This window comes from Gottfriedia luciferensis (assembly GCF_002156865.1).
Taxonomy (GTDB): domain Bacteria; phylum Bacillota; class Bacilli; order Bacillales; family Bacillaceae_G; genus Gottfriedia; species Gottfriedia luciferensis.
This window is the reverse complement of sequence record NZ_NCTA01000021.1, coordinates 1-44,593: the sequence shown is the minus strand read 5'-3', so window position 1 is coordinate 44,593 and position 44,593 is coordinate 1. Positions and strand designations below refer to the sequence as shown.

Genomic DNA, 44,593 nt, shown 5'->3' with positions numbered 1-44,593 from the left:
CTTAGCAACTCTCACGCTGTTGAAAAATAATCTTGTCAAGTAATGACCAAATTTTCGTAAAGGAAGTTGAATGATGTTCATTTCCACTACAGGATTCTCGCTTTCCATGGGGCGAAACCTGAGCCTCCTCGGCATTGCCTGCGGGGTCTCAGCCTTTCCGCATCTCCCATAGGAGTCGAGCATCCTTCCGTTCCAATCAACTTTTTGTTCAATAAAAGTATTCTTAAAAAAATGATTTAAATATTCTTTACTTAGAACAAATTCAAAAAAGCATCGTCTTTAAGATTTGGTATTTAATAGTTTAAACTTATAAAAAGATGATCTAAGTAATGATTTGAGTTTGAAGGAGTTATAAATATTGCTCAAAAATACTAACATTTATATTCTTTAATAGAACATCAAAAAATACTAACTTATCATCAATAAAGCTCTCACTTAATGACCTTTTTTTATATTGACCGTTATCTATTTCAACACTCTGAGAGTTGCCTTAGCAACTCTTTTAGTTCAATACAATTCTAATGTCATAAATACACTATTTGGGTCATCAATGTATTCACCAAATGGTTTACAATATCGAAATCCGAAGTTTGAATATAACTTTTTAGCTGGATTAAACGCATCCATTGATCCAGTTTCCAAGCTAAGCCTTTTATACCCTCGATTTCTCGCCTCATCAATGATATGTTGGAGCATTCGTCTGGCCACACCTTTTCTTAAATGAGCTGAAGAAGTTCTCATCGATTTTACTTCCCCATGCTGTTGATCTAGTTCTTTTAATGCCCCACATCCAACCAATACGCCTTGATCCCATATGCTCCAAAATGTAATATCTGGTTTCTTTAATCCATCAAGATTTAAAGCATGTATGCTTTCTGGCGGAGAATGTTGTGTCATCCCTTGAAGATGCTCTCCAATTAATTGGGTAACTTCAATACCCGTTAAATCATCTACTTTAATTTCCATCTTCAGTCCCCCCTTTTCCTCTTCTTTCAATATATTTTATCGGTTACTATAATACAAATTATTTTTATTCTTCAGAATTTAATTACTAAAATACATTTGAAGAACTACATCTAGTTCATTTTCCGTGATATTATATAGTATTAATTTGAGTTTTGGGGAGATGACCTATATGAATAATCGAATTGAAACGTTCAATGGTTCTAAGCATTTTAAGCTGAAGCAAGTCGCTGAAGGAGTATATGCGGCAATTTCGGTGCCTGGTACTGGTTCTTTAGGGAATGCAGCAATTATTGATTTAGGTGATTCAACACTTGTAGTCGATACATTTACTACAGTACAGGCTGCTGAGGATTTACAAACAGCAGTAATTCATTTAACCGGTAATACAGCCTCCTACGTATTGAACACACACTGGCACAGCGACCATACGAGTGGGAATCAAGTGTTTAGCCCCACAGCACAAATAATTTCTACATCTACTACACTTGAAATTATGGCCACATTTGGAAAAAATCGGGTAGCTCAACAATTGGCAAATCCGGAGCCAATTTTTCAAGCGATTAAAGAAGTCGATGAGAAAATACTACTTGAACAGGACGAAAAGTTAAAAAAGGAAATGCAATGGGAAAATGCAAGTGATCGTGAATATATGAATGCATTGTCCAATTTAGACTATACAATACCTACATTAACTTTTGATAAACAATTGAATTTATATGGAAGTCATCGGACGGTGCAGCTCAAAACTTATGGGGGAGGACACACGCAAAGTGATGCTTTCGTCTACTTGCCTGAAGAAAAGATTGCCATCCTGGGAGACTTGGTACTATCGAAGCATCATCCAGTGATGATTCATGCCACCCCTTATGAATGGCTAAATATTTTAGAAAAAATAGAGCTTTTAGATATTAAAACCATTATACCGGGCCATGGAGATGTATGTTCATTGAATGAACTTCATGAAGTTAAAGGTTACATAAATGATATTGTCTCGTTAGTAGAGAAAGCTATTCTGAATAAGCAAAGCATTGAGGAAATTTCAGTACCAAAAGCATATGAAAACTGGTACTTTACTACATATTTTAAACCAAACTTGAAAAAAGTTTATGAACTAATCACTAACCCAGTAAATACAATTTAATCGCTTTTTGGTACTAACAAGGATTTGGCCATTAAACAGGATTTCCAAACAAACCAAAGATTATTAGATAAATAGATTATTTATTGAGTGTATCTTCCTGAAATTTAATCGTTTTGAATCTATTGTAATACATGAGATCCTAGGTGGAGGCTTAACTGTTTTTCATACACAATTAATTGGATAGGGAGTGGGGAAAATATAACATCATGCGTTACATTTTCCCACAATAATTTGTTGCTATTCGAATAGCACCAGTTACCCTATCTATTGATTTATTTTGTGTTCGACTTTTTTGCTAAATTTTGCAACTCACTTTTAGGCTCAGTTGAAAATTCAACGTCCTTACCATAACCTTGTGGATTTACACTTGGAGCTTTTTGTCCTCTTCCACTTGATTTTTTACTCATAGCGTTTCACCTCCAAGTGTAGTATTTCCTGTCAAAATTGATTTATGTGTTAACTGTTTAAATAGAGTAGACATCTAATGAAAGAGTTGCTTTAATTCTCCAATACATTATCTCACTTATTCGAACTTCAAATTTTTAAATTCGATTCTATACAGGTCACGTCTTCGATCACGTAATTGTCGAACAGAGCCCGAGTTTCTTGAACGTCTTAACTTCTCTAGGTCAACATCACCAACTACGACCGTATCAACATTGGCATCACATTCACCAACAATCCCATCTCTTGCAAATCCAAAATCTGAAGGTGAGAAAATACCGGATTGGGCATACTGAATATCCATGTTTTCTACGTGAGTTAAGTTACCCACTGTCCCTGCAATGCAAGTATATACTTGGTTCTCTATTGCTCTTGCTTGCGCACAATAACGAACACGGAGATACCCTTGGCGATCATCTGTACAAAATGGAACAAAAATGATATTTGCTCCTTGATCTACGGCAATACGGGCAAGTTCTGGAAATTCAATATCGTAACATATTTGAATCGCAACTTTTCCACAGTCCGTGTCAAATACATGAATTTCATTTCCTTCCGATATTCCCCACCATTTCCGCTCATTAGGAGTTGCGTGGATTTTCAACTGTTTCTCAATCGTTCCATCTCGTCGGAATAGATAGGCTACGTTGTATATGTTTCCTTCCTCCTCTACGAAATGAGATCCGCCAACAATATTAACATTGTATCTTACCGCAAGTTCGGTAAAAAGTTCAATGAATTGTTCAGTGTATGTAGCAAGTCTCCGAACAGCTTGATCCGGTCGTTTTTCTTCCAGAAAAGACATCAATTGTGTTGTAAATAACTCTGGAAAAACGGCAAAATCTGAACCAAAATCAGCAGCTACGTCAACATAATATTCAATTTGTTTCGTAAAATCAGAGAAAGACTCAATTTTTTTCATCATATATTGTATTGCACAAATTCTAACTGGGAACGAAGCACGATAGACACGCTTCGATTTTGGAAGATAATCAATATTGTTCCATTCCATCAAAGTAGCAAAGGAGTCTGAAGCTTTGTCATCTGGAAGGTAACGAGTGTTGATTCGCTTAATTGTAAAACCTTCCATTAGTTGGAATGACAAAACCGGGTCATAGATACTATGTTTCTCCACTGCTGCCACATACTCTCTCGGTGTCATTTCATCTCGATATTTATGATAATTAGGGATGCGACCACCGATGATAATGCTCTGAAGATTTAATTGTCGAGCCAATTCCTTTCGCGCCTCGTAAAGCCGATGTCCTATTTTCATACGACGGTAATCTGGATCAACCATTACTTCAATTCCATATAAATTAAATCCATTCGGATCATGATTTGTAATATAGCCATAATCCGTTATGACATTCCAAGTATGCTGATCATCATACTCATCGAAATCTACCATAAGACTTGAACAGGAACCAACAATTTTATCCTCATATTCTACACATAACTGACCTTCAGGGAAAATTCGAATATGACTTTCCAATTGTTCACGTTTCCATCCCTCCATGCCAGGAAAACAACGGCTCGATAACTTCATGATTTCTTCAATATCTTCCATCTGTATATTTCGAACTTCAATTTTCTTCTCGTATTTTGACATATCTGTCTCTGACATATTCTCACGTCCTATACTTAAAGTCTCACTTATCTCAGTCACTCTTATTGGGGTTCACCCAATTAGGATACCCATATATTTCCTTTTCAACATGAGTTAAATCTGACTTTTTAAAAATATACTAACCACATACAACTGAGTGGATGAATCGATTAGTTTTAATGAAAGTGGACGTACATAAAAGGCTGGAACCAGATGATGTTAGTTCAATTGGAAATCGACTTTTTTAGAAAAATAAAAACCACTAATGCCAAATTAAAGACATTAGTGGTCAGCTAAATTATTCTAGTATTTTACGATTTTTAAGAAACATTTTATGTAGTATTGACTGCTAGCTTATGCAGGATATCCCCCAGTTGGTGGCGGCCAAGCAGAAAATAATCTACGAATCAGTACAATTTCACCTAAATGATAGGAGTTATGGGAAGCAATATTCCGTAGTACTCCACCTGGTGTTTCACCTGGCCATTTCTCCAATGGTTTGTCTAATTGAACAGTTTGAGCAATTGTACATGCCTGTTCAATTCCTTGAAGAAAGTGTTGAATCACCTGCTGCCAATCTTCCTCGCTAGATGGACTCTCTTCTTCTGGCCAACTCTCTTTTACATGGGAAGGCAATGTTGGTTTCTCCCCTTTAGCGAATAATAGAAGAAAATCCTGCCAGTATATCATGTGTTTAACTAATTGATAAATCGAATAAGGCAATTCCTCTTTACGCTTTCCGGCTAGGACAGCATCTATATCCGACAAAGCATTCACGATTGGAAGATGTCCTCTTTCTCCTCTTAAAGATTTTATTAATGCCTCACTAAACGCTTTATTTGATTGATCCATCCTATCGACTCCAATCTGTTTTTAGTTTCTAGTTCGCTCATATGAATGTTTGGCTACCTACTTCTTCAATTCAAAAAGAACTACTATAAGCGAGTATATTGTTTAGAGTTGACTCTAAGTCAAGTAATCGAATTATGCTTCACACCAATTATGTTAGGTAATTTTTTCCTTTTCGTAATTTATTAGAACGAAAATAAACTGTAGTTACTATGTAATTCACACATTTTTTATAAAATAGATTCTTTAACTCAACATCCATATCAATTTACATAAAATATATTGATTGGAGGGATGACATAATGGATAAATCTATTCTTTTAATGTTAGCTAGTATTTTAGCTGGTTTTGCATTATTAAAAGTTCCTTTAGCAGGTACTTTCTTATCAGGTTTAGAGCCAGTAACTACTTTAATTGGTATTCTTGCTATTTTAATCTTCTCCCTTTTCCTAATTTACAAAGGGCTTATGGCATTACTGGGTAAATAGTCAAAGACTAACACTCATGATGCATAGATAGATAATCGTATAAAGGTAATTAAAAATCCTGTAGCTCTGATTACAAGTTAATCGTAGTTACAGTTTTTTTTTGAAGTTAGATCCGACAAATTGAATTCTCTCCAATTTCATTTCCATTTAATCGCAATGTCCACTTAACTATTAATCAAAAACTTTCTAAAAAATCCTATTCAAACAACTTCCAAATGGCACGATTAAAGTCCTATTACTGAAGTCACTATTTTTAACATTTAATAGAATTTGTGAAAAAAGGGTAACGAGGACATCTTCTTCTTACATAGGATTAAATGTTAGCAATATGAAAAATTCTATTTGGGAGGGAAGCTATTGATAAAAAAATGGTTTAAAGTCTTTATGTTAACCTGTCTTTTGTTTTTTAGTTTTGGGATAACACATAGTCAAGCTGCTGAAAATCAATTTGTCATTATTAATAAATCAACAAATCAGTTAGCTTATTATGAAAATGGGAAACTCTTAAAAGTATTTAGGGTAGCAACCGGTAGAAAGCCATCATATACACCCGAAGGTAAGTTTAAAATCGTAAATAAAATTGTAAACAGACCTTACTATACAGGGAAGATTCCAGGAGGAGATCCTCGTAATCCGCTTGGAAATCGATGGCTTGGGTTAAATGCTCGGGGAACATGGGGAACAACTTATGCTATTCATGGAAACAATGATCCGAGTTCTATCGGGAAATATGTCAGTTCCGGTTGTATTCGAATGTATGATAATGAAGTAGAATGGTTATTTGCTAGAATAAAAGTTAATACGCCTGTTGTGATCACATCTTCAGGAAAATCCTTTGACTCAATTGCAAAAGCGAATGGACATAAGGTAACAAGTAACGGAGGCTTTCCATCTACCCAGCCAAGTATAGGAGTCTTGAAAATAGGAAATCGTGGCTCTAACGTAAAAGCGTTACAGCAGAAACTAATTTCACTCGGTTATAATACGAAAGGAACAGATGGTATTTTTGGTTATAATACAGAGCAAGCCGTTCGAAAGTTTCAAAAAGATCATCATTTAGTTGTAGATGGAATTGTTGGACCATCGACGATAAAAGCTCTTGGGGGATTATAAGCTCCTTAGCGCTTATGCTTAAGATACACTTAAAAACCGTAAAGATCTTCAGTTTAAATAAAAAATGGTGTCCATAAGTAAAATTACTTAGGGCACCATTTTTTTGAACAAAAGATTTTTCTCAGTGTTTTTATAAATTTGGATATGAAATTTTATATTTTTTTGACACCTCTATCAGCTTTTGAATTTTCTCAGCTAAGGGAGGACCTTCCGGGGCTTTAAATCCTTTATGATATGGGATACCTAATTCTTTTACAAATCGCTCAAACCCTGATGGATAAGCTGTGACGATGAATTTTGTTTCATCAGAACGCACTTTAAATGTATGTGGAATTCTGCGCGGAGCAAATACATAATCTCCTGCTTTTGCTAAAATCGTTTTATCGCCAACAAAAAAAGTAATTTCTCCTTCTAAAATATAAAACGTTTCATCCTCTAACTCATGAACATGAAGAGGGGGGCCTCCATTTTTTTTACCATTACAATGTAAGACACAAAAATCACCATTTGTATCCTCACCACTAACTAAAATGGAAGTAAAATCATTTAAAAAATAGTATGTATTATCCTCTTTGATGCGACGATGCATAAAATCCGCTTTACTTTTCTCTTGGTGCGTCATATTTTCGCCCCCTCTTTCTATATTCAAAATTTATATTCAAAAAGCTTACCCATTAGTAATAAAAAAGATCGACACTAAGTCCACCTTTCAGACTGCTGACAAACGCTCGCTTTCTTCGTTGCTTCGCCTGTCTGCGGTGCTCATTACCGTTTAGGGTAACTCCGCTCCTCGCCAGGCTTCGCGCCTCGAAAGATAAGCGTTTTCAATCAGTCTGATAATCAGATAAATAGGACTTTGTCTACACACTGAAAGATCGACACTAAGTCGACCTTTTAATTATTGCCAAATTATTACATAGATTCATATTCTCGGGAAGTATTCACTTTACGGACTCCTGTGTTTGTTCTTTTATCGTACCAATCAATGAAACGACAGAACCAATTGCTTGGATCCAACTACCTGTTGCAATTAATGATTCAGATTGTTCATTGTTGTTTTCCAAATAGTCTTCATAGGTAAATCCTGTCTTTTTATTTTTACTTTTATCATCTTTTTCTAAATTACTTTTTAAATCAATCGCCCATCCATTTGCCTGCAATGAATTTCCGATAATTTGTATAATGTTTCCTGTAATGGTTTCGGATTGACCGGGGAATGGAGGCAGAACAATTATATCTCCAATCACTACTGCTAATCCAAGCGCTTGTAATAAGTTTCCGGCAATAAATAGTCTATCAGTTGTTTCAGTACTAAATTTTAAAAGCAAACCTGTAACAATCGTAGAATTACCAGTTGCTGAAATCTCTTTTCCAATTTTTGAAAGAAACCTTAAATTTGCATCAGCATCTAAAGCATTTCCTTCAGCTTGTAGAACGTTTCCCCACAGGGCTAGATCATCACGAATATTCTTTTTTATTAAGTTGGTTGGCGTAGAACCAATTGCAGCAGAAATTGTTCCCACAGCTATAGTCGCTGAACCAAAAATTGCTTTAGAATTCATTTCAATCACCAACTTGCCAATTGGTCATTAAGAAAAACCTTTATCGTAGTATTATGTTCAGTGTTTTAAATGTGTGCTTATTTATTAAAATTAACTTTCTTCATAAGAAAAAGACTCCAAATCTCAAGACTGGAGTCTTTTCTTTAATTTAATATAAGAACTTGTTAAATTGCCCCTTTATATACCTCAGAATCATTCGTTTCTTTATTTTTCATTTTATTTATTGCAAATTCAATAATTAAACAGATTACAAGAACTGCTAGTAAAATTGCGGAAGCGATTTGTGTTCCATTTTGTAATCCTAGTCCACCTTTTTCTTGAGGCTTAATCAAGTAGTCACCGAAAGTTGCGCCAAATGGGCGTGTTAAAACGAATGCTGCCCAGAATAGGAATACGCTATTTATCTTCGTGAATCGATATGCTAAAAGAATTAATATGATTAATCCTCCAGTAATCATTGCTCCTTGAGCAATTGAGAGACCTAGACCTTGTTCAAGATAATTCCCTCCACCAGCTAACGTTCCAACACCCTCAGCTTTATGAGATAAAAAATCTCCTGCAGCTGTTCCTAATGTATTGGAAACTAAAATGGCAATCCAATATAGTACTTCAACTCGTTTTGTTGCAATACTTTTAACGTTTAATGTCGGCTCTGTGAAATACCAAAATAGAAAAATAATTGCTAGTAAACTGATTAATATAATTGATCCTTTCATATAACCTAATCCTAATGAACGATCCATATAATCAGAGAATGCAGTTCCAGCTAAGCTTGTTGATAGAATAACAGTCCAATATACTGAGGATACATATTTTTTAACAAACAATTGAATTGTAAGAAAGACTGCAAAAATACCTACGAAAAACAAAAATGGGGTTAAATAATTGTCTTGTGTTCCAGGTACAGTTACCAAATCACTACCCGTCTCTCCTAGTGTTGTCGCGGCGATTTTCATTATCCAAAATAACAGTGTCAATTGTGGAATTTTGTTAATTGAAGAATTTACAATGTTTTTTTCATTTGTCATTTACATTCCATTTCCTTTCATTTTTTAAATTTAAAATACAAGTTATTTTCGCATCCAATTATGAAAGAAAAATGAAAAAAGGGTAGATTTAATATCATTTTAGTGATAAGTTGATTAAATTACTTTTATATTTTGATGAAAAATTTCGTATTTAACTATATTTATCGTTTTTGAACGAAAAAAAGATAAATAACTGTTGATTAAAAATTGAACTTTCCATTGTCGTTAATTATTTAAACTTTTAGGGTTTAGGCGTCGTAAAAAAGGATAGAAAAAACAGGTATACCACTGTTTTCCTATCCTTTTAAATTTCAACAAACACCTATAAAATTAATTATTTTCGCCAAAAACTTGTAATTTCAGCTTTATCTTGAATATTAAATTCGATTATTTTTTCAAGTAATTCGAAATTTACCTGCTCTTTCCAAGGAATTCGAAACAAACCTTTTGTAGCGCTATAACCTGCTTGTGCAATGTCATTTGCAAATTGAGTAATGCCAAATTCTTCTGGTGAAACGCTCATATGTTGCTTTGAGGTAGAAAAGCCGATAATAAATGTGCCATGATCGGTAAACATTGGCGTATTCCATTTAATTTGCGGTTCTAAATTTGGAAACCGATTAGCAACCCACTCCAAAATCTCCTTTGTTCTTTCCCGATGATTGGGATTGTCGATACTTGTTAAATAGTTTAAAAATACTTCCATGTCTTTCTCCTTCCATATTATCTGTATTTCTTTTAAAGATTGTTATTCAATAAATGAACATAGTTAAAGAGATTTAATCAAAACGTACCGTATCAAATCCATCCACTATATCCTCTAATTCAGTTAGAAAATTTAGTTGTACAGGATCAGGAAGCTGCTTCATCCATCTTCTTATTTCGGGCAACTCCTCAGCTTCTTCTATATTCGATGGTTTCGGATCAAGGGTTCCCCACCATTTCTTCAATTCATCTATAAATTCATAAAAATAGCGTTCAAACCTTTCTGCCCACTCTGCTCCTTCATCGTCTGTAGTTTTTTGCATCATTTTCCAGGCTTCCATTGCAGTTTCAAAGTTTTCATCAATCTTGTTCATATGAAACTCCTTTCTTCATAACTTAATAAGGTAAATTTCTAATTAATATTCTTTTACTTTCAACTAAAGTTCCAAATAGTGAAAAGGAGCTGATTATCATTTCAGCTCCTTAAATTTATACAACTTTCGCGTGTAAACATTACTATTTTTAATATTCGCCTTTAATGACAAAAAACGAACCTCGGATAGTTCCAGCAAGCTTAGATTTCTGCCTAGCAAATTTGAACTTTTCTTCTAACTCCTTCGGTATTTCCATCCCCTCGGAAAGCTTAAAGCCAACAGCTCGCTTTTTAGGGTCATCAACTGTATACATAACGTTGATGGCAAGACCATCTTCATAGAAGACATAGGCAAATTTGATATTTTCTACTTGAAAACGTGATGTTTCTAAAGGCTTGGCAGCAAACTCAATATCACGTTCTTTTAAAATCTTGTTCACATAATCAAGCGTCTCTTGACTTTCACTAGCAGGTACAACTGTAAACTCGTGCTTGTATTTGTTCATAAAGTAACGAGCTTCATGTGCACGTAAACCAGCAAGTGCTTCTACTACAGGTGAAGACTCTAAACCAACCGTAGACACGTTTTTAAAATCAACGATATAAGACATTTCCATCTCTCCTTGTCACACTTTATTTCTTAAAATAAGTAATCCTCATCTCATCAAAAACTAAAACATTTTTCAAATTATCTCTTTTAACGATACAACTACTCAACTTCATATTATTTCCTCTATCACCAAATATTATACCAAAAATTATTCAGTAAATAATATTCATAACTTCTTACTAGGTTAGCGTATAAAGTATTCACAATAAAATGAATATTCATACGTCAAACACATAAATTGCTTTAAACTTCCAATCCTAATGCATTAATTACTTTAGCAACTTGAATATCCTCTGCTACTTCTTTAATCGGATGCCACTTTATTTCTTGTAATTCTTGCTGATCTAACGGTAATTCGGGATCAAATCCTAAAACAGGTGTTGAATTTTGTTCAACTATTTGTGCCAAGTAACACTTCTCAACTCCAAGTTCATAACTATTTGTATATAAATGTTTAATAATTTTGACCTTTAAATTTACTTCTTCTTGCACTTCACGGATTACAGCTTCTTCAAATGTCTCTTCGTTTTCAAGTCCTCCTCCTGGTAATGTCCAATAGTTCTTCTCTCCCTTTATCATATGAACCATTAAGATATTTTCATTTTCAATTATTGCTGCAAATGCTCTTGGCCTATTACTCAAAAGAATCACCTCATATTTTTTACGTTTCACTAGTAGCAGTTGCCCAGTTGAATTAAACTAATCATCTTTTAATACCAAGATGGCTAATCCTCCCCCAACCACCGTAATTATCGACAATGTTTATATTTTCAACATTGATATTTTTAAAATCAGACACGAAAGAACCTCCTACATATATGTAATATATAGGAGGTTCTATAATAATCCATTCTTTTCCTTTTTTAATTTGAAATTCATATCCAACTAATAGGCGTATTAAGCCATTAAATTAAAATCAATTTGTATTTCTTTTTGAGCTAACAACACTTACTTTTTAAAACGCGGGTACTGATATTAAATAAAAGGGGAAAATTGGATATAAGTAGAAATCATTTAATAGAAAGTATTTAACATTTGCAGGTGAATGGAGTAGTTGCATACCTTATAGAATTGGAGTTGTATCTAATGAAGTACCTTTTAAAGCTTAACGCAGCGAGTGCAATTTACGGTTTACTTGCGTTCATTTTTATCAACTCATTAATTAGAGGCGAACACATTCAAGGTCTATTAGGGGTTATTTCTTTGACTGTTATAATACCTTGGCTAACAAAGACATTATTAGATTGTAAATTATGGTTTCCATATTTCGTTATTTTCATTGTACTAACAGGATTCTTGTTTCCAAACAATCATATAAATGATGATAATTTTGGAGCAGGATTGATAATAATGTTTTTTTTATTTTTTTATCCTATTTATATACTTTTAATATCCTTTGTTGGAACTAGGTTAAAAAGTAATTTTCAATAATAAACATACCCTTTGTTTTTTAGCTAGTCTTCAAATTAGTCCCGAAAAAAGAACCAATTCTATGACTAAAAAGTTCAACAAAGTAATGATTAACATTAAGTTAAGTTAGATAAAATTTATAAACTATTAACTTCATAAGCCGTACGAATTCCTGATTCAATTGCCCCTTGCATCCATCCAGGAGTAGAAGATGCATGAGAACCTCCAAAATGAACTCTTCCTTCGGGATTGTTAACAAAAGGGCCAAGTTCTCTTTTTTGATTTGGTTTATACATAACAAATGCTCCACCTGAAAATGGAAACTGCATCCAACTTTGCGAATACCCTACTAGAAATTCTTTATAAACCACATCACCAAAAATCATTGAAAGATTAGCTAAAGCCTTATCAATGCGAGTATTATTTTTCATACTTTCCCAAATCGTAGCATCGTCCTCCCAAGTATAACTTGCTAAAATTACCCCTGTTTTCTCACCAAAATCATGACTAGGAAAATAAGAAAATTTAATTGGTAAATCCGTTGTTAATTTACCACCAAATAAGCCAAACTTTTCCCAAAATTTCGTTTTAAACTGGATCGCTATTTTAGTTGAATCTGCGTAATGTAACTCTCTAATAACTTTCCATTTATCATAGGAAAATGACTCATATGGCTGAATATCTACAAAGTTAAATAAAGAATAAGGGATTGTTGAAATAACATAATCACACTCATATTGTCTCTGCCTGTTAAGTACTTCATTTTCTGTATAGATTATTACCTTATCTTCTTGTGTAATTTTAGTTACCCTTTCATTTAGGAGAATATTCTCCCTCAATTGGGGTAAAAATGCTCTCACAAGGAAATCCGTTCCACCGGTTATTTCATATAGTTTAAGATTTGGGGTTAAAAGTACAATTACTTCTCGTAATATTGCTGTAAATCCTAATTCCGGAAAACCTTCTATACCAATCATTGTCTTTATCATATCAATTGCCCCCGTTGACAAAGAATTCCCAACAGGATTATTTCTTAAAAAATTGTCCATCGAGTATTGATCAAACTTATTAATAATAATATCCCAATTATTTGTTGGATCTTGATTAATAAACTCAATGACAGGACCAATTGCAGATTTGAGTAACTCTTCTGCAGTTTTTCCCTTTTCATGCTCGGCAACGGGATAATTTAATATATCTGGATTTGTATCGTAAGTTTTTTGATTTGTTAATACATTATTAACGTAAATTAAATCATTTGGCGTACTATTAATAAATTCGTTTACTTGTAGATTAAATTTTTTTATTAATGCAAATGTTAAAAGATGGCTTGAAGGAATACGCATTGCGCCAAGTTCAGTATACTGGTAATTAAGAAATGGCTCCCTCTTTGTATAGATCCTTCCACCGATTCTTCTGTTTGCCTCTAAAATAGTTACTTGATGTCCTGCTTCCTTTAAAAGTGATGCACCGACTAAACCAGAAAGCCCACCACCAATTATTATTACTCGTTTTGGAGAATTTGTCTTAGTTAACCCTGTATGGATGATATCGATCATTTGCTCCATTGAAAGGATTTCTTGAACCAAAGGTTACCACCTCATCTAAAAAAAAATAGACTATCATTAAACACTATTCAATTTAAAGAAAAAGTAGAATTTATCTATCTATTTTTGAGGTCTTTGTGAAATACCCCACTCGCTGATTGGCGAGCCTTTGCAAAGACATAGGCTAGTTTTGGCAACAATATCGAGGTTTCTACACCGCTGTCAATTTATACTTTCATAACAGCAAATCAATCTCAAGACTATGCTTTAGATGAAGTAAATTTTAAAAATTAGTTACTACATTCGAATCAAAGGAATAAATTGCTTGCTCTGCTCCAAAACGTATAACTTTTCTTTCAAGTTTCATACCTAATTTCTCTAGAAGCTTGCAAGATGAAATATTTGCTGTTTGGGTTTCGGCAACGACTTTGGTAAGCTTCAATTCACATATAGCAAAATTTATTATTTCTTGAACAACTTCAGTTGCAAATCCAGCTCCCCACCAATTTGGTGAAAATTGATAAGAAACTTCCAGATAAAGACCATCGTGATGTGGTGTAAGAGACACTAATCCTATAAAAGCTTCTGTTCGTTTCTCTCTAACAACCCAATAATAAGAATCTTTATTTGAATGAAGCATTTCGTTTAAAACTTCAATGATTGAATCTTCTTCACGTATTCCACCAAGAAAATTCCTTACTTCTTGATTCATATATAATAACTTAACTTCATCATAATCAAATTTTTGAAAAGTATTAATAAGACATCTCTGTGTTTCAAACAAACAACCCATCCCCTTAATAGTTAATTACTTGTTTTAACCAATTAATATATTAATAGTAAATTCATTAACGCCTATATTAACTCACCATAATCTTTGAACATCAATTAATTCTTGATCTTTGAATTCCATTCTATAAATATCTGGTTTAGATGTGCTATATAAAAAACTTAAGTCATAGTTGCTACAGTAATACCCCATCATCAAAGTCATAACAGCTCCATGAGAACCTATAACTACTTTTTTACCTTTATAATTTTTTAATAGTTCTTTTAAAACTTTGACAGCTCTTTTTTGACACTCAGCATTAGATTCTCCACCCTCTAATGCAAAATTAGGTGCTGAAAATGATTTTTCCAACAGTGGCACCAATTCTTTATCAGATACTCTTATGTCAACAGAGGAAAACTTTTTCTCTTTTAAGTCCTCAATCACTAAAACTCTTTGACCAATTTGTTGAGCGATCTGTTCAACAGTTAAAATTGAACGCGTGTAAGGACTTGAAATGACAACATCAATTTCTTCTTCCTGTAATATTGCAGTTACTCTTTGGGCATCAAAATAACCTTGTGCAGTTAATCCTCTCGTTCTTTCATAACCTTCCTTTGGCGAATCACCATGCCTCACCATATAAATAAACGTGTTCAATAATTCTCCCCCCTGTAAATTTGTCCCCTAAACTGGTCAGTGAAATGGGAACTGTATGAAAATCAGTAGTTAAGTTTTTTTAACTAATGCATTCGTAGTTGGATAAACTTTTATCTTTTTTTTAGTCAGGTTTATTTGTTACAAAACTAGTAAATCCATTTCAGTTTCGTAGATTTGTTTAGTCATATTTCACTATTTCTAAAAATCATCATTGGAATTAATTACCATTTTTATTATATAATATATTCTACTTAAAATGATCGAATATTTATTATTGGTCCATGTGACTTTTCTGTCAGAAACGAATGTTTAAGTTTATTAAATCGAGGAGGACTAGTAATGTTTTTATCTATCTTTTTATTTACAATAGTTATTGTTAGCCTTAGTTATGGTCTGACGGCGCTATTTAAGAGAATTTCATCTTACTATAAAAGACAAGAAGAACAACTAGATAAAATTATCGAATTACTTCAAAAAAAGGAAAACTATTAATATGATCAAAGTTCAACAATACACTTGGATACTATTAAAGTGATCGAATGATTAGGAGAGTTTTATGAAGAAATACATATTGCTAGGTATACCACTTATCTTGTACGGAAACAGTCTTTTGTTTTATTTCAGAAATATACATTCTTACATGTCTTCAATTTTAGAAGTTTTGATGAATCTATCAATACTCTTAGTCTGTATGATTTTCCTTTTAAAACGGACAAAATTACAAAATGCTTTGGATTGGTTAATTGGGCTAAGTTTTTCAATTTATTTTTGCATACTGTACTTTAATACAATTCATTTTTTGTTCTTCTTGGATGACTTACATTACTCAGTAGAAACCTTAAAATACATCAGTAACTCTGTAAATTTAGTGCCGATAAAAGGGATCATTGATGTGCTAAGATACAATCCTTCCTCTTTATTTCAAATTGCTGGAAATACGATTATGCTTACGCCACTTGCTTTTGCAATGCTTTATTTTAAGTGGGCAAAGAGTAATAAACAAGCTATATGGTATTCTTTTCTCTGTACGATTGGAATTGAGCTGATTCAGTTCTTACAAAGTATATTAGCATTGGTGTTTAATTTAGGAATGGGAAGAAGTTTGGATGTAGATGATGTTCTTTTAAATACAATCGGCGCTGTTATAGGAGTTGGTTGTTATTTTATCTGGGTAAAGATTGAAACGTTTTTTAGTTTTAAGAAAAAAAATTTCCAAGTATCGATCCATGATAAAAGATCATGATTCATTTTTAACTAACAATTTGGTATAGAACATAGTTCCGCAGCAAAATAAAAAAAGATCGACTTAAATATCGATCTTTTTTCTATTTATAGTTTAATCAACTAGTAAACTAATAAAGAGTACTAGCTATGCATAACTTTCTCTATTCGACGATCTGGTAACAACCACATAATTGCAACAAATACAAAAATTACTTGAGCAAACCAAGGCCACTTCAAAGATGTGCAAACTGCAGCAAGATAGCAAACTATTGAAGCTTTTCCTTTCCAGTCATTCCCTACAGCCTGATTTAACTTCGAGTTTTTTCCCTCTACCTTAATTATTACCCCTTGTAAGATAAAGTAAGCTATAGCTGCCATTAAAAGAATTATTCCATAAAGCATTGTAGGATAAGGCTTATAATGGTTTTCCCCCATCCAACCAGAAGCGAAAGGAATTAAAGACAACCAGAAAAGTAAATGAAGATTTGCCCACATAATTGGTCCTGACACTTTTTGCAAAGTATGTATCATATGATGATGATTGTTCCAATAGATCCCTACATAAATGAAGCTAAGTAAATAACTTAGAAAAGTTGGTAAAATTTTTAGTAAGTCTTGTATGTTAGCGCTATGAGGTATCTTAATTTCTAGGACCATAATTGTTATGATAATAGCAAGTACCCCGTCACTAAATGCTTCTAAACGATTTTTATTCATTGTTAACACCCTATTAGTTTTAGTCTTTTAGTTTTATTATTTCATATTTAATCATAAACCATTTACTTGCACTTAAAAATTAATTTTCCAAAATTATTTGTAAAATGTTTGATTCTAGATTTTTTCTTAATGAATTAATAAAACTTTTTCCTGCTCCCCAACCAATGTCAAAAAGTCCTTCTCCATTTCCCGAAGATATACATTTAACAAATGTCGCTCCACTAAAGTTATCAATAGTAACTGTCAATGTGGCAGTACTATTGTTTCGAAAGAAGAATTTTTCAAACACTAATATAGCAATCTCTTTCTCTTCGGACTCAATAACTTTACAATCTTCAAAAATAAGATTGGTCTTTAGTTCTCTATCTTTAAAAATAAGTTTCACTGCTTCGATGGGCTTCACATCTATAATAAATTCTAAATAATGTTTCATTTAATGATATCCTCCTGTAAGTTAAAAAGCTGACTACCGAATACTTAGGAAACTCCTTTCTATTTATTCAATCTACGAATCAAAGAGTCCTTTATATTCAAATAAACTTCCAAAGGATAATCTTATGAAATAACTAATAAAATAGTTCCATTGTAATTTCTTACATACTGTTTATCGTATTAATTATAGTTAGTCTGGAATCTCATAAATTTAATTATTTGTTCTTTAAGTTCAATGAATTTCATCAACATACAAAAAAAAGGCTGAATCCTCCTGGATCAAGCCCCTTATAATTATGTAATTTGCCCAAAAGTCTTACCTAGTTAAGACATAATAAATAACGTAGAACCAACTAAAGAACCCGTGAATTATTGCCCAGAGAACTGATTTATGAATACTCCAAGATATTGTAATCGCTAAAGCAGAACCAAAAGTCATTGCACCTTTAGAACCAGCTTGAACATTAAATCTTTTTTCTGTCCTCTCTTTCATACCCCAACTCCCATTTCAACTTAATCTCTATTTCCTTTTCTATATGGTAATATTTATTCTTTTTTGAAACGGTTATTCCCATCAACGATTAATTTTCTATCATTGCGATTCAACTAACCTTCTAATGAGCTCAATAAAAAATGAACTGCCATTGACAGTTCATGATTTACAATAAACGCATAGTTCATTTAACCGGTACTATAATTATTCGTATACCTAATCTAATCTACAATCTTAAGTCCCATCAATGTTGCAAATTGAACTGCTTGATTTGATGACACTTTGCAGCCTTTTAAAATATTTATTGAAACTACTAATTCATTAAAAGTAGAAGAACTAATATCTATTCCATTGAGGGATGTTTGATCAAAATTTGCTCCATCAATATTGCATCTATTAAAATCAACTTTCTTTAATTTACAATCAAAAAAATCAGCACTTTTTAGAACAGAGTCTCGAAAGATTACTTTTTCTAGTTTTGAATTTCCGAAAAGTGACAAATTTAAAACAGAATCTTCAAACTGTACATTCCCTATGCTAGATTCCGAAAAATTTGCACCTAATAACTTACAATTTTTAAAAATAACTTTATGAATGGAGGAATTACTTAAATTGCAATTTGACAGATCACAGTTTTCAAAATATACATCTGTTATACTTATATTTCTAAAATCTGTATTTGTGAATTTACAATTTTTGATTACCATCTTATATAAAAAGACTCTATCTACTACCTCATTTTCAAAAGTAGAGCCATTGATTTCACACATTCCTAATTCAGGATCCTCTTCATAAAAAATATCATAAAAATTTTTAGATAGTAATTTAGTTGGGATATTTGGCGTTTCGATTTTCATAGTGATTCCTCTCTTTAAATAAGTATGGAACTTAATCCTGCAGATTAACTACTCATAACTTTAAAGAATATTTGGTTTTAAAAAAAGACTTTTAATTTTATATGGTTTGTGTCCAAAATACCTTGATTAATTGTTCTTTTCCTAATGAACAAAAAAAGCCGCAATTTAGCAGCATTTAATTTTTACATCATTTTAGTCCAATCATTTAATACTCACTTATCAGGTTAACTTTTGTAAAAGGCAGTTTAAGTTCTTTTTTCTATAAATAGGATTCTTAACTTGTCTCCCTTTTCTACTTTACTATCATTTTATATTTTGAAACCATGCACTATATAACAATTGAATTGCTTCTTCAATCTCAGCCTCTGATAAAATAGCAAACCCAAGTAAAACTGTATTTTTCGGCTTGTTCCCTTTACTATAGTACATTGAAACTGGATATACTTTTATACTATTTAAGGCCGCACTTTTTATTAACTCTTCTTCTAACATTCCATTGTGGACCTTTAATAAAATATGTAAGCCAGAATCTTCTCCTATCACTTCCACCTTATTAGAGAAGTACTTTTCGATCGACGAAACAAGAGTATCTCTCTTTTTCCTGTAAACAACGCGCATTTTTTGAATATGTTTTTCCCAATGTCCTTCGTTTAAAAATCTTCTAATAATTTCTTGATCGATTCTTGAAACACTTTGTGTGTAGAATAAATATTGTTCTTGATACAATTCAATTAGTTTTTTTGGCAGAACCATGTAACTCATTCTTAATGATGGGAGCAAAGCTTTTGAAAATGTACCCATGTAAATTACATTTCCCTCTGTATCAAGACCCTGCAATGCTGGAATCGGTTTTCCAGAGTAACGAAATTCACTATCATAATCATCTTCAATAATATAACGTCCATACTCCCCTTGTGCCCATTGTAATAGTTGCAACCTTCTTTTAATTGGCATAATCATTCCACAGGGAAATTGATGAGATGGGGTTACGAACACAATATTCGCATTGCTAGCTTCTAAATCTTCCATACAAATCCCATCTTCATCAAGAGGGAGCATTTGAACATTTTCTTCCCCCTTCTCAAAGACAACTAACTTGCGATGATATCCTGGATTTTCTACTGCAAAATGTCCTCCCTTTAGTAACTGAAACAGCATTCTTATTAAAAATTGTGTTCCTGCCCCAATTACAATTTGACTCGCTGAACAATTCACACCTCTTGATTCGTATAAATATTTCGCAATCTCTTCACGCAAGCTCAATTCACCTTGAGGATGACCGAGAAATAGAAGGTCCTTATTTTCTAGCTGCCAAACCTCATTTGAAATTTTCCGATATACAGAGAATGGAAAGGTCTTTGCATCTACCCCCGTTTGAGTAAAATCATATTTATATTTCTGTTCACTGTACAATACTTCTTCAACGACACCTCTTTTTTTCCCTATGTGCATCATTTGTTCAATTTCACATACAAAATACCCCTTACGTGAAATCGATTCAATATACCCTTCTGCCAAAAGTTGTTCGTAAGCCGTTTCGACTGTATTTTTACTTACTTCTAAATGTATTGCTAACTTTCTTTTTGCAGGAAGTTTCGTCAAAGGAGGGATATTCCCACTTCTTATTTCTGCTTTTATATATTCATACAACTGTACATACAACGGGATTTTTTTCTCCATACTCAAATTTGGTGTTAACTCTAACATGAAATCTGACCCCTTCAAAAATCGAATTATTGATACTTATTATGGTATCAGAAGTTCTATATAATTACTTTTATCATCAAAATCTTAAGAAATCAACCTTTGAAAGGAGTATCATTTTCATGCAAAACAGCAGACGTCTTGGACTTATTATGATTATTACAGGAGCTACATTATGGGGATTATCAGGACCATTGATTCAGTGGTTTTTTCAACATACAGCAATATCATCTATCGACTATTTAGTGATTCGACTATTACTTGCTGGGGTCTTTATTTTATGTTTCTTGCTAATAAAAAAACAAAATATATTTCGTATTTGGCGACACCCACACCATCTTTTACAACTTATTATTTTCTCAATTCTCGGAATGCTTGGCGCACAATATGCTTTTATCGAAACAGTGTATATTAGCAATGCTGTTACCGCTACTCTATTCCAATTTTTAGGGCCAGTTCTCATTACGATTTATGTTGCAATACAGCTTAGAAAACTTCCTTCTACTATGCAAGTACTAGCTATTATAACTGCTCTGATAGGCACATACTTTATTATTACAAATGGTTCAGCCCATAGTATTGTGTTGTCGAAGGAAACTATTTTATTCGGACTGTTAACAGCTATTGGTTTTACTTTCTATACACTTCACCCAGCTTCCCTTATTAAACAATGGGGGGCGACACTTATTATTGGCTGGGGTATGCTAATCGGGGGTATTACATTATTTATTTCGAATCGTTCTTTTGAATGGAAACAACTTTCTCATACCTTTACGTTGTCAACATTCTCTATGCTGATTTTAATTATTCTGATTGGAACACTTTCTTTCGTTCTCTACATTGGTAGTCTAAAACATTTATCAGCAACGGAGACTAGTATTTTATCGAGTATTGAGCCACTTGTAGCAACTATTGTTTCCATTACATGGCTAAAGGAATCTTTCGGAGTATACCAACTACTAGGTAGTGTATGTATCGTTATCGCTGTTATTTTTTTAACAATGCCAAAGAAAGATTCAGCACCTACATTCACAACGGAACAAATTTAAGGACTAGTCTCAACAGAGATCATTCTAAGATGATGATTTTTTAAAATGCACAAATTATAAGTGAAAAAAGAAGGATAGATCAACAGAAAAAATTTCTGCCTAATCTATCCTTCTTTTTTCTTCATTCAAATATTCCTAATTATGTTTTCTCTAAAAAATGAATAAATTTTTTTAAACTTTGAGGTTGCTGCTTTCTTTGTTTAATTATAAAGTCTATCTTAATTCTTTCATTTAGTTCTTTAAATTGGATTGTTTGTAATTCTTTTCGGTTATTTGCAATATCTGCTGGTATTATGCTCATACCAATTCCGTCGTGAACTGCTTGAATAATTGATTCAAGCGAATCTAATTCTATAATATTTGGATCATGAAAATTATTATCCTTAGAAAAAGCTAGTATTTTATTTCTGTATATACAATTTAGATCACTATTAATAATTAACGTTTGGCCATTGTTCTTTTCAAAAGTATTCAGTTTAGGTGATATAAGTACGATTTTTTCAAAATAACTATAAACAGTTTCGAACTGTGTATTATTATGTGTTTCATTTATAAAAGCACCATCGAGTTCTCCAAAGGAAAGCATTTCTTGCAACTTTTCATTATTACTCGTTCTTAATTTTACATCAATATTTTTATGTTCTTTCAGAAAAGAAGAAAACAACTGAGGAATTCTAATTGCAGAAATCGTTTGGGGAGCACCTATTGTTAAAGATTCCCTCCATTTTTTAGGATTAATTAATGATTTTGCTTCATCCATTAATAGTACAATTTGATTTGTATATTCAAGTAAAACCTTCCCCTCATCAGTCAAATTTACTCCTCTATTATTTCGGATAAATAATCTAACGCCTAATTCAATTTCTAAGCTTTTAATTCGCTGACTAACATTGGGTTGTACATAGCCTAGTTTTTCTGCGGCTTTCGAAACTGATTGTAACTCCGCAACATGTTTAAAAATCCACAAATCATGACTTTCCAATAAATAACATTCCTCCCATTGCTATCATTTAAAATGATACCTATATAACTATTAAATATTATACTCTTCAAATCATTAAAAATATAATAGAGAATATTAAATCAAACAAAGTGAGGAGGATTTAGAATGAGATTAAAAGATAAAGTTGTCCTAATAACTGGCGGCGGCACTGGTGTGGGAAGGGCAACAGCATTAAAGCTATCAGATCAAGGTGCAAAGGTTGTTATTAATTATAATCGTTCTGAAAAAGAAGCTGTCGAAGTTGTCAATGAGATCACAAAAATTGGTGGAGCAGCAATTGCTTTTAAAGCGGATGTGGCGATTGAAAAAGAAGTAAATGATTTAGTTTCCCACACGATTACAACTTTTGGGAAGGTAGATGGTTTAGTAAATAATGCGAGTATTACGGCCCAGATCGCAATGGATGATTTAGACGCTGTAACAGAAGAAGTATGGGATTCCCTTTTTAGCGTAAATGTGAAAGGTATGTTTCATTGTATCAAGGCAGTTGCCCCATATATGAAGAAGCAACAATCAGGTGCAATTGTTAATATTGGTAGTGTGGCAGGAATGACCGGAATAGGCTCATCAATCCCATATGCAGCAACTAAATCGGCAATTCATACAATGACAAGATCATTAGCGATCGCCCTAGCACCTTATATCAGAGTGAATTGCATATCACCTGGTGCAGTTGATACAAGATGGTGGTCTGGCAATGAAGAAAAGATGTTTCAGCTTGCTGGCAATTTACCCCTTAAGAAAATTTCAACACCGGATGAAATTGCGGAGGCTATTCTTTTTCAACTGACTCATGAATCGATCACCGGCCAAGTTTTTACAATTGATAATGGTCAAACACTCTAAAATTCAATAAAAATAGGCAACGTTCCTTTTATAGTACGTTGCCTTTTTAGCAGTTCCTGTATAATCCATCAACTTATGTAACTTTATAGTCGCCTTCATTAATCTTCTAGTCTATTTAACGACATGCACTCGTTTCATATTATTCTAATTACATTTAAGCTAGGCCTTTTTTGGGAGCGTAATACCATGCCTTTTAAATATAAAGATAATAAAAAATAATGTACAAAAAGTTAACACTAAAGCAAATAAATTTATTAATTTATTCGTCCTTTGTTTTAGAATCTTAAATAATAGTCCATAAATACCAATACCAATGATCCCTCCAAGTGTATTGGCAAATACATCAGTAATATCACTTCGCCCAATTGCTAAAACGTATTGTATAATCTCAAATGCCAGAGTGAGACTAATAATTGAAAAAAGCTTAGTCATAAAAGACCACTTACTTTTCAACATGCAAATAAAGATACCAAAAGGTACAAAAATCCTTATATTGTTATACACCTCAGAAGAGGCATTCCCATTAAGTGGAATTAGATTAATGATTCGCACTCTATCTATGTGATCAATCGAAAACTGTAATTTAAAAAGAACGATCCAAATAAGTGCTAACAGATAAATAATGAATAATGTGAATGTCATTTTTTTGTTTTCCAATATTTCTCCTCCAATTTCTAGTCAGAACTTAGTCCCGCTTACCTGAATAAACTGTCACAATTACACCATCTATATTGTTGCCTGAAATATCATACTGTTCATTCACAGGCACATTAATCGCTGTATTTTGAGAGATAGGATAGTAAAAGATTTTGTAGACTTGGTGGTCTATTGTAGTCGTAATAGACTTCTGTTCCTTCAAAAAATTCATATATTCTTCTAGAGCGAAATTCTTTTCTTTCATAATCGCACTGTGAGGGAAACCAACATAGCGGATATGCCACGGTTCATATTGAATTCCTGTAACATCAGTTTTATCCTTTGGATAACGTAATATAAAGCCGTATTTCCAGGCGTTTTCTTTCAGCCACTTTCCCTCGGGTGCTCGATCCATTTTCGTTACGCTTGATCCTACATCAAGTGATAATCCTGAATTATGTTCACTATATCCAGCCGGCAAGGCATAATTAGCCCCTTTTTCTTGGTAAAGCATGCTTTGTTCATCAAAGTCACGATAGCCACTATTAATAAAAAATTGACTAACCCCTTCCTTTAAAGCATCATTGATCATCACTGAAAATTTTTCTGCTATTCCTTTTGACAGATAAATATTTGTATTATTCAAACCGTATCCATTTATTAATTCCTTATGTTTAGATAAATTAACGATATCGGATTTCACACTCTCATGGCGAATAGGATATTTACTGTTGATTAGGAGCAGATTTCCTTGATAAATCTGTTCTTTTGCAATCTCTATTTTTTTGATACTTAAGGGGGACCCTATATTTTTTATGTTATCTTTGTCATTTTTATTATATTTTTGAATATCTACTTTATCTTGAAAGAACATTGCTTTATTTACGAAGGGATAACTTACGCACAATAATAACAATAAAAAAAACCACTTCTTCATTTTCAGTTTCCTCCTTAATCTTATATGTACTAAGATAGGAAAAACTATTTAAAAAAAGAGTGGGGTAAATCTTAAATTTTTCTTAAAACTATAATTGGATCGTACACTTAAACATTTTGTCCAATTTACTGAGGTAAACGGACTTCAAACATTGTTCGAATTAAATTACTTTCAACACGAATCTTTCCGTTATGCTGCTCTACAATGTTCTTTGCAATAAATAGACCTAAACCTGTACTATCTTTTTGATCAGTTCTTGCCTTGTCACCTGTATAAAACATATCGAACAAATGTGGCAGGTCTTCTTCAGGTATATAATCTCCATAATTCATTATCTGGACAACCACTTCTTCAGAATCAAAAAAGCCATTTATATCGATAAATTGACCATCATATCCATAATAATTTGCATTGGTCAGAATATTTTCAAACACACGTGCCAACAAGTCTCCGTCACCTAACATTAGTAAATTCGGTGAAATATTCATACGGACTGTCAAATGATTTTTTTCGAAGATTGGAAATAATTCTTCATTTAACTGAAAAAGCAACTCACTTATATTAACTTGTTTTTTTTCAACTGGAAGCATACCATAATTCATTCTAGTTATTTCAAACAATTCATCAATAAGCTTTTCTAAACGTCGAGATTTTGTAAAGGCAATTGTTAAAAAATGTCTAACTTGTTCTTTTGTCAAATCTCTTTCTGAAAGAATTAAATCCAAATATCCTAAAACAGAGGTCAAAGGCGTTCGTAAATCATGTGCTAAATTTACTACTAACTGTTCCTTGCTACTCTCCGAGAAATCTCCTCTTTCTATAGCTTCTTTTAACTTTTCACTCGCCTGATTTATATCTTGAGCAATACTTTCAAATTCATCATTTGATTTTATTTTGACACGGTATGAAAAATCCCCCTGAGCAAGATAACGAATACCAGTGGAAATCTCTTTGAAATACATCGAATAAGGCTTAGTAAGTAAATAAAAAAATAGGAATGAAAGTGGAATAAATATCAGTAAAAAGAAATTAATATCGCCAATATTGTTCAAAAATTGACGATAAAAAAACAGTGTTTCACCGAATTGGACATATGTATGATAATAAAATTGGAGTCCCTTAAAGATTAAGTAGGTTATGATTCCTGACAGAAACATACTTAAGCCAAATAATAATACCATCATGGAGCGAAAACTACGGATCATCTTAATCATTGAATGCATACCCAACGCCCCACACAGTTTTGATCCATTTATTTTTTCCTACATCATCTGTCAATTTTCTACGTAAAGTACGTATATGCACCATTACGGTATTTCCACTATTATAATATGCCTCTCCCCAAACTTGTTGGAAGATATTTTCTACACTGTATACCTTCTTTGGATGACTGGACAGCAAATACAAAATATCAAACTCTTTAGGAGTTAACTCTATATTTTTACCATATAAAGTAACAGTACGTTGCTCATGTGAAATAACCAAACCGCCAAATTCTAGTGTAGAATTATGAAGATTTTGGGGTTGATTTAGCTTCATAAAGCGTCTTAATTGAGCGTTTACACGTGCCACCAATTCAATTGGGGTAAACGGTTTAGTCATATAATCATCTGCACCAATCACTAGACCTTGAACCTTATCGAAATCAGAAGTTTTGGCACTTAAAAATATGATAGGCATATTATATTGCTTTCGAATAAGGCTAGTTAGTTCATATCCATCTATTTTTGGCATCATAATATCTAAAATAAGCAAATCAATTGATTGTGACTGGATAACATGTAGCGCTTCTTGTCCATCAGAAACTTTTATAACATGGTACCCCTCTTTCTCTATATGGATGGCTATCAGATCAGCAATCTCCTGTTCATCATCCGCTATTAAAATAGATATAGGTCTCATCTATTCCCCTCCTATTTTTATCGTTCCATTCAGTGGATGAATATCCTAACGAATATTTCTTATAAGTTTCAGCTAGCTAAGTTGACTTAATTAAGATTACTATCTTATTTTCTATTATTTCCTTTACTTCTTCAAGAATATGGCCCTTTAGGTTCACTAATAATTGAGCCAATCAAGCGACAGCGAAAATAGGGAAACCAGACAGAAACAGTCTTTGAGTAGTCGACATCAATTTATTAGATTACTTCAATCGCATTAATTAAGAAAAACTGATGAAGTTAGTTGAACGGGATTGACCTTCAATTGAGCTAAGAGTAAACATCAACCTAAATGATACACTATATAATGATTACATGCGTAAGTTGATGTAAAATGTTTAACAATCATCAAAAAATTGATAGTAGCTCAGGAATACCTTGTTCTTTTATTAGGAGAAAATTTAAGTTCAAAATGAGGAGGGCTTTAAAATGCCAGCTGAAGAAGTCATACCGGTTATATCAGAGCAAAGAATTACTCCATTTCTTACGTTTTGCGGCAATGCGGAGGAAGCAATGAATTATTATGTCCGTATATTCCCAAATTCAAAACTCGTTTCACTTCGAAGAAATACGAAAGCTGATCGAGGTGTAGAGGGGAAAATCCTGAATGGCATCATTGAAATTTTAGGACAGACTTTTATGGTTTTAGATATGGAAAAAGAATCCTGTCCTGAATTTACTTGGGCTGTATCTTTTTACATAGAATGCAAAAATGATGCGGAGTTCGATTTAATTTTTGACGGATTGAAGGGTGACGGGCAAGTGCTCATGGGGCCAGTAGAAATGTTTGATTTTAGTAAGGTAACTTGGGTTACCGATTACTTTGGTGTTACTTGGCATTAGTGTTAAGAAAATCTTAAACATTCGGCGGGTAAATTTTTAAATTATCTATTTTAGCAAGCTATCTAAAATATACTGAATCCCGGACAATGCAGGACCGGGATTCAGGTGTGATCTATAGAACCGACTGAAAATAATCAATTCTCACAGAAATACTATCGATTAAAAGTTGTTTCCAAATTAATACATCCACTTATACTCAATATTGTTTAATCTATTTCTTATAAACCAATTACCCCATTCAAATGTGCACTAAGCTCTGATACATACTTTTCGATGTTCGGATTCTTCACGACATCGAAGCATGCAAAGCTTTTTAAAGGTTGCATTCCAAGAAATTGGTGTACACGATGTAAATGACTTAGTGTTCCTTCAAGGCTTTCACCTTTAAAAAACTGCGTTGGATCATTAAAAGCTTTTTCTGGGGCATTCCAAGTTGTAGAAAACATGTATGTTTTACCTGTTAATAATCCACCTTTTCCGTATTGCTCAGAACCTTCAAAGAATATGCCATACCCATACACTTCATCCATGTATGATTTTAATAATCCAGGAATACTGAACCAATAGATCGGTGTTTGGAAAATGACAACATCGGCCCAAATAAACTTTTGTTGTTCTTCCTTAACGTCATATCCATTTTGTATAGTCGTTGTTTTCACATTATTTTTTTCGTTAAGCAGACTTACCATATTATCTACTAAAGTTTGATTCAATTTCCCCCCTCCACGAATTTTTTGGTGTCCATTAATGATAAGTATATTTTTCATTTTTTATCCATCTCCAATAATTTAGTATTTTTTTATGCCCATGAATTTCCCACTACAATCTAATCATTCAGGTCACATTAATATTAATATCACCAAAAGTATCTTTTCGGAAGTAGTGATATTTATTTCATATAGTTTCCGAAAAGATACTTTTTTGCTACAATAATCCTAATCATTCAAAAAATTTTTTTGGAGGAGTTTACTTTGAACAGTATTAAACCAATTGAATTAACTAAAGGAACACCTGGCGTACCTTGTCCTATTGCCAAAACTCTAGATGTGATTGGTACAAAATGGACTTTTTTAATTATTCGGGATCTCCTTATTGGAGGAACGCTCCGATTCAGTAACTTATTAAAATCATTGGATGGGGTTAGTCCGAAAACACTATCACTCAGACTAAAAGAATTAGAGAATCATGGCTTACTAGAGAGAACTGTATATCCTGAAGTACCTCCTCGTGTGGAATATACGTTAACAGAAAAAGGAAAACAATTGGAAAGTATTTTTATTGAATTAAAGAGATTCGGGTTAAGTTTATAGGTTTTGTATAAATTAAATAAACTATTTAAAGGGACGGATATTCCGTCCCTTTTTGTTGTTCAATAAATCTGAAGTGAAAATATAATGTGTTTTTATACTTTTCAAATAGATAACAACATACCATTACATCAAAGGAATAAATAATTAAAAGTAATGTTCCGAAGTTTTAATATAAAAGGAGCTAAGTTAATGGGAAAGAAAGTGTTATTCTTCGGTGATGTAGGAATTGACGATGCGATCGCTTTAGTTTATGCACGATTAACAGAAGCGATTGATGTAATTGGGATTGTGGCGGATTATGGAAATGTATCTAAAAAAGAAACAACTAGAAATGTTCGTTTTTTACTTAAGAGGTCAAAAAAGGAATATGTTAAAGTCTATGGAGGTGCTGAGAATCCAATGACCGGAGAGGTCCTTTTAAGAGATTCGGGTTAAGTTTATAGGTTTTGTATAAATTAAATAAACTATTTAAAGGGACGGATATTCCGTCCCTTTCATTGTATAGACAAAGTTCTATCTAGCTGATTTTCAGACTGATTGAAAACGTTTGTCTTTCGAGGCATGAAGCCTGGCGAGGAGCTGAGTTACCTTAGACGGTAATGAGCACCACAGGCAGGCGAAGTAACAAAGAAAGCTAGCGTTTGACGAGCAGTCTGAAAGGGACGGATATTCCGTCCCTTTTTGTTGTTCAATAAATCTGAAGTGAAAATATAATGTGTTTTTATACTTTTCAAATAGATAACAACATACCATTACATCAAAGGAATAAATAATTAAAAGTAATGTTCCGAAGTTTTAATATAAAAGGAGCTAAGTTAATGGGAAAGAAAGTGTTATTCTTCGGTGATGTAGGAATTGACGATGCGATCGCTTTAGTTTATGCACGATTAACAGAAGCGATTGATGTAATTGGGATTGTGGCGGATTATGGAAATGTATCTAAAAAAGAAACAACTAGAAATGTTCGTTTTTTACTTAAGAGGTCAAAAAAGGAATATGTTAAAGTCTATGGAGGTGCTGAGAATCCAATGACCGGAGAGGTCCCGACCTTTTACCTTGATATACATGGTCCGTTTGGTTTAGGTCCAATCGATCCAGGTTTAGAGTTTGAGAACTTAGAAAATTTTTGTGAAGTTATTAATTTGATTGAACAGTATAAACATGAACTAATTATTGTAAATACTGGGAGGTTAACCTCGCTAGCTACTCTGTTTATCTTATACGAAGATCTAATGAAGAGTGTAAATTCTTACTATATCATGGGTGGGGCCTTTCTATATCCTGGGAATGTTACACCAATTGCAGAAGCGAATTTTCATGGAGATCCGATAGCTGCTAATATTGTTATGAAATATGTAAAAGGGGCATATATTTTCCCCTTAAATGTAACCCAACATGCCATCGTCACTCCTGCAATGGTCAATTATATTCATTCTAAAGGGAAAACTGATCTTGTAAAGCCACTATTAGATTACTATTATTTCAACTTTTATCAAAAGAAGGTACCCGGCATACAAGGAAGTCCAGTTCATGATGCGGTAACTCTCATGGCAGTCATTCGTAGCGATCTATTTACATTCTATCAATCTGCTGTTTTAATTGATTCAACAGATGTGGCCAGAGGTCAAAGTATTGCAGATTTTCGTGTAACAGATACCACTGAGAAATTTGATGGGAGACCACAACAACATATTGCAGTAGGCTTAGATTATGAAGGGTTTTATAAGGATTTTATGTCAACTATGACTGGAGAGAAATTCTAGTTTGGAATTTTTAATAGAGAATATAATCAAATTAAAAGATGTTCTTTAGCGGTTCGAATTTGTTTATTTGGATATTTATTTTCACTTAGTATTTACACGCATAGGTAGAAATTACTTGTCAACATTATTAGGGACCAATTCAGTTGGTTCTTTTTTTTATTGAACTAACGCCATGCGCTAGTTCAATAAGACTTCATTAAATATCTTCATCTTGATTTTTAATCCCTTTTTCCTTTAGGTAATTAGCATAAGCTTCTTTTACTTTATCTGTTTTTGGTGCTACAATTGAAAGCCTTTTGCTAATTTCATTTAGTAAATATAGTCCTCTAAACAAACAACCAAGGACAATTCCTAATGCTATAATCCCCCCAACTAATGGTCCCATCATAAGAAGAAGATAGCTTAATATGGTCGCTAAAACGATTGATAAAAACAATTTCATAAGAACGCTCCTTTATTCGTGCTTTTCAACAAAACGCATATTAATTCTCCTACTATTTTTAAATTAATTTTTAATTAAATTATAACAATATTTTTCCTAGAGTGTTTGTTTCTTGTTTAGAAAGAAATTTAAACTGGATACATAATTTTTCGTCATCGAATCATCCTATTGTCAGGAGGTGGTAATCTATGTCCGAACCATTACAACCCGGGAATAAAAAGCTCCCTGATTTTCATGAACTTAATGATCGCATTATCGCTGAACATGGTACGACTGGACCGACTTTAGTGATTAAAACGAATTTAGATCCTAAAGACTCAACTGATGATAATCCTTATTATCGTAACGAACAGCAAACACCTAAAAAACCATTTAAAAATTATTTTGAAGAGTAATCTTGAATGAGCTCGGTTAGTAAACCGGCTCATTTCTGTGTGTAGACAAAGTCCTATTTATCTGATATTCAGACTGATTGAAAACGCTTGTCTTTCGAGGCGCGAAGCCTGGCGAGGAGCGGAGTTACCCTAAACGGTAATGAGCACCGCAGACAGGCGAAGTAACGAAGAAAGCGAGCGTTTGGCGGGCAGTCTGAAATGAGCTCGGTTAGTAAACCGGCTCATTTTTTTGTTCTAATTAGTAATTGAATGAATTCAATATATCCGTACATACTAAGAAAAATATGCCAAATTCAAATGGATATACCGTAAAATTTCTAAGCTTTAGGAGGAATAATATATTGAGTCCAACAAAAAGTATGCTATCAGTTTTTGCTTTAGGTGGAATAAACGAAATTGGAAAAAATATGTATGCCATCCAGTATTTAAAAGAAATTATTCTAATCGATTGTGGATCGAAATTTCCAGATGAAAGTTTATTAGGTGTCGACTTAATTATTCCAGATATTACGTATCTACAAGAAAATCGAGAGAAAATAAAAGGATTATTTGTTACTCATGGCCATGAAGATCATATCGGTGGTATTCCTTACTTCTTAAAACAATTAAATGTTCCTATTTATGCCTCAAGATTAACTCTCGGACTAATTGAAATTAAATTAAAAGAACATGGGCTGTTAGGAGAAACAGAACTAATCCTTATAGACTCTGATTCGGTTATTAAATTTGAACATTTTTCTATTTCTTTTTTTAAAACAAATCATAGTATCCCCGATTGCTTAGGGATTGTTTTTGATACACCAGAAGGAACTGTCGTACATACGGGAGATTTTAAATTTGATTTAACGCCAGTTAATAATCAATATCCTGACATTCATAAAATGGCTGAAATAGGTAGTAAAGGCGTTTTATTACTTTTATCGGAAAGCACAAACGCTGAACGCCCAGGGACTACACCATCCGAACGAATAGTTGGTGAGCATATTGTTGATGCTTTTATGAAGGCAAAACAGAGGGTTATTATTTCAACATTTGCTTCTAACGTGCATCGAGTGCAACAAATAGTTGATGCATCCATTATTACAAATCGAAAGTTAGCTTTACTTGGTCGAAGTATGGTTAATGTTGTTTCTGTAGCGATGGAGCAAGGTTATTTAAAAGTTCCTGAAGGTATGTTGATTGATGCACAAGAGATCGATAGTTTTGCTCCTGAATCAGTGACGATTTTATGTACGGGTAGTCAAGGTGAACCACTAGCTGCACTTGCTCGACTAGCTAGTTCAAGCTTCAGGGGCGTTGATGTTTATCCTGGTGATACTGTCATCTTCGCGGCCTCTCCAATTCCGGGTAATGAACGAAATGTTTCACGCATTATTGATAATTTTTACAATCTTGGGGCTAATGTTATTTATGGTTCAGGCAGTTCAACTGGAATGCACGTTTCTGGACATGCTTATCAGGAAGAGCTTAAACTCATGCTAACTTTAATGAAGCCTAAATATTTTATCCCAATACACGGTGAATACCGTATGCTTCATCACCATCGCTCACTTGCAGAGTCTGTAGGTGTAGAAAGAAAAAATATATTTATTATTAAAAATGGGGACGTTGTTGACATTCTCCAATCAGAAGCCATTCAAAGTCGTAGAATTCCAGCAGGTAATATATATGTAGATGGTATGGGCATAGGTGATGTCGGAAACATTGTATTAAGGGATCGAAAACAGCTTGCTGAAGATGGCATGCTAGTCATAGTGATTACCATCAATAAAATGGAAAGAAAAATTATTTCTGGACCTGATACAATTTCTAGAGGATTTGTTTATGCTCGTGATTCAGAGAGCTTACTGAAGGAAGTGAATCAAATCGTTACATCTTCAGTAAATGAATTATTAGATGAAAACAAGCTCCAGTGGGGAGCTATGAAACAAAATATTAAAAAAGCACTCGGACAATTTTTATTCAATAAAACAAAAAGAAAACCAATGATCTTACCTATCATCATTGAAATTTAAAAAGCAAAAAACTCCCACATAATAATTGGGAGTTTTTATTTTTATTTGCTTTCCTTAATTTTAGAAATTAACTCAATTAAAGAATTGTTTTCTTGATCACAATAATCATTCATAGGGCAGGGATTATTTTCTAATCGACTTAGAACAAAAGGTATCGTATAAGTTTCCATTTTTAAATCATCATTCACCTCGTCCCAGAAGAGTGGTGTAGCAACAGTTGGTTTATTCTTCCCTCTCGTGGAATATGGACATATGATGGTTTTTCCTCTTGCATGCTGTACATAATCAATATAAAGTCGGTTTCCTCGATTTTTCTTTAATCTTTCAATTGTAAAATCATCCGGAAATTTTTCAATTAAGTAATGTGCGATAAAAGAAGTAAAAACTCTTGTATCATCATAAGTCAGCGAATTTTCTTTAATCGGAATATGGATTTGAATTCCTTTACTTCCAGACACTTTCGGATAACTTTTTATTTGAAAGGAATCAAAGATTCGTTTCATTTCGACTGCTGCTTTTATAGCTAATGAAAAAGCAGCTGTATTAGGTGGATCCAAATCGAATACAATTTCAATCGGATTATCAGCTCCGTATGTTTGAAAAGGAATATGGTATTCAATAGCCAATTGATTTCCTAACCATAGTAAAGTTGATACATCATTACAAAGAATAAAATTGTTACCCTCTTGTTCCTCAGTTTTTATAAAATCTGGTGCATACTCTGGACAATTTTTTTGAAAAAATGATTCACCTTCTATTCCATTCGGAAAACGAATGGTTGTTAATAAACGATCCTTTAGGAATGGCAGCATGTAAGAAGATATTTGAGCTAAATAGGAAACAAAATTCTCCTTATTTACATTTGGATTTTTCCAAATTACCTTTTCCGGACTCGTTATTGTTAGTTCATGCTCTAGAGTAAGATTACTCAAAAGTAATCCATCCCAAGTACATGCATTCCATGCTTGCTGTAATTGGAATGACTTAAACTTTGCATTTATTAATTGATTATTTTCTATGCCTTGAAAGTCCAATTCAATGCAAATCCCAGGCTCGACAGAAATGACATTATTTTTTACCGACTTTTTATTTGCTTCGATTGCTTGAATCAAAATCCCCTTCTCGTTTTCACTAATTCCTTTAGAGAAAGAGCCAATTTGTATAATATTATTTTCTTTTATAATTCCTACTATGAAAGAATCAAGCTTTACATGAAATCCTAAAATAAAGAAAAAGCCTGAATAATTTTTATCACGTTTAGTAAAAGGGTATTTATTCATTTGATGCTTCCCCTAATCTGTCAGAGTACATTCTTTAGGATCTTTGTCGATAAATGCTTGAATACTTGGTTGCCTTAATGAATGACCTTCAGTCCACTCCATAAATTGAACTTTAACAGTTAACAGTGGTTGTATCCATTGTATTTCCTTAATTCTTTTTGGTTGGCTTGAAAATGGATTTTTTTCTATTTTTATTGTTTCAATTGCTAAAGTAAGGTCTTTCCAATCTGATCGCGTTAACTTCCCAGTTCCTACATGACCGATAAACACTAGCTCATTTTCTTCGTCATAAAGTCCTACTAAAATTGAATTAACAATTCCAGCACGATACGTGACACCACCGATTACAGCAATGATATCTTTATAATTTTTTACTTTTTGCCAAGCATCGTTCTTTCCATCAATTAAGTATTTACTATTAAGATTTTTACATACGATTCCTTCTAGACCATGTTGTTTTGCAACTTCAAATAATGCTTGTCCATCAGCATTACTTGGAACGATTTGAATTTGCTGATTTTGTTGAATCGCTACCGCTAATAGTTCCTGTCTCTGCTGGAGCGGTAATTGGGTTACCCATTCTCCATTGTAATAAAGAATATCAAATATCATATAGAAGATTGGTACAGCTTCTATAGCTGAATCAATTCGTTCCAACCGTCGAAGTCCATCTCTACGCATAACTTCGTGAAACGAGGGGTTGCCACTTTGATCTAAGGCAATAACTTCTCCATCTAGAATGATTGATTGTGCAGAAGTATAAGTTTCGATCTTTAATAGTTCAGGAAAAATCATTGTACGATCATTTAATTTACGATTAAATAATTTTACTTCTTTTCCATCAAAGTATGTAAGGATTCTTACCCCATCCCATTTTATTTGTGAGATCCAGTTTGAGCCGGTTGGAACTGTATTTGTAGAAATTGGTTCAAAAGGATAAATTGGATTAAACTCCATCACAGCCCCCTAATTAACTCGTAGCTTTTTTCGGCGCTCGAGGCTTTTTAGGAGGAGTTGCTTTTCCTTTTGTTCGATCTATACTTGCTTGTAACGCAGACATTAAATCAACTACATTTTTTTGTTCGGCAGGTTGCTCTTGTCCAGTTGCTATAAAATCATTTTTATTTATTTTGTCTGTAATTAATTGTTCTAAGGCTGTACGATACGTATCAGTATAGTTTTCTGGATTAAAGGTTGTTGTTAACTGCTCAACTAACATCATTCCAGCCTGTAGTTCCCGCTCTGCCAATCCAGCCTTTTCAGGAACACCTCCAGGAAGACTTTCGATTGCTCTAATCTCATCCGGAAAATGCAATGTTTCAAGAAGTATAGCGTTTTTATACGGACGAATAGCTGATAAACGCTGTTTACTTCGAATCGTAATTTTTGCGAGACCTATTTTCTTACTTTTCTTCAAAATTTCTGAAAGCAATGCATATGCTTTTGTTCCACCAGAATCTGGGCCAATATAATATGTTCGATCGAAATACACAGGATCAATTTCTGATAGCTTTACGAAATCAATGATTGAAACAGTTTTCAGTTCAAATTCTTCCTTTAGCTTATTTATTTCTTCTTCTGAAATTTCTACAACCCTACCATTAGGCGTTTCAAAAACTTTTATGATTTCTTCTGGGGTGACCTCATCATCACAACTAGCAACTTTTTTATATGAAATTGGTGTTTTACAATCCTTATGGTATTGGCGAAATTTTATATCCTTATCTTCAACTGCGGAGAATAATTTAACCGGGATTGTAACTAACCCCATACTGATTGTTCCCTTCCAAACTGTATGCATTGTCTCACTACCTTTATAAATTTTTATGATTATCTTTTGTTAAAAGAAAAGGTTTAATTCAACTAGCTATCACTTGTTTTGTTTAAGAATAAAAAAGTCTTTAATAAGGAGACTAAAAATGCATTTTAACTAAAAAAAATGATGTGGAGGGACATATGAATCATAGTAATGATTTACATAAAATAAACAAGGAATTTCACTATATGCCTATAACCTCTTTATCGAGTGGGAATGGGTTCAATTTAGCAAATGATCTATACTATGAAACAATTCAGATTGTTAACATTTGTCTATACGGTAATCCTAATTTATCAAATGAATGGGTTTTAATTGATACCGGAATGCCAAAATCATTTGATAAAATTATCGAAATTGCTGAAAAACGTTTCGGGAAAAGTCATAAATTAAAAGCAATAATTCTTACACATGGACATTTTGATCATGTCGGAGCTGTTATTGATTTGATTCAGAAATATAAGATTCCAGTTTTTGCGCACGAAGAGGAGTTACAATATTTAACTGGAAAAAATAATTACCCTGAACCAGATGGTACAGTTGAAGGTGGATTACTTGCAAAGCTATCTCCTTTATTCCCAAACGAAGGAATTAACTTAGCTGAATTCATCCACGTTCTTCCTTCTGATGGCTCTGTACCTGAAATGCCAGAGTGGCAATGGATTCATACACCTGGGCATACACCAGGACATATTTCTTTATTTAGAGAAGAAGATCAATTATTAATTGCTGGTGACGCTTTTATTAATGTTAAACAAGATTCTATTTACAGTGTGCTAACTCAAAAAAAAGAAATAAATGGTCCGCCAAGATATTTAACGACTAATTGGGAAGAAGCATATCAATCCGTAAAAAAATTACATGCTATAAATCCTAAAAAAGCGATAACTGGTCACGGATATCCATTATTAGAAGATGAAATATATGAAAAATTAGATTTTCTAGTTAAAAACTTTCATTCGATTGCTAAACCCGATTATGGTCGATTTGTTTAAGATTTTATTTAGGCAATGTAAAAAACTCCCTACTCTACAGGGAGTTTTTATTTTATCGAGATAAACTCAAAGAAAAGTTACTGATTCCTGTAATTAGCTTTTCTACCCTGCTTTAATTGGTTTAGTCATCGTTTCTTGATTCGGTTTAATGTATTTGATAGACAAAATAAGACCAATTATCCCTAATAGGATGGATAAATACAGCATATAATTATCTGGTTTTTTCATTAAGTATGCAAAGACAGGAGGACCAGCAGCTACACCTACAAAGCGCAAAGAACTATATAGAGAAGTAATCGTTCCTCTTTCCTCTTTTTCAATTCCCTCAGTTATTAATGCATCTAAACTTGGTAAAGACAATCCGATTCCAATTCCACTGATTAATAAGCTTGTAATAATCATATAAATTTCTTTCATAAAAATAGGAATTACAAAAGAAAGGCTTATAAGGATAAATCCAATGACGATCGAATTTTTCATTGCATTTTTTCGATCCCCAATTTTTTTACCTGTCTTATATGAAGTGTATGATAATGCCGCAAGTGGAATTGCTAAGACACAACCTTTCCAAATTCCAGTAATCTGATAACGTTTTTCCAATATTGAGGATAGGTAAAAAAGCATGCCAAATAGAATGAACATGATTATGGCACCTAAAATAAAGATTGTATAGAGCCATTTACCATTATTACGAAAAATCTTTCGAATTGATCTGAGAAACAATTTAAATTTTTTCTTTTTTTTCTGCGCTTTCTGTTGTTGTTTCGGAGGTTTTACAAATAGTAAAATCAAGACAATTGAAACCAAGCAAAGTAACGGTATTGTTAAAAATGGCAAAAACCAAATAACCGCTGCAAGTGCTGAACCAAGAATTGGGCTTAGAACTTTTCCAAAAGTATTTGATGTCTCAACTAACCCTAATCCTTTACTGACCTCTTTTTCGTCCTTAAACATATCCCCTACACATGGAATAACTACCGGCATGGCCCCTGCTGATCCAATCCCCTGAATAATTCGTCCAATTATCAACCATACATATGGATGTTCTAATTTCCAACATACCCAACCCGCTATCGTACCACCAATTCCGGCAATTATTAAACTTGGAATAATAATTTTTTTCCTTCCAAATAAATCCGATAAATAACCCGCTATAGGGATAAGAATAATCGCAAAAACCGAATAAACAGTAATAATCATTGAAACTTTAATGCCAGATATATTTAATTGTTGTTCCAATTTTGGTAATACGGGAATCAACATTGAATTACCTAAAGTCATTACTAGAGGGACAGTAGATAAGGCCCATAAACTCCGCTTTTGTTTTTTATCCATACAACCCTCCGCATTTAAGATACTAAAAAATCAATCACAATCTTCATTTTTCCCAAAGTGTCATTTTTATTTATTTGTATTTTTTACTAATTACGATTTGATCAGTAAAATAGCGGGCAAAATGAAAAAAATACCATTTAGAAAGAGGGAGTTACTTATGACTACTGTAGAAAATCCCTTAACTGTTAATCATTACAATTTAAATTTATGGTCAGGCGTTTTATTTGGTCTTGGATTAGTAGCGTTTTTTGATGAGGTCGTTTTCCATCAGCTTCTACATTGGCATCACTTTTATGACAAGTCTACTACTAATGTAGGACTTATTTCGGATGGGCTGTTTCATGCTTTTAGTTGGTTCGCAACAATCTGTTCATTATTTATGTTTGCGCACTTAAAAAGAATAAAGTCACTCTATTTTAGAAGATGGTTAGGGGGAGTATTACTTGGAGTAGGTTTGTTTCAACTTTATGATGGAACTGTACAGCATAAAGTGATGAAACTCCATCAAATCCGATACAATGTTAATTTACTTCCTTATGATTTAACTTGGAATATTACAGCCATTATATTGACTTTGGTTGGTCTCACTCTAATTATTAAAACTCGAAAAAGAAGTGACCATTATGGTAGGTAATTTTATTCAACCCTATCATTTCAAAGCAGTTGAACTAATCATCTCCTTGATCATTGCACTTTTTACTGCTGCTTATTTATTTGCTGCAAAGACTTATAACCAAAAAGCTTGGCCTACATATCGTTCAATAGTCTGGATCGCTGGGATGCTTTGTATATTTGTCTCAATTGTAGGACCAATTGCAAGCTTAAGCCATCATATTTTTGTTTTCCATATGTTAATGCATTTGCTACTTGGTATGCTTGCACCTTTACTGATCGCTTTATCAAAACCAATTACACTATTATACAAATCCTTAAAAGTTCAACATGCTAGGCGTATATCAAAACTTTTAAGAAGTACTCCAATACAGTTTTTTGCAAATCCTTTTATTGCATTACTGTTAAATATTGGAGGACTTTGGTTACTCTATACTACAAACTTTTTTAACTTAATGCATGAGAGCAGGTTATTGTTCATTTTATTACATATCCATTTATTTATTGCAGGTTATATTTTTACGATTTCCATTATTGCAAATGAACCACTTTCTCATAAATACAGTTATTTATTTCGATCATTCATATTGATCATTGCAATAGCTGGTCATGATATTTTAGCAAAAGTCCTTTTTTCTAATCAATTAGACAATTTTACAATTCACGATATTCAACAAGGAGCAGTTCTAATGTACTATGTAGGTGACTTTGTAGATTTAATCCTAATAACGATGCTTTGTTTTAATTGGTATAATGCAACCGCTACTTGTAAACGGAAAGCTTTTAATTAAATGGACTTTTTTCCCACATATAATCCTTCATTAGATGTACAAAATAATGTTTAAGAGGAGGATGATTAAAATGAAAAAAGTTTATTTATCAATCTGTACACTTTCATTAACATTTGCACTATCAACAAATGTTAATGCAGTTTCAACTGGATCTGACGCTACACAATTGGATCAAAGTTATCAACATAATAATAAAGATATCAAAAGAGATTTTAACAATAATTTCAATGATCCAAACCATGTTATGCATAATACAAAAAATACAGTTAAAGATGATTATATTAAAACTAAAAATAATATAAAAAATACATCAAATGATTTTTTAACGCCAAACAATAATGGTGTAAATAACACTTCAAATGATGGAAATTATTATCGACGAAATGTTACTCCTACACCTGTTTCTAACACGTTAAATACTAATAACGATAATAATCATATGAATTATGGCTGGCTTGGTCTTCTTGGATTATTAGGATTTTTTGGATTAAGAAAAAAAGAAAGAGTCGAATAAAAATAAAACCTTATTGGTACTTTACTCTCCAATAAGGTTTTTATTTTAAATTTTTTGAGTGATTGCTTCCTTATAAGTGTTAATTTTATGATCCAACATTTTATTTGTTTCGATTAAGGTCGCTAATTGATTTTCAATTGACCTTTTATGTTCTTCTAATAAATTTAATCTTGCCAAAGCCGTATGTTCGCCTTCTGTATACAAAAACGCATATTCCTTAATTTTATTAATAGGCATTTGCGTCTCCTTTAATTTCAAAACAAACTTTAACCACTGTAAATTAGATTCAGTATATTTTCTTTCTCCATGTTCATTTCGATCTGGAAGAATGATTTGTTCTTTTTCATAATAACGTAACGTATGTGTACTTACTCCTATAGCCTTAGCGACTTCACCAATCGAATACATAAAAACCTCCAGTTTTAGTCAATGATAATCAAGTAAAAAACAGTTTGACTTAGAGTTTACTCTAAACAGTATAATGAATCCGTAAACGTTACACAATTAATTTAATTTTAGATATACGAAATTATTAGGAGGAATTTAGATGAAAAAATATACTGTCATTACAGGCGCTAGTTCAGGAATAGGTTATGAGTCAGCTCTTGCATTTGCTGCACGTGGGAAAAATTTAATTATTGTTGCTCGTAGAACCGAAGAACTTGAAAAATTAAAATCAGAAATCACTAAACTGAATGCTGATCTAGACGTAGTTATCAAAACTGCTGACTTATCTATCGTTAAAAATGCTTATGATTTATATGAAGGGCTTAAAAATTATGAAATTGAAACTTGGATCAATAATGCAGGTTTTGGTAACTTTGCATCTGTCGGTGAGCAAAATTTAACAAAAATTGAAACCATGCTTAATTTAAATATTGAAGCATTAACAATACTAACTTCACTATATGTACGTGACTATTCAACAGTCGAAGGCACACAATTAATTAATGTTTCATCTGGTGGAGGATATACGATTATAGGAAATGCAATCACTTATTGTGCTACTAAATTTTATGTTAGTGCCTTTACAGAGGGACTTGCACATGAATTAAAAGAGCAAGGGGCAAAAATGCAAGCAAAAGTATTAGCTCCAGCTGCAACTGAAACAGAATTTGCTAGAGTTTCATATGATTTAGAAGAAAATATTAAATTTGAAGGCGTTCTACCGAAGTATCATACTGCAAAAGAAATGGCTGGCTTTATGCTTGATCTTTATGACAGCGAAAAGGTTATAGGGAAAGTTGATGGGATCACTTATGAGTTCGAATTATTAGATCCAATCTTTCCATACGCAGTAAGAATGAGAGACTAACTAAATATAATCGAAGAGGAACTGAATATTACTCAGTTCCTCTTTGTTTTCATTAATAATCTCTTGAAAGAATAATGTAAAAATAAAAACCCGTCTATGATTACTCATAAACGGGTTTGTTGTTTTTATAGTTTTTCGTATGCTGCTTGATATTTTTGGATATCTCCAGCACCCATAAAAATTAGTACGCTATTTTTATGATTTTGTAAATTGCTGATATTGTCATCAGTTAATAATTCTGCACCCTCGATTTTACAAGAAAGGTCACCAATTGTTAAAGTTCCTTTATCTTCTCTGGCAGAACCAAAGATATCACATAAGTAAACTTTATCGGCTTTTCCTAATGTACCAGCAAATTCATCTAAAAATTTACTTGTGCGTGTAAATGTATGGGGTTGGAAAACCGCTACGATTTCACGTTCAGGATATTTTTGACGTGCAGCTTGGATCGTCGCTTGGATTTCAGTTGGATGATGAGCATAATCATCAATCAGTACTTGATCTCCAAATCTTTTCTCACTGAAACGACGTTTAACGCCACCGTATGATAATAATCTTTCCTTAATAACTTCTACATCTATTTCTTCATAGTGACAAAGCGCGATAACAGCTAATGCATTTAAGATGCTATGATCACCGTATCCTGTAATATCAAAAGTCGCATAATAGGTATTTCGAACGAATACATCAAATGTTGTACCATTTGTATGCTTTTCAATATTACGAGCTTGGAAATCATTGTCCTCGTTAAATCCATAATACATTACAGGTACTTTTGCATAAATTCGTTGTAGATGTTCGTCATCTCCACATGCAATGATACCTTTCTTAACTTGATCTGCCATTTGTTGAAAAGCGTCAAATACATCATCTACGCTTTTGTAATAATCTGGATGATCAAAATCAATATTTGTCATGATGCAATAATCTGGGAAATAAGAAAGAAAATGACGACGGTATTCACAAGCTTCAAATACAAAGTATTCGCTGTCCTTTTCACCTTTACCAGTTCCATCTCCAATTAGGAAAGAAGTTGGACGCGCACCAGAAACAACATGAGCAAGTAGTCCTGTCGTTGATGTTTTACCATGTGCTCCAGTAATTGCAACGCTAGTAAATTTATTCATATATTCACCTAAGAATTTATGATAGCGTGCCATAGGAATTCCTTTTTCAATAGCAGTTGCAATTTCTTCATGTGTATCAGGAAATGCATTACCTGCTATTACAAATTGGCCTTCTTTTATATTTTCTTTATCAAATGGTAAAATAGTAATATTTTTTTTTCTTAATTCATTTTCAGTGAAAAAGTGCTTTTCATAATCTGATCCCTGAACGGTCAAACCAGAATCATGTAGTATTTGTGCTAAAGCACTCATTCCAGTACCTTTAATTCCTACAAAATGGTAAACTGTCATATTAAAAGAACCTCCAAAATCGATCACTAATACAACGGCCTATCTCTTAGACAGTATATGTGTGAATAAAAGAAATGGCATCAATATTTTATAATTTTGATGCGTTGATACTTTGCCGAGTCTAGTTATTGTTTAAATGATAACTAACTTAAATTTTTATGCAATTAGTATTATAACACTTTAACTCTCATAGGACTATTTATTTTAAACAGTCGATAAAGGAAATAGATGGAAAACTAAATGCTTTCAATCCATTTCCTACATTAAAATACTATCAATCTGACATTAAATTTTTTTAATCTTTTTGCTGTATTAAAAAAGAATGTTGATGATTTCCGTTCCAGGATGCTCGCTTTCCATGGGGCGTGAGCTGAGCCTCCTCGGCAAGCCTGCGGGGTCTCACCCTTCCCGCTACTCCCATAGGAGTCTCCCACCTTCCACTCCAATCAATCTCTTTAAATTGTATAAAATCTTATTCAAAAATGTGTTTTGTAAGAAATCAACAATTAACATTAACAAAGCCAATCTTTTTATAATCTAGGACGCATTTCTACTTTTTCTAAGCGAGGATTTTCACGGAGTTTTCGACCAACTTTTGCCTGTGGTTCTCCATTTAACTCAACATTATCCCCTGTAA

The 44,593-nt window shown here is 32.9% G+C and carries 50 protein-coding genes and 1 pseudogene; 19 read left to right on the top strand and 32 right to left on the bottom strand.

Features of this window, described 5'->3' with window-relative positions:
• Nucleotides 1-507 precede the first annotated feature (507 nt).
• Complete coding sequence (locus B7R67_RS14440) at nucleotides 508-966, bottom strand: GNAT family N-acetyltransferase (RefSeq protein WP_088071565.1); 459 nt, start codon at nucleotides 964-966, stop codon at nucleotides 508-510.
• Nucleotides 967-1,126: 160 nt separating this feature from the next.
• On the opposite strand from B7R67_RS14440, the gene B7R67_RS14435 reads away from it, so the two are divergent.
• A complete protein-coding gene (locus tag B7R67_RS14435) occupies nucleotides 1,127-2,107 on the top strand; it encodes an MBL fold metallo-hydrolase (RefSeq protein ID WP_235822174.1) in 981 nt (326 codons plus the stop codon).
• 272 nt (nucleotides 2,108-2,379) lie between these two features.
• On the opposite strand, the gene sspL is transcribed toward B7R67_RS14435, so the two are convergent.
• The 3 genes from sspL to B7R67_RS14420 form a co-directional block, all read right to left on the bottom strand.
• Nucleotides 2,380-2,514 carry a small, acid-soluble spore protein L gene (sspL, locus tag B7R67_RS14430; protein WP_088071561.1) on the bottom strand — a complete coding sequence of 45 codons (135 nt, stop codon included), beginning with the start codon at nucleotides 2,512-2,514 and terminating at the stop codon, nucleotides 2,380-2,382.
• Nucleotides 2,515-2,630: 116 nt separating this feature from the next.
• Nucleotides 2,631-4,178, bottom strand: coding sequence for a bifunctional GNAT family N-acetyltransferase/carbon-nitrogen hydrolase family protein (locus B7R67_RS14425; protein WP_088071559.1), 1,548 nt, complete (start codon nucleotides 4,176-4,178; stop codon nucleotides 2,631-2,633).
• 336 nt (nucleotides 4,179-4,514) lie between these two features.
• Nucleotides 4,515-5,012: a DinB family protein gene (locus B7R67_RS14420; RefSeq protein ID WP_088071557.1), complete on the bottom strand. Its 498-nt coding sequence runs from the start codon at nucleotides 5,010-5,012 to the stop codon at nucleotides 4,515-4,517.
• 299 nt (nucleotides 5,013-5,311) lie between these two features.
• On the opposite strand from B7R67_RS14420, the gene B7R67_RS14415 reads away from it, so the two are divergent.
• Together B7R67_RS14415 and B7R67_RS14410 are read left to right on the top strand one after the other, a co-directional pair.
• The gene (locus B7R67_RS14415; protein WP_088071556.1) at nucleotides 5,312-5,497 is read left to right on the top strand and encodes a hypothetical protein; all 186 of its coding nucleotides are present in this window, start codon (nucleotides 5,312-5,314) and stop codon (nucleotides 5,495-5,497) included.
• Between the two features lie 357 nt (nucleotides 5,498-5,854).
• A complete protein-coding gene (locus B7R67_RS14410) occupies nucleotides 5,855-6,610 on the top strand; it encodes a L,D-transpeptidase family protein (RefSeq protein ID WP_235822173.1) in 756 nt (251 codons plus the stop codon).
• Nucleotides 6,611-6,740: 130 nt separating this feature from the next.
• On the opposite strand, the gene B7R67_RS14405 is transcribed toward B7R67_RS14410, so the two are convergent.
• The 7 genes from B7R67_RS14405 to B7R67_RS14375 form a co-directional block, all read right to left on the bottom strand.
• Nucleotides 6,741-7,232: a quercetin 2,3-dioxygenase gene (locus tag B7R67_RS14405; protein WP_088071554.1), complete on the bottom strand. Its 492-nt coding sequence runs from the start codon at nucleotides 7,230-7,232 to the stop codon at nucleotides 6,741-6,743.
• A gap of 319 nt (nucleotides 7,233-7,551) precedes the next feature.
• Entirely contained in the window at nucleotides 7,552-8,172 is a 621-nt protein-coding gene (locus tag B7R67_RS14400) for a DUF6944 family repetitive protein (RefSeq protein ID WP_235822172.1), read from the bottom strand.
• A gap of 164 nt (nucleotides 8,173-8,336) precedes the next feature.
• Complete coding sequence (locus tag B7R67_RS14395) at nucleotides 8,337-9,200, bottom strand: COG4705 family protein (protein WP_088071552.1); 864 nt, start codon at nucleotides 9,198-9,200, stop codon at nucleotides 8,337-8,339.
• Nucleotides 9,201-9,534: 334 nt separating this feature from the next.
• Nucleotides 9,535-9,906 (bottom strand): iron chaperone, encoded by a 372-nt coding sequence (locus B7R67_RS14390; protein ID WP_088071550.1) that lies wholly within the window; start codon nucleotides 9,904-9,906, stop codon nucleotides 9,535-9,537.
• A 73-nt stretch (nucleotides 9,907-9,979) separates the two neighbouring features.
• Nucleotides 9,980-10,279 carry a hypothetical protein gene (locus tag B7R67_RS14385; protein WP_088071547.1) on the bottom strand — a complete coding sequence of 100 codons (300 nt, stop codon included), beginning with the start codon at nucleotides 10,277-10,279 and terminating at the stop codon, nucleotides 9,980-9,982.
• Between the two features lie 148 nt (nucleotides 10,280-10,427).
• Nucleotides 10,428-10,889: a phage tail protein gene (locus B7R67_RS14380; RefSeq protein WP_088071546.1), complete on the bottom strand. Its 462-nt coding sequence runs from the start codon at nucleotides 10,887-10,889 to the stop codon at nucleotides 10,428-10,430.
• 242 nt (nucleotides 10,890-11,131) lie between these two features.
• Nucleotides 11,132-11,530, bottom strand: coding sequence for an NUDIX hydrolase (locus tag B7R67_RS14375; protein ID WP_088071544.1), 399 nt, complete (start codon nucleotides 11,528-11,530; stop codon nucleotides 11,132-11,134).
• 444 nt (nucleotides 11,531-11,974) lie between these two features.
• On the opposite strand from B7R67_RS14375, the gene B7R67_RS14370 reads away from it, so the two are divergent.
• Nucleotides 11,975-12,319, top strand: coding sequence for a hypothetical protein (locus tag B7R67_RS14370; protein ID WP_088071542.1), 345 nt, complete (start codon nucleotides 11,975-11,977; stop codon nucleotides 12,317-12,319).
• 116 nt (nucleotides 12,320-12,435) lie between these two features.
• Here B7R67_RS14370 and B7R67_RS14365 read toward each other — a convergent pair whose 3' ends face one another.
• From B7R67_RS14365 to B7R67_RS14355, 3 genes are all read right to left on the bottom strand, one after another.
• Nucleotides 12,436-13,866, bottom strand: a complete 1,431-nt coding sequence (locus B7R67_RS14365) for a flavin monoamine oxidase family protein (RefSeq protein WP_088071575.1) — start codon at nucleotides 13,864-13,866, stop codon at nucleotides 12,436-12,438.
• A gap of 262 nt (nucleotides 13,867-14,128) precedes the next feature.
• Nucleotides 14,129-14,629, bottom strand: a complete 501-nt coding sequence (locus tag B7R67_RS14360) for a GNAT family N-acetyltransferase (RefSeq protein ID WP_088071540.1) — start codon at nucleotides 14,627-14,629, stop codon at nucleotides 14,129-14,131.
• A gap of 81 nt (nucleotides 14,630-14,710) precedes the next feature.
• Nucleotides 14,711-15,274, bottom strand: coding sequence for a histidine phosphatase family protein (locus B7R67_RS14355; RefSeq protein ID WP_088071538.1), 564 nt, complete (start codon nucleotides 15,272-15,274; stop codon nucleotides 14,711-14,713).
• Between the two features lie 339 nt (nucleotides 15,275-15,613).
• Here B7R67_RS14355 and B7R67_RS22190 point away from each other — a divergent pair, with 339 nt between their 5' ends.
• Together B7R67_RS22190 and B7R67_RS14350 are read left to right on the top strand one after the other, a co-directional pair.
• A complete protein-coding gene (locus B7R67_RS22190; RefSeq protein ID WP_158095115.1) occupies nucleotides 15,614-15,766 on the top strand; it encodes a hypothetical protein in 153 nt (50 codons plus the stop codon).
• A 64-nt stretch (nucleotides 15,767-15,830) separates the two neighbouring features.
• Nucleotides 15,831-16,517 (top strand): VanZ family protein, encoded by a 687-nt coding sequence (locus B7R67_RS14350; RefSeq protein WP_142289568.1) that lies wholly within the window; start codon nucleotides 15,831-15,833, stop codon nucleotides 16,515-16,517.
• 122 nt (nucleotides 16,518-16,639) lie between these two features.
• Here the strand turns inward: B7R67_RS14350 and B7R67_RS14345 are convergent, their stop codons facing one another.
• The 5 genes from B7R67_RS14345 to pdxR form a co-directional block, all read right to left on the bottom strand.
• Nucleotides 16,640-17,215, bottom strand: a complete 576-nt coding sequence (locus B7R67_RS14345) for a TMEM175 family protein (protein ID WP_088071537.1) — start codon at nucleotides 17,213-17,215, stop codon at nucleotides 16,640-16,642.
• Nucleotides 17,216-17,294: 79 nt separating this feature from the next.
• The gene (locus B7R67_RS14340; RefSeq protein WP_088071535.1) at nucleotides 17,295-17,648 is read right to left on the bottom strand and encodes a DUF6054 family protein; all 354 of its coding nucleotides are present in this window, start codon (nucleotides 17,646-17,648) and stop codon (nucleotides 17,295-17,297) included.
• Nucleotides 17,649-17,963: 315 nt separating this feature from the next.
• The gene (locus B7R67_RS22185; protein WP_158095114.1) at nucleotides 17,964-18,140 is read right to left on the bottom strand and encodes a hypothetical protein; all 177 of its coding nucleotides are present in this window, start codon (nucleotides 18,138-18,140) and stop codon (nucleotides 17,964-17,966) included.
• A gap of 221 nt (nucleotides 18,141-18,361) precedes the next feature.
• The gene (locus B7R67_RS14335; protein WP_088071532.1) at nucleotides 18,362-18,997 is read right to left on the bottom strand and encodes a pentapeptide repeat-containing protein; all 636 of its coding nucleotides are present in this window, start codon (nucleotides 18,995-18,997) and stop codon (nucleotides 18,362-18,364) included.
• A 303-nt stretch (nucleotides 18,998-19,300) separates the two neighbouring features.
• Nucleotides 19,301-20,704: a MocR-like pyridoxine biosynthesis transcription factor PdxR gene (gene pdxR, locus B7R67_RS14330; RefSeq protein ID WP_088071530.1), complete on the bottom strand. Its 1,404-nt coding sequence runs from the start codon at nucleotides 20,702-20,704 to the stop codon at nucleotides 19,301-19,303.
• A gap of 119 nt (nucleotides 20,705-20,823) precedes the next feature.
• On the opposite strand from pdxR, the gene B7R67_RS14325 reads away from it, so the two are divergent.
• Nucleotides 20,824-21,750, top strand: coding sequence for a DMT family transporter (locus B7R67_RS14325; protein WP_088071528.1), 927 nt, complete (start codon nucleotides 20,824-20,826; stop codon nucleotides 21,748-21,750).
• A 139-nt stretch (nucleotides 21,751-21,889) separates the two neighbouring features.
• Here B7R67_RS14325 and B7R67_RS14320 read toward each other — a convergent pair whose 3' ends face one another.
• Nucleotides 21,890-22,732 carry a LysR family transcriptional regulator gene (locus B7R67_RS14320; RefSeq protein ID WP_088071526.1) on the bottom strand — a complete coding sequence of 281 codons (843 nt, stop codon included), beginning with the start codon at nucleotides 22,730-22,732 and terminating at the stop codon, nucleotides 21,890-21,892.
• Nucleotides 22,733-22,858: 126 nt separating this feature from the next.
• Between B7R67_RS14320 and B7R67_RS14315 the strand changes: the two genes are divergently transcribed.
• On the top strand, nucleotides 22,859-23,599 hold the full coding sequence (locus B7R67_RS14315; protein WP_088071525.1) for an SDR family NAD(P)-dependent oxidoreductase: 741 nt from the start codon (nucleotides 22,859-22,861) through the stop codon (nucleotides 23,597-23,599).
• A gap of 159 nt (nucleotides 23,600-23,758) precedes the next feature.
• On the opposite strand, the gene B7R67_RS14310 is transcribed toward B7R67_RS14315, so the two are convergent.
• The 4 genes from B7R67_RS14310 to B7R67_RS14295 all read right to left on the bottom strand — a co-directional run bounded on the left by B7R67_RS14310 (nucleotide 23,759) and on the right by B7R67_RS14295 (nucleotide 27,074).
• Entirely contained in the window at nucleotides 23,759-24,256 is a 498-nt protein-coding gene (locus tag B7R67_RS14310) for a VanZ family protein (RefSeq protein WP_167374913.1), read from the bottom strand.
• A 28-nt stretch (nucleotides 24,257-24,284) separates the two neighbouring features.
• Nucleotides 24,285-25,172, bottom strand: a complete 888-nt coding sequence (gene vanY / locus B7R67_RS14305) for a VanY-A/VanY-F/VanY-M family D-Ala-D-Ala carboxypeptidase (RefSeq protein ID WP_088071522.1) — start codon at nucleotides 25,170-25,172, stop codon at nucleotides 24,285-24,287.
• 125 nt (nucleotides 25,173-25,297) lie between these two features.
• Nucleotides 25,298-26,386, bottom strand: coding sequence for a HAMP domain-containing sensor histidine kinase (locus B7R67_RS14300; RefSeq protein ID WP_088071569.1), 1,089 nt, complete (start codon nucleotides 26,384-26,386; stop codon nucleotides 25,298-25,300).
• Entirely contained in the window at nucleotides 26,379-27,074 is a 696-nt protein-coding gene (locus tag B7R67_RS14295) for a response regulator transcription factor (RefSeq protein ID WP_088071520.1), read from the bottom strand. The genes B7R67_RS14300 and B7R67_RS14295 overlap by 8 nt, the downstream gene beginning before the upstream one ends.
• 467 nt (nucleotides 27,075-27,541) lie before the next feature.
• On the opposite strand from B7R67_RS14295, the gene B7R67_RS14290 reads away from it, so the two are divergent.
• Nucleotides 27,542-27,955 (top strand): VOC family protein, encoded by a 414-nt coding sequence (locus B7R67_RS14290; protein ID WP_208615657.1) that lies wholly within the window; start codon nucleotides 27,542-27,544, stop codon nucleotides 27,953-27,955.
• Nucleotides 27,956-28,173: 218 nt separating this feature from the next.
• On the opposite strand, the gene B7R67_RS14285 is transcribed toward B7R67_RS14290, so the two are convergent.
• A complete protein-coding gene (locus tag B7R67_RS14285; protein WP_088071518.1) occupies nucleotides 28,174-28,722 on the bottom strand; it encodes an NAD(P)H-dependent oxidoreductase in 549 nt (182 codons plus the stop codon).
• A 204-nt stretch (nucleotides 28,723-28,926) separates the two neighbouring features.
• Between B7R67_RS14285 and B7R67_RS14280 the strand changes: the two genes are divergently transcribed.
• From B7R67_RS14280 to B7R67_RS14270, 3 genes and pseudogenes are all read left to right on the top strand, one after another.
• Entirely contained in the window at nucleotides 28,927-29,265 is a 339-nt protein-coding gene (locus B7R67_RS14280; RefSeq protein ID WP_088071516.1) for a winged helix-turn-helix transcriptional regulator, read from the top strand.
• Between the two features lie 189 nt (nucleotides 29,266-29,454).
• Nucleotides 29,455-29,676 (top strand): annotated as a pseudogene (locus B7R67_RS14275) (nucleoside hydrolase); the annotation flags it as partial.
• Between the two features lie 407 nt (nucleotides 29,677-30,083).
• Entirely contained in the window at nucleotides 30,084-31,028 is a 945-nt protein-coding gene (locus B7R67_RS14270) for a nucleoside hydrolase (RefSeq protein ID WP_088071512.1), read from the top strand.
• A 196-nt stretch (nucleotides 31,029-31,224) separates the two neighbouring features.
• On the opposite strand, the gene B7R67_RS14265 is transcribed toward B7R67_RS14270, so the two are convergent.
• Nucleotides 31,225-31,470 (bottom strand): hypothetical protein, encoded by a 246-nt coding sequence (locus tag B7R67_RS14265; protein ID WP_088071510.1) that lies wholly within the window; start codon nucleotides 31,468-31,470, stop codon nucleotides 31,225-31,227.
• Between the two features lie 188 nt (nucleotides 31,471-31,658).
• Between B7R67_RS14265 and B7R67_RS14260 the strand changes: the two genes are divergently transcribed.
• Together B7R67_RS14260 and B7R67_RS14255 are read left to right on the top strand one after the other, a co-directional pair.
• The gene (locus B7R67_RS14260) at nucleotides 31,659-31,865 is read left to right on the top strand and encodes a hypothetical protein (RefSeq protein WP_088071508.1); all 207 of its coding nucleotides are present in this window, start codon (nucleotides 31,659-31,661) and stop codon (nucleotides 31,863-31,865) included.
• 341 nt (nucleotides 31,866-32,206) lie between these two features.
• Nucleotides 32,207-33,880, top strand: coding sequence for a ribonuclease J (locus tag B7R67_RS14255; protein ID WP_142289567.1), 1,674 nt, complete (start codon nucleotides 32,207-32,209; stop codon nucleotides 33,878-33,880).
• A 41-nt stretch (nucleotides 33,881-33,921) separates the two neighbouring features.
• On the opposite strand, the gene ligD (B7R67_RS14250) is transcribed toward B7R67_RS14255, so the two are convergent.
• Genes ligD (B7R67_RS14250) through ku form a run of 3 tightly spaced genes read right to left on the bottom strand, consistent with a single transcriptional unit; the run spans nucleotide 33,922 to nucleotide 36,961 of the window.
• Nucleotides 33,922-35,160: a DNA ligase D gene (gene ligD / locus B7R67_RS14250; protein ID WP_088071504.1), complete on the bottom strand. Its 1,239-nt coding sequence runs from the start codon at nucleotides 35,158-35,160 to the stop codon at nucleotides 33,922-33,924.
• 12 nt (nucleotides 35,161-35,172) lie between these two features.
• A complete protein-coding gene (gene ligD, locus B7R67_RS14245; protein ID WP_088071502.1) occupies nucleotides 35,173-36,117 on the bottom strand; it encodes a non-homologous end-joining DNA ligase in 945 nt (314 codons plus the stop codon).
• 13 nt (nucleotides 36,118-36,130) lie between these two features.
• A complete protein-coding gene (ku, locus tag B7R67_RS14240; protein ID WP_088071500.1) occupies nucleotides 36,131-36,961 on the bottom strand; it encodes a non-homologous end joining protein Ku in 831 nt (276 codons plus the stop codon).
• 143 nt (nucleotides 36,962-37,104) lie between these two features.
• Between ku and B7R67_RS14235 the strand changes: the two genes are divergently transcribed.
• Nucleotides 37,105-37,971, top strand: a complete 867-nt coding sequence (locus tag B7R67_RS14235) for an MBL fold metallo-hydrolase (RefSeq protein WP_407920401.1) — start codon at nucleotides 37,105-37,107, stop codon at nucleotides 37,969-37,971.
• 102 nt (nucleotides 37,972-38,073) lie between these two features.
• On the opposite strand, the gene B7R67_RS14230 is transcribed toward B7R67_RS14235, so the two are convergent.
• Nucleotides 38,074-39,306 carry an MFS transporter gene (locus B7R67_RS14230; RefSeq protein WP_088071497.1) on the bottom strand — a complete coding sequence of 411 codons (1,233 nt, stop codon included), beginning with the start codon at nucleotides 39,304-39,306 and terminating at the stop codon, nucleotides 38,074-38,076.
• 157 nt (nucleotides 39,307-39,463) lie between these two features.
• Here B7R67_RS14230 and B7R67_RS14225 point away from each other — a divergent pair, with 157 nt between their 5' ends.
• From B7R67_RS14225 to B7R67_RS22515, 3 genes are all read left to right on the top strand, one after another.
• The gene (locus B7R67_RS14225; RefSeq protein WP_088071495.1) at nucleotides 39,464-39,940 is read left to right on the top strand and encodes a DUF2243 domain-containing protein; all 477 of its coding nucleotides are present in this window, start codon (nucleotides 39,464-39,466) and stop codon (nucleotides 39,938-39,940) included.
• Complete coding sequence (locus tag B7R67_RS14220; RefSeq protein WP_088071493.1) at nucleotides 39,930-40,709, top strand: cytochrome c oxidase assembly protein; 780 nt, start codon at nucleotides 39,930-39,932, stop codon at nucleotides 40,707-40,709. The genes B7R67_RS14225 and B7R67_RS14220 overlap by 11 nt, the downstream gene beginning before the upstream one ends.
• Before the next feature lie 70 nt (nucleotides 40,710-40,779).
• Nucleotides 40,780-41,223, top strand: a complete 444-nt coding sequence (locus B7R67_RS22515) for a WGxxGxxG family protein (RefSeq protein ID WP_235822171.1) — start codon at nucleotides 40,780-40,782, stop codon at nucleotides 41,221-41,223.
• Between the two features lie 45 nt (nucleotides 41,224-41,268).
• On the opposite strand, the gene B7R67_RS14210 is transcribed toward B7R67_RS22515, so the two are convergent.
• Nucleotides 41,269-41,631 (bottom strand): MerR family transcriptional regulator, encoded by a 363-nt coding sequence (locus B7R67_RS14210; protein WP_088071491.1) that lies wholly within the window; start codon nucleotides 41,629-41,631, stop codon nucleotides 41,269-41,271.
• Nucleotides 41,632-41,770: 139 nt separating this feature from the next.
• On the opposite strand from B7R67_RS14210, the gene B7R67_RS14205 reads away from it, so the two are divergent.
• Complete coding sequence (locus tag B7R67_RS14205) at nucleotides 41,771-42,538, top strand: SDR family NAD(P)-dependent oxidoreductase (protein WP_088071489.1); 768 nt, start codon at nucleotides 41,771-41,773, stop codon at nucleotides 42,536-42,538.
• A 125-nt stretch (nucleotides 42,539-42,663) separates the two neighbouring features.
• On the opposite strand, the gene murC is transcribed toward B7R67_RS14205, so the two are convergent.
• Nucleotides 42,664-43,956 carry a UDP-N-acetylmuramate--L-alanine ligase gene (murC, locus tag B7R67_RS14200; protein WP_088071488.1) on the bottom strand — a complete coding sequence of 431 codons (1,293 nt, stop codon included), beginning with the start codon at nucleotides 43,954-43,956 and terminating at the stop codon, nucleotides 42,664-42,666.
• Nucleotides 43,957-44,593: the final 637 nt, after the last annotated feature.

What these genes read in the sequence shown, in the direction of transcription:
- B7R67_RS14440 (WP_088071565.1), bottom strand. Translation starts at nt 966, where the DNA reads ATGGAAATTAAAGTAGATGATTTAACGGGTATTGAAGTTACCCAATTA.
- B7R67_RS14435 (WP_235822174.1), top strand. Translation starts at nt 1,127, where the DNA reads ATGACCTATATGAATAATCGAATTGAAACGTTCAATGGTTCTAAGCAT.
- sspL (WP_088071561.1), bottom strand. Translation starts at nt 2,514, where the DNA reads ATGAGTAAAAAATCAAGTGGAAGAGGACAAAAAGCTCCAAGTGTAAAT.
- B7R67_RS14425 (WP_088071559.1), bottom strand. Translation starts at nt 4,178, where the DNA reads ATGTCAGAGACAGATATGTCAAAATACGAGAAGAAAATTGAAGTTCGA.
- B7R67_RS14420 (WP_088071557.1), bottom strand. Translation starts at nt 5,012, where the DNA reads ATGGATCAATCAAATAAAGCGTTTAGTGAGGCATTAATAAAATCTTTA.
- B7R67_RS14415 (WP_088071556.1), top strand. Translation starts at nt 5,312, where the DNA reads ATGGATAAATCTATTCTTTTAATGTTAGCTAGTATTTTAGCTGGTTTT.
- B7R67_RS14405 (WP_088071554.1), bottom strand. Translation starts at nt 7,232, where the DNA reads ATGACGCACCAAGAGAAAAGTAAAGCGGATTTTATGCATCGTCGCATC.
- B7R67_RS14400 (WP_235822172.1), bottom strand. Translation starts at nt 8,172, where the DNA reads ATGAATTCTAAAGCAATTTTTGGTTCAGCGACTATAGCTGTGGGAACA.
- B7R67_RS14395 (WP_088071552.1), bottom strand. Translation starts at nt 9,200, where the DNA reads ATGACAAATGAAAAAAACATTGTAAATTCTTCAATTAACAAAATTCCA.
- B7R67_RS14390 (WP_088071550.1), bottom strand. Translation starts at nt 9,906, where the DNA reads ATGGAAGTATTTTTAAACTATTTAACAAGTATCGACAATCCCAATCAT.
- B7R67_RS14385 (WP_088071547.1), bottom strand. Translation starts at nt 10,279, where the DNA reads ATGAACAAGATTGATGAAAACTTTGAAACTGCAATGGAAGCCTGGAAA.
- B7R67_RS14380 (WP_088071546.1), bottom strand. Translation starts at nt 10,889, where the DNA reads ATGTCTTATATCGTTGATTTTAAAAACGTGTCTACGGTTGGTTTAGAG.
- B7R67_RS14370 (WP_088071542.1), top strand. Translation starts at nt 11,975, where the DNA reads ATGAAGTACCTTTTAAAGCTTAACGCAGCGAGTGCAATTTACGGTTTA.
- B7R67_RS14365 (WP_088071575.1), bottom strand. Translation starts at nt 13,866, where the DNA reads ATGGAGCAAATGATCGATATCATCCATACAGGGTTAACTAAGACAAAT.
- B7R67_RS22190 (WP_158095115.1), top strand. Translation starts at nt 15,614, where the DNA reads ATGTTTTTATCTATCTTTTTATTTACAATAGTTATTGTTAGCCTTAGT.
- B7R67_RS14350 (WP_142289568.1), top strand. Translation starts at nt 15,831, where the DNA reads ATGAAGAAATACATATTGCTAGGTATACCACTTATCTTGTACGGAAAC.
- B7R67_RS14345 (WP_088071537.1), bottom strand. Translation starts at nt 17,215, where the DNA reads ATGAATAAAAATCGTTTAGAAGCATTTAGTGACGGGGTACTTGCTATT.
- B7R67_RS14340 (WP_088071535.1), bottom strand. Translation starts at nt 17,648, where the DNA reads ATGAAACATTATTTAGAATTTATTATAGATGTGAAGCCCATCGAAGCA.
- B7R67_RS22185 (WP_158095114.1), bottom strand. Translation starts at nt 18,140, where the DNA reads ATGAAAGAGAGGACAGAAAAAAGATTTAATGTTCAAGCTGGTTCTAAA.
- B7R67_RS14335 (WP_088071532.1), bottom strand. Translation starts at nt 18,997, where the DNA reads ATGAAAATCGAAACGCCAAATATCCCAACTAAATTACTATCTAAAAAT.
- pdxR (WP_088071530.1), bottom strand. Translation starts at nt 20,704, where the DNA reads ATGTTAGAGTTAACACCAAATTTGAGTATGGAGAAAAAAATCCCGTTG.
- B7R67_RS14325 (WP_088071528.1), top strand. Translation starts at nt 20,824, where the DNA reads ATGCAAAACAGCAGACGTCTTGGACTTATTATGATTATTACAGGAGCT.
- B7R67_RS14315 (WP_088071525.1), top strand. Translation starts at nt 22,859, where the DNA reads ATGAGATTAAAAGATAAAGTTGTCCTAATAACTGGCGGCGGCACTGGT.
- vanY (WP_088071522.1), bottom strand. Translation starts at nt 25,172, where the DNA reads ATGAAGAAGTGGTTTTTTTTATTGTTATTATTGTGCGTAAGTTATCCC.
- B7R67_RS14300 (WP_088071569.1), bottom strand. Translation starts at nt 26,386, where the DNA reads ATGATTAAGATGATCCGTAGTTTTCGCTCCATGATGGTATTATTATTT.
- B7R67_RS14295 (WP_088071520.1), bottom strand. Translation starts at nt 27,074, where the DNA reads ATGAGACCTATATCTATTTTAATAGCGGATGATGAACAGGAGATTGCT.
- B7R67_RS14290 (WP_208615657.1), top strand. Translation starts at nt 27,542, where the DNA reads ATGCCAGCTGAAGAAGTCATACCGGTTATATCAGAGCAAAGAATTACT.
- B7R67_RS14285 (WP_088071518.1), bottom strand. Translation starts at nt 28,722, where the DNA reads ATGAAAAATATACTTATCATTAATGGACACCAAAAAATTCGTGGAGGG.
- B7R67_RS14270 (WP_088071512.1), top strand. Translation starts at nt 30,084, where the DNA reads ATGGGAAAGAAAGTGTTATTCTTCGGTGATGTAGGAATTGACGATGCG.
- B7R67_RS14265 (WP_088071510.1), bottom strand. Translation starts at nt 31,470, where the DNA reads ATGAAATTGTTTTTATCAATCGTTTTAGCGACCATATTAAGCTATCTT.
- B7R67_RS14260 (WP_088071508.1), top strand. Translation starts at nt 31,659, where the DNA reads ATGTCCGAACCATTACAACCCGGGAATAAAAAGCTCCCTGATTTTCAT.
- ligD (WP_088071504.1), bottom strand. Translation starts at nt 35,160, where the DNA reads ATGAATAAATACCCTTTTACTAAACGTGATAAAAATTATTCAGGCTTT.
- ligD (WP_088071502.1), bottom strand. Translation starts at nt 36,117, where the DNA reads ATGGAGTTTAATCCAATTTATCCTTTTGAACCAATTTCTACAAATACA.
- ku (WP_088071500.1), bottom strand. Translation starts at nt 36,961, where the DNA reads ATGCATACAGTTTGGAAGGGAACAATCAGTATGGGGTTAGTTACAATC.
- B7R67_RS14230 (WP_088071497.1), bottom strand. Translation starts at nt 39,306, where the DNA reads ATGGATAAAAAACAAAAGCGGAGTTTATGGGCCTTATCTACTGTCCCT.
- B7R67_RS14225 (WP_088071495.1), top strand. Translation starts at nt 39,464, where the DNA reads ATGACTACTGTAGAAAATCCCTTAACTGTTAATCATTACAATTTAAAT.
- B7R67_RS14220 (WP_088071493.1), top strand. Translation starts at nt 39,930, where the DNA reads ATGGTAGGTAATTTTATTCAACCCTATCATTTCAAAGCAGTTGAACTA.
- B7R67_RS22515 (WP_235822171.1), top strand. Translation starts at nt 40,780, where the DNA reads ATGAAAAAAGTTTATTTATCAATCTGTACACTTTCATTAACATTTGCA.
- B7R67_RS14210 (WP_088071491.1), bottom strand. Translation starts at nt 41,631, where the DNA reads ATGTATTCGATTGGTGAAGTCGCTAAGGCTATAGGAGTAAGTACACAT.
- B7R67_RS14205 (WP_088071489.1), top strand. Translation starts at nt 41,771, where the DNA reads ATGAAAAAATATACTGTCATTACAGGCGCTAGTTCAGGAATAGGTTAT.
- murC (WP_088071488.1), bottom strand. Translation starts at nt 43,956, where the DNA reads ATGACAGTTTACCATTTTGTAGGAATTAAAGGTACTGGAATGAGTGCT.